Below are 53,490 nucleotides of genomic sequence, written 5' to 3'. Positions count from 1 at the left end.
CGCCGACGATGGCCTCTACCTCAGTGGCCGCACCGGCGAAGCCCGGCTGGCACTGGAGCTCCTGCGCGGCGGCGACTGGCCGGGCCGACTGGACGCAGCGCTGCGCGCCCGGCTGGAGCGGCCCACGCCGCGCAACGCGCTTGGCCAGGCCCTGGCCGCCACGGCGGGCGTGCATGCGGCCATCGACGTGAGCGACGGCCTGGTCGGTGACCTCGACCATATCCTGCGTGCCAGCGGCGTGGGCGCGGAGATCCTGCTGGAAGACCTGCCGGTGGCGCCCGCGCTGCAAGCCCTGCCTGAGGCCCAGCGGCTCGCATGCCTGCTGGCGGGCGGCGACGACTACGAACTGCTGTTCACCGCCGCACCCGAGGCGCACCCAGCCGTGCTGGCCGCGGCCGCGGCCAGCGGCACTTCCGTGACGCGCATCGGCCGCATCACCGCCAGCGCCGGCCTGAAGCTGCTGGACGCGGCACGGCGCGAAGTGCCGTTCACACCGCAAGGCTTCGACCACTTCGCCTGAGGTCGAGCCGTCCCCCCCCGCTCATCGAAAGGCGCGGCGGCAGGCCTGCCGTGCACGCTGATTGGACAAACCATTTAAGGGTTAATACTGTGCAAGCCAAATAGATAGCTAAGTATCCTAACTATTTTCGACATGCTGCACATGCCAACTCTGATTCAGGATCGATTCCAGCGCGACTTCGGCTATCGCATATCGCTTATCTCCCGGCGCCTGCGGCGCGCCATGGACAGGGAGTTGCGTCTGTACGGGCTCACGGAAGCAACCTGGCGGCCACTCACCCACATCAAACAGCTAGGCAATGGCATCCGGCAGAAGGATCTGGCCATCACGCTGGGCATTGAGGGCGCGTCACTGGTGGCGCTGCTCAATAGTCTGGAAAAGCAAGGCCTGATCGAGCGCCGCGTCAACCATACCGACAAGCGCGCCTATGACATCCGCATGACCACAGCCGGACACGCTCTGTGCGAGGAGATCGGCAACGTCAGCGCACGGGCACACCAGGCCATGTTCCAGGGCTTCTCGGAGCAGGACGTGCAGGCGCTCAAGCGCATGGTCGAACAGATAGAGGCCTCGCTGGACACGCTGCTGGACGCGCCGGAGGCACATGCATGGAGCGCCGAAGCACGGCGCCAGGAGAGGAAATCGAGACCCCTTCGGCGGGACATCGAATCATCAACCTAGGAGACGAAATGGATTTGGGCATCAAGGATCAGGTGGCGGTCATCACGGGGGCTGGCCGGGGCATAGGCGCGCAGGCAGCGCTGACCTTTGCCGCAGAGGGGTGCAAGGTGGCCGTGTGGGACAAGGATCTGGACAAGGCACAGGAGGTCACCGAGAAGGTACGCGCAGCGGGCGGCCAGGCGATGGCGTTGTCCGGCTCGGTGGGTATCCGTGCTGACGTGGAAGCCTCCGTACAGCAGGTGCTATCGGCCTGGGGCACCGTCCACATCCTCATCAACAACGCTGGCTTCGGCGACGACGCACCCCTGGTCGACATGACCGACGAGCAATGGGACCGCGTGATCAACGGCAACCTGACCGGCCCGTTCTACTGCGCCCGCGCAGTCGCACCCACCATGATCCGCCAGCGCTATGGCCGGATCATCAACATCTCCTCGCGTACCCATCAGGGCGAAGCGCAAAAGGTGAATTACTGCGCGGCCAAGGCCGGGGTCCTCGGGCTCAGCCGCGCCCTGGCTGTCGAGCTCGGTCCGCATGAGATCACGGTGAACACCATCGCGCCCGGCATCGTGCGTACCGAGCGGGTGCTGGCGCAGGCGGTCTACGAAGGATTGAACCAACGCGCCCAGGAACGCCAGCTCGTCAAGCGGAGCGCGGAACCGTCGGACATCGTCAACGGCATGCTGTTCTATGCCTCGGCCACGTCCGGCTTCATCACCGGAGACCTGCTGTACGCCACCGGCGGACGCCTGAGCTGAAATCGCCGCCCCACCAGGCCCGCACACCGAGCCGCACAAAGACAAAGACATAGGAGACACCATGAACCGCTTCCATTGGATCCGCCATACCCTCTCGCTTGCCTTGGGCATGCTTCCTTTTGCCGCCGCGCAGGCGCAGGCCCAGGCATGGCCGACGCAACCGGTCAGGATCGTCGTGCCTTTCAATGCCGGTGGCATCACCGACAACCTTGCCCGGATTCTGGGTAAAGGCATCGCCGACGCCACCGGCAAGACGGTCATCGTGGAGAACAAGCCAGGGGCCGGGGGCAACCTGGGCAGTGCCCTGGTCGCCAAGTCCCCGCCCGACGGACACACGTTGCTGGTATCGGCACCAGGCAATTTCGCGATCAACCAGTTCATGTACAAGTCGATGCCGTATTCGCCGGAGAAGGATCTCACGCCGATCACCGTCATAGGCCAGACACCCATGGTGCTGGTGGTGCATCCCAGTGTGCCGGCGCGTTCGGTGGCCGAGTTGGTGGCGTTGGCCAAAAGCCAGCCGGGCAAGCTCAACGCTTCGTCTGGTGGCAACGGATCCACCAGCCACCTCTCGCTCGAGCTGTTCAAGATGATGGCGGGCGTGGACATCGTGCATGTGCCGTACAACGGCGCGGCGCCGGCCCGCCGTGACCTGCTTGGTGGTCAGGTGCAGATGGCCATCAACGACATGGGCACCTTTATGGGCGACATCCGCGGCGGCACGCTTCGCGTCTTGGCCACCGGCACTCAGCAACCCAGCCGATTCCTACCCGGCATTCCCACCCTCGCCGAGTCCGGCCTGCCCGGCTATGCATCGACCGGCTGGTACGCGCTCGCCGCACCTTCGGGCACACCCAAACCCGTGCTCGATGCCATGAGCGCTACCGTCATGAGGGTACTCAACGAACCGGAAATTCGCAAGACGATAGAAAGCGCCGGCGTGGATGTGGGTGGTGAATCCATCGACAAGACCGGACAGTTCGTGGCCACGGAAGCGGCCAAATGGAAGAAAGCCGTGCAGGCCTCCGGCGCCACCATCGAATGACCCCCAACATCCAGGAGAACCTTTCACCATGAACAGCGATGCTTTTGCAAAAGGCCAGGCCATCCGCCGCAAGGTGCTTGGCGACGCGTACGTGGACAGCGTGAGCGCTCCCCGCGACGCGTTTTCACAGGAATTGCAGAAATACGTGGCAGAAAACTGCTGGGGCGGCATCTGGTCACGCCCTGGCCTGAGTCTGAAGACCCGGAGCTTTCTCAATCTGGCCATGCTGTCCGCCCTGGTCCGCCCGCACGAGCTGAAGATCCACTTGCGCGGCGCGCTGAACAACGGCATTACGCGCGAGGAAATCGCGGAGGTGTTCCTGCAAACGGCAATGTACTGCGGTACCCCCGCCGCCGTGGAGGCGTTCCGCTGTGCCCGGGAGGTGTTTGCAGACATCGACGCCACCCAGTCCTCACCACAACGGGGTTCTTCATGAAATCGGAGAAGTACGAGCGCGGCATGACCCTGCGTCGCCAGGTCTTCGGCGATGCACTCGTGGACCACATGGTCAGCACCACCGAGCCCTGGCGGGAAGACTGGCAGGACTATGTGGTCGAGAATCTCTGGGACGGCATCTGGGGGCGGCCTGGCCTGCCCCTGAAAATGCGCAGCCTGATCACGCTGGCCATTCTGAGCGCTCAAGACCGGCCGCATGAACTCAAGTTGCATCTGCTCGGTGCGGTCCGCAACGGCGTGACCCACGATGAAATACGGGAAGTGTTCCTGCAAACGGTGATGTACGCAGGACTGCCTGCGGGCGCCCAGGCATTCCGCTGCGCGCAGGAGGTGCTTGGCGAGGATGCCGACAACGACAGGTTGATACGCTCTCACTCGTGACGCGAGGTCTTTGTGCAGGGCACATGTGACCGCGAACGCGGCACGATAATCCCCGCATGCCCGACCCCACCAACACCGCGGCCCCGCCGCTGGCCCGCCCGACCTGGCGCTTTTTGCTCGCGCATCCCGCGCACTTCATCGCCCTGGGCGGCGGCGCGGGCCTGAGCCGTTTCGCGCCCGGCACCGCCGGCACGCTGTGGGCCTGGGTCGCCTTCCTGCTGCTCGACCCGCTGCTCTCGGCAAGCGACTGGGGCCTGCTGATACTGGCCGCCACGCTGGTGGGCTGGTGGGCCTGCACGGTGACGGCGCAGCACATGCGGGTCGCCGACTCGGGCCACATCGTCTGGGACGAGGTGGTGGCCTTCTGGCTGGTGCTGTGGCTCATCGCCCCCAGCGGCTTCTGGGGGCAGTTCATCGCCTTTGCGCTGTTCCGCCTGTTCGATGCGGTCAAGGTCGGGCCCATGGCCTGGGCGGACCAGACCTTCAAGGGCTTCGGCCCGAGGGGCGGCTTCGGCATCCTGCTCGACGACTTCGCGGCCGCGTTCTGCACGCTGCTGGTCGTGGCGCTCTGGAGGTACTGATGGACGCCAGCGGACACATCCCCGGCCTGGTCGATGCGCTCGCGCGCGAACTCAAGGCGCGCGGCCTGATGATGGCCACGGCCGAGAGCTGCACCGGTGGCCTGATCGCGGGCGCCTGCACCGAGGTCTCGGGTTCGAGCGAATGGTTCGAGCGCGGCTTCGTCACCTACTCCAACGCCGCCAAGCACGAACTGCTGGGCGTGCCGATGGCCTTGATCAACACCCACGGGGCGGTCAGCGAGCCGGTGGCACGGGCCATGGCCGCTGGCGCGCTGGCGCATTCGCCCGCCCAGCTGGCGGTGGCCGTGACCGGTGTGGCCGGCCCCACGGGCGGCAGTGCCGAGAAACCGGTGGGCACGGTCTGGTTCGGCTGGGCCACGCCAGAGGGCGTGAGCACCGGCCACCAGCGCTTCGACGGCGACCGCACTGCGGTGCGCCAGGCCACCGTGCGCCATGCCCTGGCCGGGCTTCTGCAGCGGCTGCCCGCCACGAGGCCAGACGCCTGATGGAGCCGTTCAAGAACCTCATCAACCGCGACACCGTGGCGCGAACCGGCCTCCACCTGCGGCGGGCCTGGCCGCGCTTCGACCAGGCCCGCTTCGAAGCCCTGGCGGTCGACGGCCTGGACACCCTGGAGTTCAAGGCGCGCGCCATGCAACTGGCCGACGCGCTGGAGGCCACGCTGCCCGCCTCGTTCGACACCGCCTGCGACACGCTGGAGGCCTGCCTGGCGCCGCCGCTGGGCTTCGACGACAAGGGAGAACCGGTGCAACTGGGCCAGGACCAGGCCGGGCGCGGCGTGGCCGGCTGGGCCCTGTGGGCCCTGGGCGAGTACGTGGCCCGCCGGGGAGTGCGCGACGAAGCGGCCGCGCGCCGCGGGCTGGCCTGCCTGCATGCCATCACGCAGCGGTTCACGGCCGAATTCGCCATCCGGCCCATCATCCAGCGCCATCCGACCCTGGCCCTGGACACGCTGTCCACCTGGGTGCAAGACCCGAGTGCGCACGTGCGCCGGCTGGTCACCGAAGGCAGCCGCCCGCGACTGCCCTGGGGCCTGCGCCTGCAGGCCTTCGTGGCCGACCCCGCTCCCACGCTGCCCCTGCTGCGGGCCCTGCAGGACGACCCCAGCAGCTACGTGCGCCGCAGCGTGGCCAACCACCTCAACGACATCGCCAAGGACCACCCCGATCTGGTGGCCGCGTGGGTGCGCGAGCACCTGATCGATGCGCCTGCCGAGCGCAGCGCGCTGCTGCGCCACGCGAGCCGGGGGCTCATCAAACAGGGGCATGCGCCGACGCTGGCGGCGTGGGGCCTGGCGAGGGGCCTGAAGGGAGAGGCTGCGTTGAAGCTGTCGGCGGCACGGGCCGCGGTGGGTGGCGAAATCGGACTGAACGTGGTGCTGCGCTCCACGGCACGCCAACCGCAGCTGCTGGAGGTGGACTACGCGGTGCACCACGTGCGCGCCAACGGCGGTTCTTCGCCCAAAGTCTTCAAGGGCTGGCGGCTTTCATTGGCGCCGGGCGAGGAGCGCCTGCTCTCCAAACGGCACAGCCTCAAGCCTGTGACCACCCGGACGCTGTATCCGGGGCGTCATGTGGTGGAGCTTCGGGTGAACGGGGTTTCGTTGGCCGAGGCCGCTTTTCTTTTGTCCGTCTAGGGCCTGGCGCGAGAGCCAGGCACGAAGCCTTCCAAGGCTCAAGACTTCCATACATGAGCAGCCACCCCCCGGCGGGGTGAGGGCTCGATCACGGGCCCATACCCCAGCCGAGCCCACATCTGCACCGTGAAACGCGGCGCAGGCGCATCCACCAACTGGTGAATCTCCGTGTAGGGCACCGCCTGCTCCGGGTATTCCTGCAACGCCTGCGAAACGGGCTGCATCGACAGGCCCGCAGCCGTGGCCGCCAGTTGCGCACGCGCATAGGCTCGGCCCGCGTTGATCTGCGTCACGCGGTCGTTGCCCTCGGTCACCAGCCAGAAGAAGGCCGGCGTGCTGTCGATCTTCGCGTTGAAGTCCCTGATCTGGCTGGTGGTCGCGAAGTCGTCGGGACCGGGCGCCACATTGCGATCGAACAGGCCCACCGCATCGAGCGCACGCACCATCGGACTGTTCAGCGTCAGGCCATCGCGGTGCGCCGCGATTTCCTTCGGTCCCACGCGCAGCACCCTGAACGACTCCAGCACCGTGCGCGGCGTCACCAGTTCGATGCGCCAGGCCTCCTTCGCGATGCGGCGGTGCTGTTGCAGCGCCTCGACCTGCGAACCACCCACGAACCCTGTGCGAAACGCCTGCGGCTGCACACTGGCGGCAATGGCTTGCAAGGCGGTCGCATCGGGCTCGCGCACCTCGTACGCCTCGCGGTTGGTGCGGCGGCGCAGGATCTGCTCGAACAAGGGATCGGGCTTCACCGTGGCGTCGGCCACCAGCCGGATGCGCGCCGTGGGCCGCGCGTCCACCGTGTCCGGGGGAAAAATGCCCTGCGGAAACAGCGCGATCTTCGCGCTCAGGCCCTTCTGTTTCGCCGCCAGGTCCAGCAGCTCCAGAAAGGTGCCCTGGCTCATCATCATCTGGCGCGAGAACGGATCGGTTTCCGGCAGCAGCCGACTGCGGTCGATGAACAGCGTGATCTCGTCCGGCACGCTCAGGTCCACCAGCCACGCCTGCATGTTGTGCGAATGCGGCGCCAGGATCGCGTACGACAGGATCCAGCGGCGTGGGTCGGTCTCGGCGTCGCCGGGCTTCTGCCATGCGGCGATGGCCTCGGGCGGCAGGGCACTGCTGCACGCCGCGAGCGTGGTGACCGTGGTGGCGGCCACCACGCCCCCGCCCAACAGGCGAATGAAAACACGGCGTTGCATGGCAAGCTCCCTGGACGGTGAACGAAAGGATGGGCATCCAGCGCAGATGCCATGAAGCGCATTGTGGAAACGGTGTTGCTCCTACACAATTGCGCTGGATCAAACACCAGCTCAACGCCTGCCAAATCGCCGTGAGCGCGGGCCAGAACCGCCCTCCATCCTTCAACGAAAAACAACGATGCTCACCGTTCACCACCTCAACAACTCGCGTTCGCAGCGCGTGCTCTGGATGCTCGAAGAACTCGGCGTTCCCTACCAGATCGAGCGCTACGAGCGCGACCCAAAGACCATGCTGGCACCCGCTTCGCTGCAGAAGGTGCACCCGCTGGGCAAGTCACCGGTGGTCACCGACGGCAAGGCCACGCTGGCCGAATCGGGCGCGATCCTCGAGTACCTGGTGGAGAAGTACGGCGAAGGCCACTTCGCACCCGAACGAGGCACGCCCAGCTTTCTGCGCTACCGCTATTGGCTGCACTACGCGGAAGGCTCGCTGGCCACGCCTCTGCTGCTGGCGCTGGTGTTCGACCAGATCGAACGCAAGAGTCCGCTGATCGTGCGGCCGGTGGCCAAGGGCATCGCCGCCAAGGTCCGGCACCTGCTGGTCACGCCCAACCTCAAGCGCCATCTCGACTACCTGGAGGCCGAACTGGAGGAGCACGGTCCATGGTTCGCGGGCCGCTCCTTCAGCGCGGCGGACGTGCAGTTGAGCTTTCCCATCGAGGCGGCCGCCGCACGCGGCCTGCTCGGCGAGGACCGGCCCCGGCTGCGCGACTGGCTGCGCCGCATCCATGAACGCCCCGCCTACCAGCGCGCGCTGGACAAAGGCGGACCGTTCGACCTGACGACCGCCTGAAGCGCGATGGCCCTGGGGCTGCTCCTCAGGCGCCGTGGCACTTCTTGTATTTCTTGCCGCTGCCGCAAGGGCACGGGTCGTTGCGACCGGGCTCTTCGGCCTTGCGCACCGGCTCCACGCGCGGGCCCAGGCTTTGCCAGATCTGGTGCAGGTCGTACACCGACCAGATCGCCGCGCCCACCGCATTGAGGCGGTCGTCGCTCACACTGGGCGGCCCTTCCTCGGCGTGCATGTTCACCGTGGGCGGCTCGGCGTCGTCGTCGGTCAGCGCCACGATGCGGTCCAGCGCCTCGTCGATCCAGGCCGCCGTGTCCTTGTCGCGCGGCGTGGCCCAGTCGTCGGACCAGTTTTCCACCACGAACATGAAGCCCAGGGCCCACACCTGGGCGTACGCGGGCAGTTCCTGGTCCTGGAAGTCGGCGCGCTCGGCCTCGGGCAGCACGGCCACCGCGCCACGCACGTCCATCAGCTCCGGGTGGTAGCTGCGCTCGTCTTCCAGCGTCTCCACCGGCGCGGCCAGGGCCGCCGCCACCTCGTCGCTGCGGCGCGTCCACAGGGACATGAACCGCTGGTACTGCGCGGTGTTGGCAAAGTGGGTGCCTTCCGCCTGCGGCGCGGTGGGCAGGGGCCCCGTGCCCAGCAGCACAGGCAGCCACTCCTCGGGCGCCACCGGGCGGCGCGTGCACAGCAGAGCGGCCAGGGCGCCTTCGCAGAACTCCCATTGCGGCACCTCGTCGTCGCGCGTGCGCAGGTCGTCCAGGATGTCGTCGAGCGTGTCGTAATCGGTGGGTTCCAGGGCGTCGCTGGCGGGTTCCGGGGGCGTGGTCATCGTGAAACAACAGGGTTTTATGATGCCCCGAGTGTATGACCGCGCCCACAACAAGAAAGGCCCCCATGCTTGATCGCCTCAATGCCCTCTACCCCGTGCGCTACACGGTCTTCGCACTCTGCGTGCTGGGCGCCCTGCTCAGCCTGTTCGCGCTGGTGGGCTTCGGCGTCGGCGGCTGGGCGTTCCTGGTCTTCGGCGCCCTCGCGGCGGTCGGCCTGTGGGACCTGCGGCAGACCCGAAGCTCGGTGCGCCGCAACTACCCGGTGATCGGCAACCTGCGTTTCATGCTGGAGCTGATCCGCCCCGAGATCCGCCAGTATTTCCTGGAAGGAGACAACGAGGCCGCGCCCTTCTCGCGCAGCCAGCGCAGCCTGGTCTACGCGCGCGCCAAAGGCGAGACCGACAAGCGCCCTTTCGGGACCCAGCTCGACCCCGGTGCCGACGGCTACGAGTGGCTCAACCACTCGCTGCACCCCAGCCACCTGGCATCGCACAACTTCCGCGTCGCCATCGGCGGTGCCGAATGCACCCAGCCCTACGAGGCCAGCGTCTTCAACATCTCGGCCATGAGCTTCGGCTCCCTGTCGGCCAATGCCATCCTCGCGCTCAACGCCGGCGCACGCCGGGGCGGCTTCGCGCACGACACCGGCGAGGGCTCGATCTCGGCCTACCACCGCCTGCACGGCGGCGACCTGATCTGGGAAGTGGCCTCCGGCTACTTTGGCTGCCGCGACGAGCAGGGCCGCTTCTCGCCCGACCGCTTCCGCGCCAACGCCCTGGATCCTCAGGTCAAGATGATCGAGATCAAGCTCAGCCAAGGCGCCAAGCCGGGTGTCGGCGGCATCCTGCTGGGCCCCAAGGTCACGCCAGAGATCGCCGCCGCGCGCGGTGTGCCGGTGGGCGTGGACTGCCTGTCGCCATCCGCGCACAGCGCCTTCTCCACGCCGCTGGAACTGATGCAGTTCATTGCCCGGCTGCGCGAACTCTCCGAAGGCAAGCCCGTGGGATTCAAGCTCTGCATCGGCCACCCCTGGGAATGGTTCGCCATCGTCAAGGCCATGCTGCAGACCGGCATCACGCCCGACTTCATCGTTGTCGATGGCGCCGAGGGCGGCACCGGCGCGGCGCCGCTGGAGTTCACCGACCACGTGGGCGCGCCGCTGCAGGAGGGCCTGCGCCTGGTGCACAACACCCTGGTCGGCGTCAACCTGCGCGAGCGCATCCGGATCGGCTGCGCAGGCAAGATCGTCAGCGCCTTCGACATCGCCCGCGCCATGGCCATCGGCGCCGACTGGTGCAACAGCGCGCGCGGCTTCATGTTCGCGCTGGGCTGCATCCAGGCGCAAAGCTGCCATACCGGCCACTGCCCTACCGGCGTGACCACGCAAGACCCGGTGCGCCAGCAGGCCCTGGTGGTGCCGGACAAGGCGGAGCGCGTCTACCACTTCCACCAGAACACCCTCAAGGCCCTGAAAGAACTGGTGCAGGCGGCCGGCCTGAACCATCCGCGCGAAATCACGGCGCACCACCTGGTGCGCCGCGTGAGCGAGAACGAAGTCCGCCTGCTCGCCAACCTGCTGCCGTCCACCCCACCCGGCGCCCTGTTGACCGACCTGGGCGCCCAGCACGCGGTGTTCACCACCTATTGGGATCTGGCCAGCGCGGAGCGGTTTTCGTTGGGGTGATGCCCGGCAGGCTGCTGGCCGCCGGGATCACTTCTCCACCTGCGCGCCCTGCTCCAGCAGCAGTTCCCGCAGAACCGAGCGGTGGCAATGCGCTTCGTGTTCGCAGTAGTACCCCACCGAAAAATCGGTCTGGTGCGACAGCCGCGCCAGCAGTTCGATGCTGCGGCTGTTCTCGGGCGTGGCCATTTCGGCGCGGTAGCGGCGCGTGAAGGCGACCCATTGCGCGGGGGTGTCCGCGGCCTGGCCAAGCTTCATGGTCTCCACGCTGGGAGCGAGGTTGGGGTACCAGACGTCGTACCAGTTGCCCGAGGCGAATTCGGCCTTGGGCACGCCGCGCGGCGGCCTGCGCACGGTACCGATGCGCAGGCCTTCGCCCGAAGCCCTTTCGCTGCCCAGCCGCACCACCCGTATGGCCATGTCCGCTCTCCTCATTGGCATCCACGCCGACATGCTACCGCCGGCTTGGGAGGAGCTGCTCAACGCGCGCCGGCGGGGCACCATGTCCGGCAGACGTGCACACCCAGGCGGGCCAGGCGCCGCGCCATGCACAGCACCGCGGCATCCTTGCTCACCAGGGTGGCGCCGTGGGCCGCGGCGAGGTCGATGAACTTCTGGTCGTCCGCGTCCTTGCAGGTAAAGACGGCCTTGGGCGCGTCGGGCACCACGCGGGCGTGGCGGTCGAAGGCCGCCAGCACGGCCTCCGCGTCCCGGGCGGGGTCGGCCAGCCTGCGCGCGATCTGGGGATAGGCCAGCACGCGGGCGAGTTCCTCGCGCATGGCGGCTGTGGCCAGCCAGGCGGGGTGGTCGGTGCCGGCCAGGGCCTCGCGCAGCGGCTCGGCGGCAGGGTCGTGGAAGACAAACAGGTCGAGCGCGATGTTGGTGTCGATCACGACCGCGTCCATGCTCAGCCCTCGGCGCCCTCGGTGCGCGGCTTGCGTGCGGTCAGGTCGAAGCGGAACAGGCGGCATTCGATGGGGCCGTTCCAGAGCGGCACGCGGCGCGACTCCTTGAAGCGCATCTTGCCCGGCAGTTTGAGGTCGGGCGTGAGCAGCCACGCGCTCCAGCCGGCGTAGTGGTTTTTCCAGTGCGTGGCCAGGCGGCTGAAGAAGTCGCTGCCGTCGCTGCCATCGGCCATCTGGGCGCTCTCGCGCCCCTGGCCCGGCCCGACCTGGAAAGTGCGTGGCGCGCGCCGCTGCGCGCGGGCGCTGGCGTTCTCGCCAGCCACACCGGCCGCGGCGATGCGCTCGCCGTACGGCGGATTGAGCAGCAGCACGCCGGGCCTCTGCGCCGGTGGCATGCGCTGCAGCGCGTCGCCCCCGCGCAGCTCCACGGCCTGCGCCACGCCGGCGCGCTCGGCATTGCGCTGGGCGAAGTCGACCATGCGGAACGACACGTCGCTGCCGAACACGATGGGAGCATGGCCGGTAGGCCATTCGCGCTGCTGCGCCTGCGCGTCGGCCCGGATGGCCTGCCACACATGCGGCTGGAACGGCAGCAGTTTCTCGAACGCAAAGCGGCGTTGCAGGCCGGGCGCGATGCGCAGCGCGATCTGTGCCGCTTCGATCACCACCGTGCCGCTGCCGCAGCAGGGGTCGTAGAGCGGCACCACGTCTTCGAGCGGCTGGTCCGCGCAGGCGTCCCATCCGGTGGCCGCGATCATGGCCGCCGCCAGGGTTTCCTTGAGTGGCGCATCGCCCTTGTCCTCGCGCCAGCCGCGCTTGAACAGCGGCTCTCCGGACGTATCGATGTACAGGCTCAAGGTGTCGGTGGTCAGGTGCGCGTGGATCCGCACGTCGGGCCAGGTGGTGTTGACACTGGGGCGCTCGCCGCGCCGGTCGCGGAAGCGGTCGCAGACCGCGTCCTTGATCTTGAGCGCGGCGAAGTTCAGGCTGGTCAGCGGGCTGTGCTGGGCGGTGATCTCGACCTTGATGGTCTGCGCCGGCGTGAACCAGATCTCCCAGGCCACCTCGCCCGCCGCCTGGTAGAGGTCCTGCTCGTTGCGGTAGCCGCCATGCCAGAGCTGAACCAGCACGCGCTGGGCCAGCCGGCTGTGCAGATTGAGGCGCAAGGCGTCGCGCCAGGAAGCGGTCACGCCCACCCCTCCGCGCGCCTTGAACGCAGGAGCCTCGCCGGTGATGCGGCGCACCTCGGCGGCCAGGCTGTCCTCCACGCCAGCGGCGCAAGGGAGAAAGAGATGGAGCTGGTTCATGGGCGTTGGGCGTTGGGCGTTGGGCGTTGGGCGTTGGGCGTTGGGCGTTGGGCGTTCCCGCTCAACGCCCAACGCTGCACGCCCAACCTCTAGAGCGATTTGCGCAGGTTGGCCGGCGCAATGCGCAGGGCTTCGCGGTACTTGGCCACGGTGCGGCGCGCGCACTCGATGCCTTGCTCGCGCAACAGGTCCGAGAGCTGGTTGTCCGACAGCGGCTTGGCCGGTTCCTCGGCCGAGATGAACTGCTTGAGCAGGGCGCGCACGGCGGTGCTGGAGGCATTGCCACCGGTCTCGGTTCCGAGCGAGGAGCCGAAGAAGTACTTGAGCTCGTAGGTGCCGAAGGGCGTGGCCATGTACTTGGCGGTGGTCACGCGGCTGATGGTGGATTCATGCAGGCCCAGCTCGTCGGCGATCTCGCGCAGCACCAGTGGGCGCATGGCGAGCTCGCCGTGCATGAAGAAATTGCGCTGGCGCTCCACGATGGCGCTGGAGACGCGCAGGATGGTGTCGAAGCGCTGCTGGATGTTCTTGATGAACCAGCGCGCCTCCTGCAGGCGTTGCTGCATGGCCGCGTGGCCGGACTCGCCGCCGCCATCGCGCCCGCCCCGGTTCTGGCGCATGGCGTTGGCATAGACGTCGTGCACGCGCAGACGCGGCATGACATCGGGGTTGAGCGTGACTTTGAAGCCCCGGCCGGCGCGCGTGACGATGACGTCGGGCACGACCACGTTGCGCTCCACGTCGACGAAGCGCCGTCCGGGCTTGGGCTCGAGCCGGGCAATCAGCGAGAGCGCGGCGCGAGCCAGTTCATCGTCGATGCCGCAGAGGCTGCACAGGCGCTTGATGTCGCGCTTGGCCATCAGCTCCAGTGGCTGGTTGCAGATGGCCAGGGCGGCGCGTGCTTCGGCCGTGTTGCGCAGCTCCATGATCTGCAGGCGCAGGCATTCGCCGAGGTCGCGCGCGCCCACGCCAGCGGGCTCCATGTGCTGCAGCAGCTGCAGCGCCACGCCCAGGCGCTGCTCCATCGCTTCGAGCGTCTCGGCCACCTCGGCAGGATCGCCACCCGCACCCGAGAGCCTCAGCCAGGCGGCGGCCAGTTCGGACAGGCTGTCCTCCAGGTAGCCGTCGTCGTCGAGCGACTCGATCAGGAAGTACAGCGCGGCCTGGTCTTCCTGGGACAGGCGCAGGCAACGCGCCTGCTCATGCAGATGGTCCTGCAGGCTCACCGGCGAGCGCGCCAGGTCGGCCGCGCTGGCCGTCTCCTCGCCATCGCCCGAACCGCTGTTGCGCGCCGGCGCTTCGCCGCCCCATTCACTGTCGTCGGGTGCGACGTCGACGCTGCCATCGCCCTCCCAGCTCTCTTCCATCGGCTCGGCACCGTCGAGACGGCTCTCCAGGCCATCGCCTTCGGCGGTTTCGGCCGATGTGGCCGGGGCATCGGCCGGCGACGCGGCTTGAGACACTTCGGCGATCTGCTCTCCCGCGCTCACCGGCGCGTCGGCCTGCTCCAGACCGAAGGCCTCGCGTTCGGCCGGTTCCTCGGCACGCTCCAGGAAGGGGTTCTCGTCGAGCATCTGCTCGACCTCTTGCGCCATCTCCAACGTGGAGAGTTGCAGCAGGCGAATGGACTGCTGCAACTGCGGCGTCAGCGCCAGGTGCTGGGAAACACGAAGGGAAAGGCCCTGTTTCATCACGCGAACCCGTCCTACATGCGGAAGTGTTCGCCCAGGTAGACCCGGCGCACGTCGGCGTTCTCGACGATGTCGGACGGCGTGCCGCTGGTGAGCACGTGCCCGTCGTTGATGATGTAGGCCCGGTCGCAGATGCCCAGTGTCTCGCGCACGCTGTGGTCGGTGATGAGCACGCCGATGCCGCGCGACTTGAGGAAACTGATGATGCGCTGGATCTCGATCACCGCGATCGGGTCGATGCCGGCAAAGGGCTCGTCGAGCAGGATGAAACGCGGGTTGGTGGCCAGCGCGCGGGCGATCTCGACGCGGCGGCGCTCGCCACCGGACAGCGCGGGCGCCGGCGAGTCGCGCAGGTGCTCCACGTGCAGGTCCTGCAACAGGCCGTCGAGCCGTTTCGCGATCGCCTCGCCGGTCAGGGGGCGGCCTTTCTCATCCTCCTGCAGTTCCAGCACGGCGCGCACGTTCTCGGCCACGGTGAGCTTGCGGAAGATCGAGGCCTCCTGCGGCAGGTAGCCCAAGCCCAGGCGGGCACGGCGGTGGATCGGCAGGCGCTCGATGGACCGGCCGTCGAGCAGGATCTGCCCCGCGTCCGACCGCAGCAGGCCGACCAGCATGTAGAACGAGGTGGTCTTGCCAGCACCATTGGGGCCCAGCAGGCCGACGACCTCGCCTTCGAACACCGCCAGCGAGACATCCTTGACCACCTTGCGGCTGCCGTAGGACTTCTGCAGGCCGCGCGCTTCCAGACGGCGGGCGGCGGCACTGGGAGGGTGGCCCTTGGAGCGGGTCACCGGGGCGGGGGGCGTCGCCGTCACTGGCGACCCTCTTCAATCTGCGGCGCGGGTCGCAGGCTGGCGGGCGGCGCTGCCGGGACTGGCGCGACGGCCGGCGCGCCTTCCTTGGGCGTGGGCGTGAGCATGGCGCGCACACGGCCACCCGGATTGGCTGCGCTCTTGTTGGCGCTGCCACCATCGACCGTGTAGACCTCGGTGCTGTTGTTGTAGACGATCACGCTGCCGCTGGTTTCGTCGCTGAGCTGGGTGCCCTTGAAGCGACGCATGATGGCGTTGCCGATGAAGCGCACCGTATCGGCCTTGCTGTCGTATTCGATGCGCTGGCCGGTGCCCTCGATGAACTCGTCCAGGCCCTCGCGCTTCTGGCGGAAGAAAGCCGGCTTGCCGTTGACGATGCCGAACTGGTTGCCCTGCGGGTCCTGGCGCACCTCGACCTGGTCACCGCGGATCAGGATGGTGCCTTTCGTGATGATGACGTTGCCCGTGAACACGCTGGTCTGGCGCACGTCGTCGTACCGCAGCGAGTCGGCCTCGGCGTTGAGCGGCTGGTTGCGGTCGGCTTTCTCGGCCAGGGCCGGCACACTCCAGCACAGGCTGACGGCGAGGCAGGCGACCCAGGAGCGTGTGCGCGGCGAAAGGTAGGGCAAGAGCATGGCGTATGAGGGCACGAAACTTGCATGCATTGTAGCGGCGCAAGCCCTTGCCCCATCCTTTCGCACCGGTTTTGTCCACCGGAACGCGCAAACCGTGACCTTGTTGGTCATTCGCGGGCCGAGCCCCTGGGCTCAGCGTCAGGCCTTGCGCGCCTCGGCAATCAACGCGTCCGCCACCACCAGCGTGCGAGGCCCTTGGCCATTGACGTAGTAACGGCCGGCAATCCCCAGCGCAGGCGTGCCCTCCACGCCGTACAGGTCTTGCAGTTCCGCCGCGCGCGCGGCCTTCTCGCCCGTGGGGCGGCTGTTGAACACCTCGGTGAAACGCGCGCGGTCCACGCCCTGGCCCGCCACCCAGTCCACGATGGCGTTGGCCGTGGTCAGCGGCTGGCGCTCGTCGTGAATGGCCAGGAAGACCTTGCCGTGCAGCTTGTCCACCAGATTCATGGCCTCCAGCGAGTAGTACAGCCGCTGCATGGGCACGAAGGCCGGACTGAACGCCACCGGCGTGCGCTTCACCACCACATGCGCCGGCTGCTTCTTGATCCAGGTGTCGAAGATCGGCTCGAAGTTGTGGCAGTGGATGCAGGTGTAGGCAAAGAACTCATGCACCTCCACCTGGCCCGCCCCGGTCTGCACCGGCACCTGGCGCGGCAAGCGCACGAAATCACTGCCCTCCTTGGGCGCCACACGCTGCGCCAACACCGGCGAAGCCAGCGAAAGCCCCCCCAGACCAGCCAACAGAGAACGGGAAAAGACGCGACGTTGCATGAATCCAAACTCCTGAATCGAAGCCCCTTGGGCCGCAAGTGACCCGCAAAGTTCCCAGCAAGCGAGCGAAGCGAGGCGCACCCCACCCAGAGATGCCAAGGGTCCGGCTCCGCCGGCCCAAGGCATCGTCCCCCCTCCCAGCGCCGAAGGCGCGCCAGAGAGGGGGGAAGCCGCGCAGCGGCGCAGGGGGGTGCCTACTTCTGCACCCGCACCAGCGCCGCCTCGATGCCGTTGACCTGGAGCTGCTCCAGCGTCAGGTCGGCCAGCGGCTTCTGGGCAAAGGGGCCCACGCGCACACGGTACACGGTGCGCCCGGACTGCTCACGTTCGGTCACGGCGGCATCGATGCCCAGCATGGCCAGCTTGGCACGCTGGGTCTCGGCGTCTTCGGGGGTGCGGAAGGCGCCGGCCTGCACGAAGTAGCTGAAGGGGTCTGCACCGGGCGCGGCCGCGGCGGTCGCGGGTGCCGGGGCGGTGGCCGCCGGCTGGCCCAGGCGCGACTGCACCAGGTCGCCCAGCGGATCGGCGGCCCCTGACTGGGCCGCACCCGGGGCGGGCAAGGGCTTGCCGTCGGCCGGCGGCACCGAGATGGCGCCCGAGCCGCCCGCCGCTGGCGCGGCGGCGCCGGGGGCAGCAGTGGCACCGGGTGCCTGGGACGAGTTGCGGTTGAGGGCGCTGTTGGGATTCCAGCCCTTGTTCTTCTCGGCCTCCATGGCATCGAGGTCCGGGCTGCGCGAGAGGCCCCGGTCCACGAACGGGATGGGCACGCGGGTCACGTAGACCGCCACCGCCAGTGCCGCACCCAGGCCGACCAGCAAGCCGATGACAAAGCCGGTGAGCGTGCCACCGAACGTGCTGCGCGAGCGGGAGGAGGATTGCTTCTTCATTGCAGGTTTCACCATCACATCTTCTGCGGTGCGCTCACACCCAGCACCGCCAGGCCATTGTGCAACACCTGGGCCGTGGCGGCGACCAACGCCAGCCGCGCCATCTTCACGGCCTCGTCATCGACCAGGATGCGCTCGGCATCGTAGTAGCTGTGGTAGCTGGCCGCGAGTTCGCGCAGGTAGAAGGTCACGTCGTGCGGCGCGAAGTCGCGCGCGGCGTCGGCCAGCATGGCGGGGTACCTGGCCAGCAGCAGCATCAGCGCCTGGGCCGGCTCGCTGTCCAGCGCGGACAGGTCGGCCTGCTGCAGCGCGGCCGGGTCACCGCCCCAGGAAGACAGCACGGAACAGATGCGCGCATGGGCGTACTGCACGTAGTAGACCGGGTTGTCGTTGTTCTTCTGTACCGCGAGGTCGACGTCGAAGGTGTATTCGGTATCGGGCTTGCGGCTGAGCAGAAAGAAGCGCACGGCGTCCTTGCTGGTCCATTCGATCAGATCGCGCAGGGTGACGTAGCTGCCGGCGCGCTTGCTGATCTTCACCTCCTGCCCGCCGCGCACCACCCGCACCATGGTGTGCAGCACGTAGTCGGGATAGCCCTGGGGAATGCCCACGCCTGCGGCCTGCAGGCCGGCACGCACGCGGGCGATGGTGCCGTGGTGGTCGGTCCCCTGGATGTTGATGACCTTGCCAAAGCCGCGCTCCCACTTGGCGATGTGGTAGGCCACGTCGGGCACGAAGTAGGTGTAGCTGCCGTCGGACTTGCGCATCACGCGGTCCTTGTCGTCGCCGTACTCGGTGGACTTCAGCCACAGCGCGCCGTCCTGCTCGTAGGTCTTGCCGGCATCGATCAGGCGCTTCACCGTCGCCTCCACCCGCCCGCTGGTGTACAGGCTGGACTCGAGGTAGTAGTGGTCGAACTTCACCGCGAAGGCCTGCAGGTCCAGGTCCTGTTCGTGGCGCAGGTAGGCCACCGCGAACTGGCGGATGCCGTCGAGGTCCTCCACGTCGCCGCTGGCGGTGAAGGTGCGGTCGTCGGCCCGGACGGTTTTCTTCGCCAGGAAATCGTTGGCGATGTCCTGGATGTATTCGCCGTTGTAGGCCGCCTCGGGCCAGCCGGGGTCGGTCGGCTTGAGCCCCTTGGCGCGCAGTTGGGTGGAGTTGGCCAAAGTGCCGATCTGCACGCCCGCGTCGTTGTAGTAGAACTCGCGGTGCACGTCCCAGCCCTGGGTCGCGTAGAGGTTGCAGATCGCGTCGCCCAGCGCCGCCTGGCGGCCGTGGCCCACATGCAGCGGGCCGGTGGGGTTGGCCGAGACGAACTCCACCATCAGGCGCTGGCCGTTGGCAGGCTGAAGACCGAAGCCGGTGCCGGCGGACAGCACCTCGCGCACGATCTGCTGCTTGGCCTCGGGCTTGAGGCGGATGTTGAGGAACCCCGGGCCAGCCAGTTCGATGGCGCCGACCCAGCGCTGGTAGGCAGGCCGGGCCAGCAGCGCGCTGCGCAGGTTTTCACCGAGCTGGCGCGGATTGAGCTTGAGCGGCTTGGCCAGTTGCATGGCCGCGGTGCTGGCGAAATCGCCATGGGCCGCCACCTTGGGTGACTCGAACGCGGCCTTGGCGCCGGCGCCGGGAGACAGCGCTTCCAGCTCGGCGGCCAGGCCGTCGAGCAGTTCCTGTTTGATCTTGAGCATAGGGAGCGGATTTTAGGCGGGGGCTGGTGCCATGGGCCGCAGGTGCTCCCGCGCGGCCGCCTTCACCGCCGCGGTGAGGCGCTGGGCGGACACCGATTCGTGCGCCCAGTGCTGCCAGTACAGCACCACGTCCACCGCCGCGCCGGGCAGCAGTTCCTCCAGGCCGGGGCGGTGCGCCAGATTCTGTTCCGGCACCATGCCCCAACCCAGGCCCCGTTGTATGGCGGTCTCGAAGGCTTCCACCGCGGGAGCGAAATGGCGCGGGTAGTGGGGCTGGCGCAGACCGAAGTGCTGCTCCAGGAAAGCGTCCTGCAACGCGTCCTTGCGGTTGAAGATCACCGCCGGCTGGGCCAGCAGGCGGTGTGGTGACACGGCGCCGCGCGCGGTGCGGCAGCGCCGGGCCACGGCGGGCGCCGCCACGCAGAGGTAGCGCATCACCCCCAGCGGCTCGGCCACGCAGCCGCGCATGGCCGTGCCCAGGGTGGTCACGCAGCCGATCACGTCGCCACTCTTGAGGGCGTCGTGCGTGTGGTCCTGGTCGTCGATCACGATCTCCAGCAGCAGCCGGTGGCGCTGCAGCAGGCCCGCCACCCCGGGCAGAAACCAGCTCGCCACCGAGTCGGCGTTGATGGCCACCGAGAGGCTCTGCCAGCGCGCCGCGTCCCGGGACGCGGCACCGCCCTGCAGGCCGGCCAGCAGGTCGGCCTCCATCAGGCGCACCTGCTTGACGTGGCCCAGCAGCGCCTGGCCCGCTGGCGTGGCGCGCACCTGCCGGCCGCGCACCAGCAGGCGCTGGCCCAGCGCGTCTTCGAGCGACTTGATGCGCAGCGACACCGCCGCCAGGGTCAGCGACAGGGCCCGCGCGGCAGGACCGAACCCGCCGTGTTCGACCACGGCGGCCAGGGCTTCGAGTTGGCGGGCATCCAGCATGTTGACTCAAGAATTTTTGAACCAAATGGAGTTTAAGTTAACTTGCTTTAAATATGGCGCCGACCGAGGCACACTGCGGGCATTCGTTTCCCACTGACAGGTATCCCGGAGTTCGTCATGGCCCTCGCTTTCCCCACCTTCACCGCCGGCATGGTGCTGAGCATGTCGCTGATCATGGCGATCGGCCCGCAGAACGCCCATGTGTTGCGCGTGGGCCTGATGCGCCAGCACCTGTGGCTGACCGTGCTGACCTGCGCGCTGGCCGACGTGGTGCTGATCGGCCTGGGGGTGCTGGGCCTGGCGCAGTTGGGCGGCCTGTCGGACAAGCTGCACGGCGCGCTGGTCGGCGCGGGCATGCTGTTCCTCGCCGTGTATGGCTGGCAGGCTTTCCAGCGCTTCCTGCGCCCGGTGGCACCGGCCTCGCTGGACGGCGGCGACCCTGCCCCCGCCGTGGCCGCAGCCCCGGTCTCGCGCCGCCAGGCGGTGCTCTCGGCGCTGGCGTTTTCCTGGCTGAACCCGCACGCCTGGCTGGACACCGCGGTGCTGATCGGCTCCGCCTCGCTGGCCTATGGCCAGGGCAGCAAGGTCTTTGGCCTGGGCGCGGCCACCGGTTCACTGGTCTGGTTCGTGGCCCTGGGCACGGCGGCCTTCTGGCTCGGCCGCCGCCTGAACTCGCTGCGGGTGTGGCGCGCGCTCGATGGTCTGGTGGCCCTGATGATGTGGGGCACCGCCCTGTGGCTGCTGGTCAGCCTGTTCTGAGGCGGCGTCCTACTTGAGTTCCGTGCCCGCCAGCGGCCCTTCGAGGAACTTGTTCGGCTTGAGGAAGAAGCACAGCACCGTGGCGCCCTTGGGCGAGCGCGCGACGTGGCGGTGGCCCGGCGGGCGCCAGGCGAAGTTGCCCTTGGTGTAGACACCATCGTCGTCCTCGAACTCACCTTCGAGCACGAAGCTCTGCTCGATCTCGATGTGCTCGTGCAGGCCCAGCACGCTGCCCGGTGCCCAGCGGAACATGGCGGTGAGCATGCCGGTGCGCTCGTCCTGCACCAGCACCTTGATGTCCACGCCGGGCGTGGGTGTGGCGCGCCAGGGCAGCGACTCGACGTCGACGATGCGCGAGTCCAGCGGACCGAGCCGGTCCTGGTGGGCGAGGAAAGGGGTGGTGGCGGTCAGCATGGCAAGGGTCTCCTGTCAGACGGTGGATGCGGATGAGGCCGGGACCGGTTCGTCCGGCGGCGGCGGAAATGGCATGCCGGCCTCTTCGGCGATGAGGTCGGTGATGCGCTGGGCAGCCTCGACGATCTGCGCCCTCAGATAAGCCGGGTCGAAGGTGGCGAAACGCGCCTCGGGAATGGCGAAGGTGATGCTGCCCAGGATCTTGCGATCCGGGTCGAAGACCGGCGCGGAAACACCCAGCGAGCCCTGCATGAGCTCGGCGTTGGTGATGCAACTGCCCTCGCGCGCCAGCGCGGACATCTCGGCGCGGAACGAAGGCCAGTCGGCGCCCAGGCCCGCCTCGCGGATCGCGTCGGCATGGTGCAGCGCCACGTTGCGCAACTGGTAGGGCGAGAGATGCGCCAGGATGACCTTGGCCATGGCGCCACGGAACAGCGACATCGGGCGGCCGCGCTCATAGTTTGGCGGAATGGCGGGGTCGGGCCAGGCGATGTCCACGCACATGATGCTGTCGCGGTAGTAGCTGGACAACAGCATGTTCAGCCCCAGCCGCGCACTGGTCTCCTGCATCACCTGGCGCCCGACGGTCAGCAGCGGGTCGCTGATGCGCATGAGGCGGTCGAGCTCGATCACGCGGGGCCCCAGCACGTAGGTGCCGCGCGAGGTCGGAGACAGCAGCCCGGCATCGCAGAGCGAGCCGAGGTAGCGGTAGGCCGTGGCGCGCGAGCTCTCCAGCAACTGCACCACGTCTTCCACATGCACGCTGATGCTGCCTTCGCGGAACAGGTCGAAGATGCCCAGGGCCTTGTCGAAGCTGCTCATTCCTTGCGTCTCCCTTGTGGTGTGGGCCGGCCCTCAGTCCTGCAGCAGGGCCAGCGGCATGGTGCGCAGGGGCGAGAACGAGGTGGGGTACATGATGCGGTTCTCCATGGTCTTGATCATGGGCCGGATCTTGCGCAGGCAGCCCAGCCACTGTTCGTTTTCATGCAGGCGCTCGCGCCGGACGCGGCGGTCCTCCAGGTCCTGGTAGGCCCACAGGTGCACGAGCTGGTTCAAGGTGCCGATGTCGGTGTGGAAGTACCCCAGGAAGCCACCCAGGATGGGCTTCTGCACGACCAGGCCTTCGGTCTCGTAGATGTGCAGGTAGTCCTTGAGCTGGACCTCGGTGTGAAGAGTGTAGATGCGTTCCTCGACGATCATGGCGTGTTCTCGGATTCGGGTGGACGGTGGTCAGCCCGCTGCGCACGGCAGCGCGCGGGGGAAATCGGTGTAGCCGGCGGCGCCGCCGCCGTAGTACTGGGAAGGGTCGGCCTGGGCCAGCGGCAGGCCCGCCCGCCAGCGGTGCGCGAGGTCGGGGTTGGCGATGAAGGGTCGGCCAACGGCGATCAGGTCCGCCCGGCCCAGGGCCACAGCCTCCTGCGCCAGGGCGAAGTCGTAGCCGTTGTTGAGCATCCAGGCGCCGCGGCCGCCCGCGGCCCGGTACGCCTCCCGCAGGGCCAGGTAGTCGAAGTCCTTCTCACCTTGCTGGTGGTCGCGTGCGCCGCGGCCCTGGCCTTCGACCACGTGCACATAGGCCAGGCCCAGCGGCGCCAGCACATGCACCGCCGCCTCGAACAGCGTCTGCGGCCGGTCGTCGTGCGCGTCGTTGGTGGGCGAGACCGGCGACAGGCGCACGCCCACGCGGTCGGCATCGATGCGGTCGACCACCGCACGCGTGACCGACGCGAGAAAACGCACCCGGTTGGCCACCGGTCCACCCCAGGCATCGGTGCGGTGGTTGGCACCGCTGCGCAGGAACTGGTCAATCAGGTAGCCGTTGGCCGCGTGCACCTCGACGCCGTCGAAACCGGCCTCGCGCGCACGGGCCGCCGCGTGGGCGTAGTCCTGCACGATGGCCAGGATCTCCGGTTCGCTCAGCGCGCGCGGCGCCGAGGTGTCCACGAAGCCGCCGTGCCCGTTCTCATCCACCAGGTAGGTGCGCGCCTGGGCCGTGATAGCCGAAGGCGCCACCGGGGCCTGCCCCTGCGGCTGCAGACGCGTGTGCGAGATACGGCCCACGTGCCAAAGCTGCGCCACGATGCGTCCGCCGCGCGCATGCACGGCCCGGACCACCGGCCGCCAGGCCGCCACCTGTGCGTCCGACCAGAGGCCCGGCACGTCCGAATAGCCCTGCGCGGTCGGGCTGATGGCCACCGCTTCGCTCACGATCAGCGCAGCCCCTTCCCGCGCACCGGCGCGCTGGCCGTAGTAGGTGGCCATGTCGGCGGTGGGCAGCGCACCGGGCGCGCGGTTGCGCGTCATCGGTGCCATCACCAGGCGGCTGCCCAGCTGCAGAGCCCCCACCTGCGCGGGATCGAACAAAGCGGGCATCGTTCAGGCCTTGGCCGCGAGCTTCATGGCCATGGCCTCGACCGCGAGCACGTAGCCGTCGCCGCCCAGGCCCTCGACGATGCCATTGGCCGTGAGAGACACCAGGCTGTGGTGGTAATGCGCCTCGCGCTTGGCGCGGTTGGTCAGGTGCACCTCGATCTTCACGCCGTCGAAGGCCTCCAGGGCATTGAGCAAAGAGACCGCATAGAAGCTCAGGCCGGCGGGGTTGATGATGATGCCGGCGGCCTTCTTGCGGGCTTCGTGGACCGCGTCGATCAGCACACCCTCGTGGTTCGACTGGCGGAAGTCGATCGTCAGGCCGAGCTGGTCGGCACGCGCCTGCACGCGCGAGCAGATCGCGTCCAGCGTCTCGGTGCCGTAGATGTGGGGCTCGCGCTCGCCGAGCAGGTTGAGGTTGGGTCCGTTGAGGACGTAGACGTGGCGGTTCATCAGATCGCGTGCTCCGTGGCGTTGTGATGGGCCAGTATCTGGCCCAGGAAAGCGCGGGTGCGCTCATGGCGAGGCGCATCGAAGAAGGTCAGCGGCGGTCCGGACTCCACGATCTCGCCGTCGGCCATGAAGATGACCCGATCGGCCACGGCGCGGGCGAAGCCCATCTCGTGCGTCACGCAGATCATGGTCACGCCGTCACCGGCCAGTTCGATCATGGTGTCGAGCACCTCCTTGACCATCTCGGGGTCCAGCGCCGAGGTCGGCTCGTCGAACAGCATGACGGTGGGCTCCATGCACAGCGCCCGCGCGATGGCCACGCGCTGCTGCTGGCCGCCCGAGAGCTGGGCCGGGTACTTCTCGGCCTGGCTGCGGATGTGCACGCGCTCCAGCAGGCGCAGCGCGGTCTCGCGCGCCTGCGCCTTGCTCATCTTGCCGGTCTTCAGCGGCGCCAGCATGCAGTTTTCCAGCACGGTGAGGTGGGGAAACAGGTTGAACTGCTGGAACACCATGCCCACCGTGCGCCGCACCACGTCGAGCGTGCGTGCCGAGGCGCCCACCACCTCGTGGCCATCGACCAGGATGTGGCCCGACTGCACGCTCTCCAACTGGTTGATGCAGCGCACCAGCGTGGACTTGCCCGAGCCCGAAGGCCCGCACAGCACGATGCGCTCGCCACGCCGCACTTCCAGGTTGATGTTCTTGAGGGCGTGGAAGGGGCCGTACCACTTCTGCACGTCCTTCATCGCGATGATGGGGGCGCTGCCCTGGTCGGCGCGGGCGGCGGCGGAGGACACGGTGAAAGAAGAAGACACGCTGCGGGCTCCGCTTACTGCACGGTGAAAGGAACGCCGTCGATCTTCTCCGGCAGCTCGGGCATGTCTTCGCCGATGGTCTTGCGGTAGATCGCGTTGAGTTCGCCGTTGGCCTTGATCTCGTCGACGAAGGCATTGACGTACTCGTTGAGCTGCTTCTGGCCGGGCCGCATCGCCACGCCCATGTACTGGCGGGTGATGAAGAACTTGTGCTCGAAGCTGTGGTTGGGCACCGCCTTGTTGATGTTCTGGAAGTAGGTGGTATTGCCACCGATGAGGTCCACCTGCCCGGACACCAGCGCCTGGATGGACGTGGCCTCGTCGTCGAAGCGCTGGATGGTGGCGCTCTTGGGCGCGCCGGCGGTGATGGCGTTGTCCATGATGGACGAGCGCGACACACCCACACGGTAGTTGGCCAGGTCCTCCATGCTCTTCACCGGCAGGGACTTCTTGCCGATCACGGTGATGCCCAGGGTGCCGTAGGGCTTGGAGAACTGGACCACCTTGGCGCGGTCGGGGTACATGCCCACGGTGGCGATCAGCACGTCGACCTTGCCGGTCATCAGCAGCGCGGTGCGCGCAGCGGAGGTGGTGCCGCTGAACTCCACCGGCACGCCCAGCTTCTTGCCGAGCAGGTTGGCGACGTCGGCGTCGTAGCCGGCGGCCTTGCCGTCACGCCCGACAAAGCCCCATGGCGGCAGGTCCGCCAGGATGCCCACGCGCAGCACGCCGCGCTTCTTGATGTCGTCGATCGACTGTGCCTGCGCTGCGCCGACCAGGCCGGCGGTCGCCAGGGTGAGCGCCAGAGCGCGAACCAGGGTGCGACGGTTGAGAAATGCCATGGAAGTGTCTCCTCGTTATGGTCCGGACCGGACCGGGTTCAGCCCGTGCGTTGGGCACCAGCCAGCCGCTTTTCCATGTGCCGCCCGTAGAGCGACAGCGGCCAGCACAAAATGAAGTACAGCGCCGCCACGATGCTGTAGACGAACAGCGGATTGAACGTGGCGTTGGAGACGATGGCGCCGCTGCGCATCAGTTCGGCGAAGCCGACGATGCTGGCCAGCGATGTCCCCTTGAGCAGTTGCACCAGGAAGCCGACGGTGGCCGGCAGCGAAATCTTCAGCGCCTGGGGCATCACCACGTAGCGCATGCGCGGCAGGTAGCGCAGGCCCAGGGCGCGCGCCGCCTCGCTCTGGCCGGCCGGCAGCGCCTGGATGGATCCGCGCCAGATCTCGCCCAGGAATGCACTGGCATTGAGCGTCATGCAGATCGCCACCGAAGACCACGCGCTGAGCGAGAAACCCAGCACCGCGAGACCATAGAAAACGACGAAGAGTTGCAGCAGCAGAGGCGTGCCACGGAACACCTCGATGAAGCCGGCGGTGAACACGCGCAGCGCGGCCAGTGGCGAGACACGGCACAGCGCCACCACGACGCCGCCGATCGCACCGCCGATGAAACCGGTGAGCGTGAGCAGCACCGTCCATTGCAGGCCTTTGGCCAGCAGCAGTGCCTCGGGAAGTCCGAAATGGTTCATGGGGATCGGCTCAGCGCGTGGGGTAGGACAGGAAGAGCCGGTGGATCAGCGCGAACACGGCCGACAGCAGCGCGGACAGGAGCAGGTACAGCCCCGCCACCACGAAATAGATTTCGAAACTGCGGAAGGTCCGCCCTTCCAGCACGGCGGCCACGTGCGTCAGCTCGTCGGCGCTGATGGAGGACACGATGCTGGAGGTCAGCATCAGGAAGATGAACTGGCTCACCAGCGAGGGGTAGATCGCGCGCAGCGCCGGCTTGAGGATCACGAAGCGGAACACCTGCAGCGGCCGCAGGCCCAGCGCCAGGCCCGCCTCCGACTGCCCTTTGGCGATCGACTCCAGGCCGCCGCGGATGATCTCCGTGACATAGGCGGCGCCGTTGAGCGTGAGGGCCACCACGGCCGCCACCGTGGGCGACATGCGAATCCCCAGCACCGGCAAGCCGAAGAAGAGCACGAAGATCTGCACCAGGAAGGGCGTGTTGCGCACCACCTCGATGAAGGCCACGATCAGCCAGTGCAGCGCGGTGAAGCGCGAGCGCAGGCCCAGCGACAGCAGCAGCGAGAGCAGCAGGGCCAGCACGATGGACAGCCCACTGAGCTGCAATGTCTTGAGGCAACCCAGCAGCAGCTCCTGGCTGTGCTCGGCCACCACGCCGAAGTCAAACACGTAATCCATGTTGGATGCGAAATTCTCTTTATTCGCTTTGAATTGAATTTCTCGATATTTGAGACGATTTATTATTCGCTAAATACTAGAGTTTTCCCTATGCCATCGGGCCGCCAACAGGCGTATACGCCCACGCACGCGTCATGTGACGGGCGCGCGGCATGGCGCGGGATGGCAGGGGGAGGGCGCACTCAGGCGCGGGAGGAGCGCCCCCTCGGGCGCTTCGGGGCCGGGGTCAGATTTCTCCGAGCCCGATCTGCGACAGCACGTCGGGCTGCATCAGCTCTTCCAGGGCGGGATCGGGTCGGTTCACCGACCAGGTCAGCGCCAGGGCCAAGGCGAGCAGCACGCCCGCCAGACCCAGCCAGAGCGGCGGGCGCAGTCCGTGGTGCGGGCGGTGGCCTGCGCCTCCGCCCGCCAGCGCCAGGTCGGCCACGGCGGTGGCGCCGTTGCGCGCGTGGCGCTGGTGCCACTGCGCCATCACCCGTTCCTGCAAAGGTCCGCTCTCGCTGCCGCGTGGCTCGTGCAGGCTCTCGCGCAGCAGGCTGCGCAGGTCGGCCTCGGCCAGGGGATCGCGGGCCGCAGAGTGGCGGTGGTCAGCGTTCATGGGCATCTCCTGCGCCCGGCGCGCTGCGGGCGTGGGCGCCTTCGGGCAGATCGGCCTGCGCCTGCAGCACGGCGCGCAGGCCGCGCCGGGCGCGGAACAGCAACTGGTGCGCGGCGTTGGCATCGATGCCCAGGGCCTGGCCGATCTCGGCGGCCTCTGCGTCGGCATACGCCCACAGCGCCAGGGCCATGCGCTGGCGTGCTGGCAGCAGGTGCAACGCCGCCCGCACCATGGCCCCGTCGACCGGCGTCGCCAGGCCTTCCTGCGAGGCCATTTGCTGGTGCTCGCGCAGCTCGGCGAGTTCGACCGGATCCAGGCTGAGCTCGCGCCGGCGCACCAGGTGCGAGCGGCAGCGGTTGAGCACGATGGTGTGGAAGTAGGTGGCGAGCTGCGCCCCGCGCGTGTCGTCGGGCTGCGCGCTCCACAGGCGCAGGAACGACTCCTGCACCACATCCTCGGCGTCTTCGGGCCGGCCCAGCATCTGCCTGGCCAGCGCCAGCGCCGCCGGGGTGAGCTGGGCCACCAGCTCACGCGCCGCGACGGGGTCGCCTCCGCCAGCCTGGTGCCACAAGGTCCAGCCGTTCTCGGGCCCGATGCCCAGCGCGCGCCGCGCACGCCGGCCCAGCGCGGCGGCCATGCTGGTCATGGTGATGAACCGCGCGGAACGCGGGTGAGGGGCGGCGGCGCCCGGCAGCAGTGGCAGGGAGAGGGTCATCGCAAGGGCAGTTTCTCGCGCAGCGCGGCGCGTTCCTCGGGGCTGAGTTTCTGCAGCATGTCGCGGCGCTGCTGCAGCAGTTGGCGGCGCTCCTGCGGCGTCATGGCCTGGATGCGCTCGCGCCGTTCGTTGGCCAGGGCCTCGCGCTGCGCGGGGGTCAGGGCGTCCCAGCGTTCGCGGGTGGTGGCGATGAGGGATTCGCGCTCGGCCGGCGTGAGCCGTTCCACCCGCTCGCGCAGCGTCTGCCGGAAGGCCTGTCGCTCGGCGGGTGTCGCCGCCTGCAGTTGCCGCCGGATGGCGGCGCGGCGCTCGGCCTGCTGCCCGGGGGACAGCCCCGCCCAGTCCTGCGGGTCGGGCACGTCTGGCGACGCCTGGGCGTTGCCCGCCCCCAGGCTGAGCAGAAGGACCGCGCATGCGGCCAGCACGAGAGGCATCCGGCGCGTAACGGGCGGTGATCGGGTGGTCATGGCGTTGCAGAAAAGAAAACCAGGAAGGCTTGTCCCGTTGAACCCGCGAAACGCCGGCTTCTTACGCGCCGGCCCACAAGACCCCGCACGCCACTGCGGCTTGGGCCGAACCCGCGTAAGCCGTACGCGGCCGACAGGTTCAAACGGTACACGCACGGCGTGTTCCCTGCCACCTCAACCCATTGGAGTTCTCATGAATTCGACCTTGCTTCCCTTCTCCCGCTCCGGCCTGGTGCTGGCCCTCGCGCTGGGCGCCGCTTCCCTGGCGCATGCCGAAGGCCCGCTGGAGCAGCGGGTGGACAACCGGCAGGACCGCCAGGAACAGCGCATCGAACAGGGCGTTGCATCCGGCCAGCTCACGCGCCCCGAAGCCGCGCGGCTGACGCGCCAGCAGAACCACATCGAGCGCATGGAGTTGCGCGCCCTGTCCAACGACGGCCACGTCTCCGCCCGCGAGGCGGTGCGCATGGAGCATGCGCAGGACCGCGCCAGCGTGCGCATCGCGCGGCAGAAACACGACCGCCAGGTCCGCCCACGCTGAACGCGCAGCGGTACATTGGTGGACCCCCACCCTGGAGTCCGCCATGACCGACATCCTCCCGCCCTGGCCGCTGCTCAGCGCCTTCCTGCTCGCCAGCCTGGCGCTGGCGGTCACGCCTGGCCCGGCGGTCTTCTACATCCTGGCGCGCAGCCTCTCGCAGGGCCGGCGCAACGGACTGGCTTCCGTCTTCGGCGTGGCGCTGGGCAACTTCGGCAATGCCCTGGGCGCCGCGCTGGGGCTGGCGGCGCTGTTCGCGCTGTCCTCGCTGGCCTTCACGGTCGTGAAGTACACGGGTGCGGCCTACCTGGTCTATCTGGGCGTGCAGGCGATCCGCGCCCCCGCCGCGTCGCCCGGAGACGCAACGCCGGTGCCGCTGCCGCTGCGCCGGGTGTTCCGGGATGGTTTCGTGGTCGCGCTGCTCAACCCCAAGACCACCTTGTTCTTCGCCGCGTTTCTGCCGCAGTTCATGACGCCCCAGGCCTCGCACGCGGCACAGAGCGTGGCGCTGGGCGCGATCTTCGTGCTGGTCGCCGCCGTCAGCGACACCGCCTACGCGCTCACGGCCGGCTGGGTGGCCCCTGCGCTGCGGCGTGCCACCGGCCTGCGCCGTGCGGGGCGCTACCTCACGGGCGGCGCCTTCATCGGGCTGGGCCTGCTGGCGGCCTTCTCCGGCCCGCGCGCGCCCCGGCACTGAGCAGGCTCAGTGCCCGCCCAGGTAGGCCCGCGCCAGCGCCGGATCGGCGGCGATGTCGGCGGACGTGCCCTGTGCCACGATGCGCCCGCTCTCCATGACGTAGGCGCGGTCGGCCAGCGCCAGCGCCAGTCCCGCCATCTGGTCCACCAGCAGCAGCGTCATGCCCTCGCCGCGCAGCCGGTCGAGCGCGGCAAACAGGTCGCCGATCACCTTGGGGGCCAGGCCCAGCGAAGGCTCGTCCAGCAGCAGGATGCGCGGGCGCGACATGAGCGCGCGCGCGATCGCCAGCATCTGCTGCTCGCCCCCGGAGAGCAGGCCAGCGCGCTGGTGGAGGCGTTCGCGCAGGCGTGGAAAACGCTGCAGCATCTCCTCCACCCGGGCCTCGCGCTGAGCGGGCTGCAGGAATGCGCCCAGGCGGATGTTGTCCAGCACGCTCAGTTCGGGGAACACCTGCCGGCCTTCGGGCACCAGCACCATGCCGCGCGCGACGATGGTTTCGGTGCCGGCCTGTGTCAGGTCCTCGCCTTCCAGGTGAATGCCCCCACCGCCCACCGGCCGGTGCAGCCCGCTGAGCGCGCGCATCAGCGTGGACTTGCCCGCGCCGTTGGCGCCCAGCAGCGCCACCGCCTCGCCGCGCCGCACCTGCAGCGAAATGCCGTGCAACACCGGCTCGGCGCCGTAGCCGGTAACCAGTTCGCCCACACCCAGCATCTCCTGCGCGGCCAGGCCCTGCGCCGCTGCCGCGCGCTGCGGCACGGCCTGAGGGTCCAGCGCGCTGCCCAGGTAAGCCTGCTGCACCGCCGGATCGGCCTGCACCTGGGCCGCACTGCCCGCGGCCAGCCACTGGCCTGCGTCCAGCACCACCACGTGGTCTGAAATCCCCATCACCAGCGCCATGTCGTGCTCCACCAGCAGCACGCCCAGCCCGGCGTCGGCGATGCGGCGCAGCAGCGCGGCCAGCGCCGCCTTGTCCTCGCGCGAAAGGCCGGCGGCCGGTTCGTCGAGCAGCAACACCTCCGGATCGAGCGCGAGCGCGCGCGCGATCTCCACCAGCCGCCGGTCCACGTGCGGCAGATCGGCCGCGCGGACTTCGGGTGAACCGCCATACCCGCACCAGGCCAGCAACGCACGCGCCCGTGCCCGCGCGTCGGCCGAACCCAGCCTCGCGCGACCGAACAGCGGACCCAGGCGTCCGCGCCCCAGCGCCAGGGTCACGTTGTCCTCCACGCTGAGGCTGCCGAAGAGCTGCGAGGTCTGGTAGCTGCGCGCGATGCCCCGCCGCGCCAGCCGCATCGCGGCCTGACCGGTCAACACATGGCCTCCCAGCGTGAAGCCTCCCGCAGTGGGCTTGTAGTAGCCGCTCAGCACATTGAGCGCCGTGGATTTGCCCGCGCCATTGGGACCGATCAGGCTGGTGACGGCGGCGCTGTTCGCCTGCAGGTTCAGGGTATCGACGGCGCGCACGCCGCCGAACTGCATGGTCAGGCCCTGCGCCGCGAGTGCCTGCCGCGCGCGCACTGGCAGGCTGAAGCCTTCCGGTGCCTGGGCCAACCCGGGTGCGGCCTGCGCAGGGCCCCGCAGGCGTTCCAGCCAGCGCCGCATGAAACCGGCCACGCCATCGGGCGCGGCCCACAGCACCACCAGCAACAGGCCGCCGAAGAACAGCAGGCGGTACTCCTCCAGGCTGGAAAGCAGTTCGGGCAGCAGACCGACGATGAGGGCGCCCACCAGAGGGCCCGCCACCGAACCCGCGCCACCCAGCATGACGACCAGCACGAAGAGGATGGACTGCACGAAGCCAAAGGTGTGCGGCGTGACAAAGCCCGACAACGGCGCGAACAGGCCGCCGGCGAGCCCGGCGCAGGCCGCCGACAGCGCGAACGCCACGACCTTGATGGCCAGCGGGTTCAGGCCGATCGACTCGGCCGCGGTCTCGCTGTCGCGCACCGCGCGCATGGCCGCGCCCCAGGTGCCGCGCGAGAGCCAGGCAAAGCCTGCCAGCACCAGCGCCACGCACGCCAACGCCAGCAGCGCGACGGCACGTTCCCCCTGAGCCAGCGGCCCCAGCGCGGGCGCGGCGATGCCCATGATGCCGTTCTGTCCTCCGGTCAGGTCACGCATCTCCACGATGGCGTGCTCCACGATGAAGCCGAAAGCAATGGTGATCATGGCCAGGTAAGGGCCCTTCACGCGCAGCGCTGGCACCGCCAGCAGCGCGCCCATGGCGCCGGCCATCAGCGCGGCCAGCGGCCAGGCCAGCCAGAAGTCCAGCCCGGCCTTGCCGGTGAGGATGGCCACGGCATAGGCGCCTATGGCGTAGAAACCCACGTGGCCGAACGAGACCTGCCCGCTCAGGCCCATGAGCAGGTTCAGCCCCACGCCCACCAGCGCCAGCAGCGCGACGTTGGCCAGCACGAAGACGTGGTAGGGGTTGACGGTGAGCGCCAGCACGGCGCCCGTGCCGAACAGCAGCGCCAGCGTGGCGAGCTGGCCCGGCGTGCCCAGGCCCAGCCAGAGGCGGGAAGGTTGAGCGGGGTGGTTCATACCTTCTTCACCTCCGCGCGGCCGAACAGGCCGTTGGGGCGCGCAGCCAGCGCCACGATGACCAAGCCAAAGGTGATGATCTGGGTGTAGCCCGAGCCCAGCGTGCTGGTGACCAGCGCCTCGATCATGCCGAACAGCAGGCCCGCGAGCATCACGCCCCAGGCACTGGTGATGCCGCCCAGGATGGCGACGGCGAACGCCTTGAGGCCGAACAGCGTGCCCATGTCCGAGGCGACATTGAACAGCGGCGCGATCAGCACGCCCGCGATGCCGGCAAACAGCGCCGAAAGCGCGAACGCCAGCGCGATGGCGCGGCGAATGGGTATGCCCATGAGCCGCGCGGCCGAAGGGTTTTGCACCACCGCGAGCATGCCCGTGCCCCAGCGCGTGCGCCGCGACAGCATATGCAGCAGGCCGGCCAGCGTGAGGCCCACAACCGGGATCAGCAGTTGCAGCGGGTACAGCCCCAGGCCAATGCCGCCCAGGTCCAGCGGCGTCTGCGCCAGCGGCGAGGGCAGGCTGCGCGGCTCCTTGCCGAAGGTGAAGAGCACGAGGTTGTCCAGCACGATGCCCAGGGCCACCGTGGCCATCAGCCAGGCGTCCGAACCCCGGCGCGCGAACGGCCGCACCGCCACCGCCTCGACCACCAGGCCGTAGAGCGCGCACAACGCCAGCGCGAGCAGGATGGCCAGTCCCGGCGGCCAGCCCAGCGTCTGGGCAAAGGTGAAGGTCAGCACGGCGCCCAGCATCATCGAGCTGCCCTGGGCAAAGTTGACCGTGCCCGAGACGGCATAGGTCACGTAGAAGCCCAGGGCCATCAACCCGTACATGCTGCCCAGGCCCAGGCCGCTGATCAGCGCTGACAACAACATGCCGGGGCCTAGTTCTTCACCGGCAGGATGCGGTTGTCGATGAACTGCGCCCAGACATAGTCGCTCGACGTCACCGCGTCGTGCACACCGGGCTTGAACGGCTGCTCATAGGTCTTGATCAGGCCCTCGTACCTGCCGATCTTGTAGAAGCCCTGCCGGATCGCGTCGCCTTCGGTGGAACCGGCGGCCGCGATGGCGAGCGCGGCGAGCATCATGCCGTCATAGGCATTGGCCACGCCCACCGCCGGCGTGATGTCGTCCGGGCCCTTGATGGACGGGTACTTCGCCTTGAGCGCCGCGATGACCTTCTCGCCCACGGGGCCCTGCGGGCCAAAGAAGCTGTAGGTCTGCACGAAGTGCACGTTCTTTCCGTTCGGTCCGGCCAGTTCGGTGAAGCGGCCTCCGGCGGGTCCCCAGTGGGAAACGATCGGCACCTGCCAGCCCATGCGGTCCAGCGACTTGACCACCTGCGCCGAGGGGCCCACGTTGCCCACCATGAACAGCGTGTCCGCTCCGGCAGCCTTCAGACGCGTGAGCTGGGGCACCACGTCCACGTCGTTGCCCTCGAATTTCTCCACGCCCACCGCCTTCATGCCCTTGGCCGCCAGCGCAGCGTGCAAGCCCTTCTCGTTGGACTCGCCCCAGGGGTTGTTCACCAGGATCATGCCGGGCCGGGTGGACTTGAAGTTCTTCTGCGCGTAGTCGAGCATGCCGACGTTGACGATTTCATCCACCGCCGAAACGCGGAAGGCGAAGTTGGGATTGGCGCCGTTCTTGGTGATCGGCGTTCCCGCGGCCCATGGCCCCATGAACGGCACCTTCTCCTGGTTGATCAGCGGCACGATGGCCATGGAAACCGGCGTGTCCAGGCCGCCAAAGATCACGGCGACCTTTTCGCGGTAGATCAGTTCGCGCGCCGCGACCACGCCCTTGGCCGGATTGGCCTCGTCATCGCGGCGCACCAACTCCAGCTTGCGCCCACCCAGCAGGCCGCCCTTGGCGTTGATCTCGTCGATGGCAACGGTAAGCCCGCGCGTGATGGCCTCGCCCGCCAGCGCCGACTGGCCCGAGAGCGCGGTGATGAGACCGATCTTGATCGGATCGGCTGCCTGTGCGGGCAAGGCCCAGAGCGAGCAGGCGATCGCGGCACTGACGGCCAGCAGACGGCGGCGGGACGGGTGGGCGGTGAGGGTCATCGCGGATCTCCAGAAAGGGTTGAACACATGGCTGGCCAACGCGCCGCCATGCCCGACCTGGGATGCAAGCACCATGCCAACGTCAACAAACAAAGAATAAAATTGTCGACATATATAGATAAGTTTTGCAGACCATCTGGCACACCACTTGCTCACATCACAGCCATGCACCGTGCAGGACGCACCCACGCTCCAAAGCGGTGCCTCACTGGAGAACCTTGATGACCGACACGCCAGATCCGTGCATTCCCGTCGAGCCGTCCGACCCGGCCGGCATCGTGGACGAGTACCTGCGCATCCTGATGATTCCGGACCCCAAGGGCGCAATGCGCTTCGTCGCACCGGACCTGCGCATCCGCTTCACCGGCGGGCGAGCCATGAGCGCCCCGGCCGAGTGCGCGGCCTTCAACGCCCGGCGCTACGCCTGGGTGAAGAAGCGCGTCGACCGCACCGAGGTCGTGGCGGGCGGCTCGCCGCAGGAGACCGTGGTCTATAGCCTGGGCACGCTTCATGGCGCCTGGCCGGACGGCACGCCTTTCGAGGGCAACCGGTACGTGGACCGCTATGTGGTGCGCGACGGCCTGATCACGCAAATGGACGTGTGGAACGACAGCGCCGAGTGGCTGCTCTCGCGCGCCGGCCTGGCGCAGGACTGAAGCCGCGATGAGCCCCATGCTGACCTACGACGGCGCCCTGCCACACCACGGCCGCTTCGACTACCAGCCCATCACGCGGCGGGCCGATCACGTCTGGCCCAACGGCGCACGGCTGGCCGTCTACCTCGGCTTCAACCTGGAGCACTTCGCCTTCGGCGAAGGCATGGGCGCCAGCATCGGCCCCGCATCGCCTCAGCCCGACGTGCTCAACCACAGTTGGCGCGAATACGGCAACCGCGTGGGCGCCTGGCGCTGCATGGAGCTGTTCGACCAGCTTGCCCTGCCTTGCGCCACGCTGCTCAACACCGCCCTCTACACGCATTGCCCGGAACTGGTGGCGGCCTGTGCGGCACGCGGCGACGAACTGGTCGGCCACGGACACACCAACGCGGAACGCCAGGGCACGCTCGCCGAGGCCGAGGAAGCCCGGCTGCTGGCCCTGTGCCGCGACCAGATCGCCCAGCACAGCGGCACGGCGCCCACGGGCTGGCTCTCGCCGTGGATCTCGGAGAGCGCGCTCACGCCCGACCTGCTGGCCGAAGCGGGCTACCGCTACACCCTCAACTGGTGCCACGACGACCAGCCGGTGGCCATGCGCACGCGCAGCGGCCGACGCCTGTGGTCCGTGCCCTATCCGCAAGAAGTCAACGACATCCCCATGATCGTGGCCCGCCAGATGGACGGCAAGGATTTCGCGCAGCTGATCGTGGACAACTTCGACGAAATGCTGGATCAGGCGCGACGCCAACCGCTGGTCATGGGCGTAGCCCTGCATCCCTACATCGTGGGACAGCCCTACCGCCTGCGCCACCTGCGCCGCGCGCTGGAACACCTGGCCCGCGCCCGCGACGCCGGCAGCATCTGGTTCACCACCCCCGGCGCCATCTGCGAGGCCGCCGAACAACTCACTCCCCTGCCATGAACCGCATCGCCTCCCCCGCGCTCACCGACCTGCCCCTGGACATCAACGACACCGTGGGGGCCTGGGTGCCACACGGCCGCTTCCTGCGGCCTGGGCGCGCGGCCGGCCCGCTGGTCGGCCTGCGCTTCGCGGCCAAGGACGTGTTCGACGTCGCGGGCCACCCCACGGGTGCAGGCAACCCCGCTTGGCTGGCCAGCCATCCCGTGCCCGCCGTCAGCAGCCCGCTGGTGGACGCGCTGCTGCAGGCCGGCGCGGCCCTGGCCGGCAAAGTGCTCACCGATGAGCTCGCCTACAGCATCCACGGCGACAACCTTCACTACGGCACGCCGGTGAACAGCGCCGCGCCAGGCCGCGTGACCGGAGGCTCTTCCAGCGGCTCGGCCGCCGCCGTGGCGGCAAGGCTGGTCGATGTGGCTCTGGGCACCGACACCGGCGGCTCCACCCGCGTGCCGGCGAGCTACTGCGGGCTCTGGGGCCTGCGCACCACGCACGGCCTGCTGCCCACCGATGGCCTGGTACCGCTGCACCCGCTGTTCGACACCCCCACCTGGCTGGCCCACGACGCGCGCACCTTCGAGCGCGTGGCCGATGTGCTGCTGGCGCCTTCGGCATGGACGCCCCGGCGCGTGATCGAACCGGTCGACGCCTGGGCCGAGGCCGACGCCGTGTTCCAGCCGGCGCTGTCCACCGCGCGCGACGCCCTGGCCCTGCTGCTGCAGGCGCCCGTACAAACGCTGGCCGCCGCCGGGGCCGAAGGACTGGACGCGTGGCGCCAGACCTATGTCACCGCGTCCGCCCACGACGGCTGGCAGACGCACGGCGAATGGATCTCGACGCACGACCCGGGCTTCGCGCCACCGATCGCGGCGCGCTGGCGCTTCGCCAGCACCGTGGGCGCCGAAGACGCCCAGGCCGCGCGCGCGCGCGCCGAAGGCATCCGCGAACGCGTGCGCCAGTGGCTGGGCGACGACGGCGTGGCCGTGCTGCCCTCCGCCGCCAGCCTGGCGCCGCTGCGCGACGCGGACCCCGCTGCCGTGGATGCGGTGCGCCTGCGCACGCTGCGCATCACCTGCATCGCCGGGCTGGCCGGCCTGCCGCAGGTCAGCCTGCCACTGCAGAGCCCCGAGGGCGTGCCACTGGGCGTCTCGCTGCTCGGGCCGGCCGGCAGCGACCGCGCGCTCATCGGCCTCGCGGTCAGGCTGTGGCAAGCTATGCGGCCGTGAAGCCACCCGCCCCCTTGCGCCACCATGCCACGCAACCCGAAGAAACCCGCTGAGCGCAAGCCCCTTGTCTCCGATGCCGCCCAGGTGCCCTTGCCCAGCGGCGCGCTCTCGGCCGCGACCGGGGGCGAGACCGCCGAAGACCGGATCTACCAGGCGGTATTCGACAGCGTGATGGGCCAGCGCCTGGCGCCCGGCACCAAGCTGCCCGAAGCCGCCCTGTGCGAACTCTTCGACGCCAGCCGTTCCACGGTACGCCAGGCCCTGCAACGGCTGGCGCACGACCACATCGTTCAGCTCCGCCCCAACCGCGGCGCCATCGTGGCGGTGCCCACGCCAGAGGAAACGCGCCAGATCTTCGAGGCTCGGCGCGGCCTGGAAGCCGCGCTGGTGCGGCTGGCGGCGCAGCACCTCACCAGCGCCGACCTCCAATCCCTGCGCGCACAGCTCAAGGCCGAGCAGGACGCGATGCACCGCTTTGACCAGCCCGCCTGGGCGCGCCTGGCCAGCAGCTTCCACCTCAAGCTGGGCGAACTGGGCCGCAACCCCATACTGCAGCGCTACCTGGTCGAGATGGTCTCGCGCTGCTCGCTGATCGTCGCCCTCTACGAGCCGCCGGGCAACGCCTGCTGCGAGCACGACGAACACGAGGCCATCGTCACCTGCCTCGAGAAAGGCGATGCCGAAGGCGCGGCCCGCCTGATGGACGAACACCTGCGTGTGCTCGAGCGCAATGTCAGCCTGCGCAGCGAGGCCCGCGCGCCAGGCCTGCGGGAACTGCTGGGCCTCTGAATCCGGCGGGCGGCTGTCGAAACGCGGCCGGCTGCTTCGTCGTGCTGGCAAGGGCACCGGTGAACAAGCGCCGGATACGCCCGATACTGTTCCGGGAAACCGCCCGCACCGAAAGGAGACCCCCATGTCCTCGACCGACGACCGCACTGTCCGCTTGCACCGCGTGCTTCGCACGCCGCCTGAAAAGGTCTACCGCGCCTTCCTGGAAGCGCGCGCCATGAGCAAATGGCTGCCGCCGCACGGCTTCACCTGCGACGTGCACCACCTGGAGGCGCGCGTGGGCGGCAGCTTTCGCATGTCGTTCCACAACTTCACCACCGGCAACGGCCACTCGTTCAGCGGCGAGTACCTGGAGCTGGTGCCCAACGAGCGCATCCGCTACACCGACCGCTTCGACGACCCCAACCTGCCGGGCACGCTGCAGGTGGAAGTGCGCTTGCGCGCGGTGTCGTGCGGCACCGAGCTCAGCATCGAGCAATCGGGCATTCCGGCGGTGATCCCGCTGGAGATGTGCTACCTGGGCTGGCAGGAGTCGCTCACGCAACTGGCGGCGCTGGTCGAGCCGCACATCCCGGACTGAGCCGGCGCTGCGGCGTTCAGCCGCGCGCCACGAAGGCGGCGAAACCCTGGACGAACTCGCCCAGTTGGCGGCGCACGGCGTCGTCCTGAAGCTGGCCGTCCTCGCCGAAGACCGCCTGCGCCCGCGAGACCATCAGGCGCCCGCCGCTCCAGTGGCGGGTGCCGAGCGTGCGCAGCACCTGCAGCCAATGGGCTTGGCCCATGATGGTGCCAAAGCCGCCTGGCGAGGCCCCGATGACCGCCACCGGGCGGTCGCGGAACACATCGGGCAGGCCCGGCGTGGGCCGCGAGAGCCAGTCCACCGCGTTCTTGAACACGCCGGGAATGCCGTTGTTGTACTCCGGGCTCACAAGCAGCAGACCGTCGCTGGCCAGGATGCGCTCCTTGAGCGCACGCACGGCCTGCGGCGTGCCCTCGCGCTGCTCCAGGTCGCCGTCGTAGAGCGGAATGCCGTGCAGCGTGGCCGCGTCCAGTTGCGCCGCATCGCCCGCCAGGGGCTGGGCCGCGCGCAGCAGCGCGGTGTTGAACGAACCGGCGCGAAGGCTGCCGGAGATACCGAGAAGCTTGACCATGGGCGAGATCCTTTCTGTTGAAGAGGTCCGGACTCAGCGCGCCGCCGCGGACCGCCAGAACTCCTCGCGTCCGTACTCGTGCTTGAGGAAGTCGATCCACAGGCGCACGCGCAGCGCGAGGTGCTTGCGCTGCGGGAACAGCGCGTAGATCCCATTGGGGGGCGCGGCATAGCCGTCGAGCACGCTCTCCAGCCGGCCGGCGGCGATGTCGGCCTCCACCTCCCAGGTGCTGCGCCAGGCGATGCCGTAGCCGGCCAGGCACCACTCGCGCAGCACCTGCCCGTCGGTGCAATCCAGCGGGCCGCCAGGGCGCATGTGCACGATCTCGGCCTCGGCGCCGGGCGAGGCCGGGGGCATCGCAAACGCCCAGCCACGCGTCTGTGAGGCGTCGCTGGACAGCACCAGGCAGTCGAAGCGCGCGAGGTCCGCCGGCGTCTGCGGGCGGCCATGCTGCTGCAGGTAGCGCGGCGTGGCCACGCACAGGCGGCGGTTGTCGGCCAGGCGCACGCTCACCAGCGAGGAGTCCGGCAGGTCGCCCACCCGCACCGCGCAGTCGTAGGCCTCGCCGGCCACGTCCACCACGCGGTCGCTCAGGTTCAGCGAGATGGTGACCTCGGGATGCAGTTCGTGGAAACGCGGCACCAGGGGCGCGACATGCCGCCTCCCGAAGCCAGCCGGCGCGGTGATGCGCAGGTGCCCGCTGGCCTTCACGCCCCCCGCGCTGACACTGGCTTCCGAATTGGCGATGTCCACCAGCAGGCGTTGGCAATCTTCCAGGAAGGCGCTGCCTTCGTGCGTGAGTGTGATGCGCCGCGTGGTGCGCACCATGAGCTTGACGCCCAGCCGGGCTTCGAGCGCATCGAGCCGGCGCCCGATGATGGCCGGGGCCACGCCCTCGGCCTTGGCGGCGGCGGTGAGGCTGCCGCGGGTGGCCACCGCCACGAAAGTTTCCAGTTGCTTGAGTTTGTCCACGCAGGGCAGATTACGGCAGTTTCATGTAACTCTCAATGGAGTTTTTTGGTTTATTGATGACTTTTTGTTGGTTTTTCTGTGTTCTCCCCACCTATCCGCCCTTGACCACCGTCCGGCTCAGGCGCGCCACTTCCTGCGGCCCATACCCCAGCGCTCCCAGCAACTCCGCGCTGTGCTCCCCGAGCCGGGGCGGACTGCGCCGCACGCCCAGACGTTCACCGTCCAGGGCCAGCGGCAGCAGCACGGTCTGCGCGGTCTGCCCGGCGCGTTCGCCGTCGGGCAGGGTGATGGGCGCCAGGCCGCCGGTGGCCAGCAGGTGGGGGTCGTCCAGCAGTTCGTGGGGCCGCGTGATGGGGGCGAAGGGCAGGCCGTGCCGTTCGAACAGCTCGGCCAGGTCGGCCGCCTTCTGCTGCGCCAGCCGTTCGCGCAGCAGCGGTATGAGCCAATCGCGTGCGCGCACGCGGTCGTTGTTGCTCTGCAGCCGCGCATCGGCCTGCAGGTCCTGGTAGCCGAAGGCTTCGCAGAAGATCGCCCATTGGGTATCGCTCACCACGGCCAGGAAGATCTGTTCACCGCCCTGCACCTGGAAGACGTCGTAGATGCCCCAAGAGGAGATGCGGTCGGGCATGGGCGCGGCCGGCTTGCCGGTGACGGCGTACTGCATCATGTGCTGCGCGACCAGGAACACGTTGTTCTCGAACAGCGAACTCTGCACCTCGCAGCCCTCGCCGGTCTGTTCGCGCGCGCGCAGCGCCGCCATCACGCCGATGGCGCCGAACAGGCCGCCCATGATGTCGTTGACGGAGGAGCCGGCACGCAGCGGGTCGCCGGGACGGCCGGTCATGTAGGCCAGGCCGCCCATCATCTGCACCACCTCGTCCAGCGCGGTGCGGTGGTCGTAGGGACCGGGCAGGAAACCCTTGTGGCTGACGTAGATCAGGCGCGGGTTGTCCGCGCGCAGGCTTTCGCAGTCCAGCCCCAGCTTCTTCATGGTGCCGGGTTTGAAGTTCTCGCTCACCACGTCGGCGGTGGCAATGAGTTTGCGCACGGCTTCGCGGCCTTCGGGTGTCTGCAGGTCCAGCACCACGCTCTTCTTGTTGCGGTTGAACAGGGGGTAGAAGCCGGCGCCCGAGCCCAGCAGGCGGCGCGTGTTGTCGCCCGCTGGCGTCTCGACCTTGATCACCTCGGCCCCGAGGTCGGCCAGGACCATGCCGCAGGTGGGGCCCATGACCATGTGGGTGAATTCGACAACGCGGATGCCTTCGTAGGGGAGCTTTTTCATGGTGCGGGAGGGTGGGTGAGGGCTTCGACAGGCTCAGCCCGAACGGACGCGGTTTGGTGGGAACGGGAGGGGTCGGCAAGGGCGGCGGGGTCAGGCCGTCTGACCGAGCGGCCAGCCCTTGGGCAGGCCGGCTTCGGGTGTCATGCCGTACACCGGCTCGCCGGGCAGGCCGGCCTGGAGCGGCGCGCGCGCCGCGATGAGTGCCTCGATGTCCACGCCGGTGCGCACGCCCATGGCCTCGAACATGAACACCAGGTCTTCGGTCACGACGTTGCCCGAGGCGCCTGGCGCATAGGGGCAGCCACCGAGGCCGCCGAGCGAGGCGTCGAAGGTGCGCACACCCACGTCGTAGGCCGCCAGGCAGTTGGCCAGGCCGAGCCCTCGCGTGTTGTGCATGTGCGCGGCACCGGCGCGTTCGCCGAGTTCGGCGCGCAGCCGCGTGAACAGCCGGCGCACCTGGGCCGGGTTCGCCATGCCGGTGGTGTCGGACAGGCCCACCTCGTCCACCCCGGCGCCGGCGCAGGCCACCGCCAGGCGGATCACCGCGTCTTCCTCGACCACCCCCTGCAGTGTGCAGCCGAAGGCGGTGGAGAGCCCGACCTCGACCGCCATGGCCGGCGCCTGCGCCGCGCGCAGCGCCACCACCTCGCGCAGCTCATCCACCATCTGCGCTGGCGAGCGCCGCACATTGGCCAGCGAATGGGCCTCGCTCACCGAGACCGGCAGCGTGATCTTGTGCGCGCCCGCCGCCACGGCGGCCTGCGCCCCGCGCAGGTTGGGCACCAGCGCCATCACCGTCAAGCCCGCATGCCGCCGGGCGTGGGCCACGACCTCGGCCACATCGGCCATCTGCGGCAGCAGCTTCGCCGGTACGAAGGAGCCGACCTCGATCTCGCGCAGGCCGGCGGCCACCAGTGCGTCGATCCAGCGCAGCTTGTCGGCCGTCGGCATGGTGGCCTTCACCGACTGCAGGCCGTCGCGCGGGCCCACCTCGCTGACGAGCACATCGGGTTTCGGGGCATTCATGGTCAGGGAACTTTCGGGCTTGCGTTCTGTACATCAGAACGTTATTCTGTAGAAATCCAGAATGGCAGAGCCTCCCGCCACTGTCAACCTCCATGCCCCGCAAAGCCCAGACCCCTTCCATCGCCGACACCCATGCCGCCCGCGGCGGCGCCGCGGCCGTGGACCGCGCGCTCTCGCTGCTGGCCGCCTTTCGCGCGGAGGACGACGCTCTGCCGCTGGCCGAACTGGCCGCGCGCACCGGCCTCTACAAGAGCACCGCGCTGCGCCTGCTGGCTTCGCTGGAGCACGCCCGGCTGTTGCAGCGGCTGGACGACGGCCGCTACGCGCTGGGCGGCGAGGTCGCGCGGCTGCACGGCATCTATGCGGCCTCCTTCTCGCTGGACCGCATCGTCATGCCGGTGCTGCGCCAACTCGTGGCGGCCACCGGCGAGAGTGCGGCCTACCACGTGCGGCAGGGGAAAGCACCGCACCAAAGCCGGCTGTGCCTGTACCGCGTGGACTCGCCACACCCGGTGCGCGACCACATCCGCGCGGGCGATGTGCTGCCCCTGCACAAGGGCACCGGTGGGCGCGTGCTCAGCGCCTTCGGCGCGGGCGACGACAGCCGGGGGGCTCCCACGGCCAGCGAGCGCCGGCTGTATGCGCGCATCCGTGCCGAGGGCTACATGACCGCCGTGGGCGACCGCCTGGCCGAGGTCGCGGGTGTGTCGGCCCCGGTTTTTCACGCCGACGGCTCCATCGCCGCGTCGCTCACGCTGACCATGCCGGCGCACCGCTACCACGAACGGCACGTCGCCCAAGTGCTGGCCGCGGCCAGGCAGCTCGGCGGCCGGGTGGGCTGAGAGGTCAGGCGGCCACGTCGCCCAGCACGTCGATCACGCGCCAGCCGTTGGCCAGGGCATGGCGCTGCAGCAGCGCGTCCGGGTTGACCGCGACGGGGTGGCCCACGCTGCTGAGCAGAGGCAGGTCGTTGATGGAGTCGCTGTAGAACCACGCGGCGTCGAGCAGGCGCGAGGACAGGCCCTGTGCGTCTATCACACTGTTGTTGGCGGTGGTCAGCAACAGCGTGTGACCCGCCCGGCAGTGGGTCTGCCACCACAGCATGCGCGGTGCCCGCCTGAGCGGCCCGTACACTCCACGGCCATGCAGCTCAAGATCGTCGTCTACTCCAAATCCGCCTGCCCGCAATGCGAGTCGGCCAAGATGTTGCTCAAGTCCCGCTCCATGGATTTCGAGGAAATCCGGATCGACGACGAGGCCGAACGCATGGCCTTCTACGAGAAGTGCGGGCCGTCCGTGCGGCAGATGCCCCAGATCTTCATCAACGACCAGCGCGTCGGCGGCCTCTCCGGCCTGCAGGCGGCGCTGGCCCAGATCGGCCGCTGACGCGGCCCGCGCTCAGGCGCTCGCCAGCGCGCTCTTGAGTGCCGAGGCCAGGGGCGTGGTCGGGCGGCCCAGCAGCGCGCTGAGCTGGTGGCTGTCGTCGAACAGCGCGCCCTTGGCCGCACCGGCGTCGGAGTCGGCCAGCAGGTCGGCGAACGCCTGCGGCAGGCCAGCCCCGGCGAGCGCGGCGGCGAAGTCGGCCTGAGGCAGGTCCTGGTAGCGCACGTTGCCGCCGGTCTGGCGGTTCAACTCGTCCACCAGGCCAGCCAGCGTGTAGGCGGTGTCGCCGGCCAGTTCGTACACCCGGTTGCCCGCGACGGGCTGGGTCAGCACCGCGGCCGCCGCGCCCGCGTAGTCGGCGCGCGTGGCCGAGGCGATGCGCCCCTCGCCGGCCGCGCCGATGAACACGCCATGCTGACGCGCGACGGGCACGCTGGCCAGGTAGTTCTCGGTGTACCAGCCGTTGCGCAGCAGCACGTGCGGCAGTCCCGACGCCAGGATCAGCGCCTCCGTCTCGCGGTGCTCCACCGCCAGGCCCAGCGGGGAACGGTCGGCGTGCAGCAGGCTGGTGTAGACGAGCTGGCGCACACCGGCGGCGCGCGCCGCGTCGATCACCGCGCGGTGCTGGGTCAGGCGCTGGCCGACTTCGCTGGACGAGATGAGCAGCACGCGTTCGGCACCGGCCAGCGCCGGGCCCAGGGTCTGCGGCCGGGTGTAGTCGGCCTCGCGCACGACGATGCCGCGTGCGGCCAGCGCGCCGGCCTTGGCCGGGTTGCGCACCGCGGCGACGATGCCGGACGCCGGCACGCCGCGCTGCAGCAGTTGTTCGATGACGATCTGGCCCAGTTGGCCGGTGGCGCCGGTGACGACGATCATGGTGATGCTCCTGAGGGATGAAGTTGCGATGAACGCACTGTAGGCCGCCAAATCGAGTACTAGAATGCATGAAAGTACTTTTTTCATGTCTTTCCGTTCAGGACTTCAAGACCATGGACACCGATCTCCTCAGCGCCGCCCTGCGCGACACCGGCCTTTCGCGCCGCCTGCTCGACCTCAGCGAACTCGGCTCCGGCAAGGCGCTGCGCTTCCCCTGCGAGCGCAGCATCGGCCTGCACGCGGTGCTGCGCGGGCAGGTGCACCTGCATGCGCCCGGCCTGCCCGAGCCCCTGGTGCTGGAACACGGGGACGTGGCCGTCATGGCCCGGGGCTGCGACCACGTGCTCAGTGTCCAGCCCAGCCTGCAGGGCCTGGCGGTGGAGCGCATCGGCGTGCGCAACCCGGCGCCGGTCGATCCGTCCGCCCACACCGGCACGGTGCTCAGCAGCGCCTACCAGCTCTGGCACACACCGCTGCACCCGTTCTTCAGCGAGATGCCCGCCTGGTCGGTGCTGCGCGCATCGGAACTGCCGCGCCTGGGCCCGCTGGCGCTGCTGGGCGGCCTGCTGCAGGCCGAACTCGGGGGCAGCCAGCCTGGCGTGGACATGGCCACCCAGGGCCTGCTGGACCTGCTCTTCACCTACGCGTTGCGCGAGGTGATGGCGCGCTGCGCGAACGCGCGCGCGGGCTGGAGCCAGGCGGTGCGCGACCCCCAGGTTGGCCGCGTGCTGGCGCTGATGCACGACCAACCCGCCCACGCCTGGACACTGGACGAACTGGCCCGCCGCGCCGGCCTCTCCCGCACCGCGCTGGCCGAGCGCTTCCGCCAAGCCATGGGCGACACCCCGCTGAACCATCTGCGCACGCTGCGCATGCAGCGCGCGATGAAACTGCTGAGCGAGACCAGCCAGCCGCTGGAAGCCGTGGCCACCACCGTGGGCTACCAGGACGCGTTCAGCTTCTCCAAGGTGTTCAAGCGCACCGTGGGCGCGTCGCCACGCGCCTTCCGCCAGCAGGACGCTGCCGAGCGGAACATGGCCTGGCGTTTCCAGGCGGGGTGAGTCGACCTGACCGCCCACCCAATAACAAATATATATGTTTGTTTTTTCATGAATAAGATAATATTTATGTCATGTCAAAACGATCGCCCGCTCTGGATGCCATCCCGCCCGCCGCGCGCGCGCACCTGCACCAACTGGGCGAGCACCTCGCCATCGCGCGCAAGCGCCGCCGCGAACCTCTGAGGGACTGGGCCCAACGCATCGGCGTCTCCGAGCCCACGCTCATGCGGATGGAACGGGGCGATCCAAGCGTCTCCATGGGGGTGTATGCCACGGCGCTGTGGCTGGTCGGCCGCTCCGAGGCGCTGGGCGCACTGGCTGCACCCGAACACGACCTGGGCGCCCTGGAAGACGCTGTGCGCGCAGCCAGGGCACGCTCGGTACGGCAGCGCCCCTCGCTGTATGGCCCGGCCGTTCTGGCGGATCCGGACCAGGAAGGGGATGCACCGGCATGATCGCGTTCGACCTCCGGCAATACCAACCCGGGGAATCGTTGTTCCTCTGGTGGCTTGCCCATCCAGAGGCCCCACGCCTGGTCGGCGAATTGCGCACGGCACGTGTACTGCAAGGCGTCTCGCTGACGTACGCCAAGGCCTGGCGTGAGTCCGGCTTCCCGTTGAGCGAGGACCTGCCGCTGATCGCCGGCGAGTTCCTGCCCCGCGAGCGGGAGTCCGCCGCCGGCGCGGTGGACGACGCGCGGCCGGACCGCTGGGGCGAGCGGGTCATCCGCATGCTGGACAAGCCGCCACGGCTGTCGGTGCTGGACTTCCTCTTCTACGCTGGCGACGAACGCTTCGGTGCGCTGGGCGTGTCGGTATCCGCCAGTGCGTACGTGGCGCGCGACACCGGCCCCCTGCCACAACTGGCCGATGCCGCGGAGATGGAACGGCTCGCCCACCGCGTTCTGGCCGGCGAACCCGTACCGCCCGAACAGCAGCGGCTGCTCCATCCCGGCGCCACCCTGGGCGGGGCTCGTCCCAAGACTCTGCTGACGCTGCAAGGCGCGCCCTGGGTGATCAAGTTCAACGAGCCCGGCGACCCATTCGACACGTCGCTGGTCGAGCATGCCGCGATGACGCTGGCTGCGCAGGCGGACATCCGCGTGGCGCACACGCTGCCGGTGCCACTGCCGCGCGGCCATGCCGTGGCCATACGGCGCTTCGACCGCGAGGCGGGCCTGCGCAGGCATGTCCTGTCGGCCAACGTGGCGCTCAGGGCCGCCGGCGAGGCGCCGGGCTATCCGGAACTGGCCCAATGGCTGCGCCGGCGCGGGGTGGCGGCCGGGGGCCGGTACAAGGCCCAGATGCAAGAGTTGTTCCGGCGCATGGTGTTCAACATCCTGATAGACAACACCGACGACCATGAAAAGAACCATGCGCTGCTGATGGACAGCAGCGGGGCGTACGAGCTCTCGCCGGCCTTCGACGTGCTGCCCAGCGGTCAGGCGCTGGGCTACCAGCAGATGCGCGTGGGCAAGGCAGCGGCCGACGCGACGCTGGACAACGCGCTCTCCGAATGCAGCCTGTTCGGCCTGAAGCGGCCGGATGCCGTGGCGCAGGTACAGCGTGTCTGTCAGGTGCTGGCCGGCTGGCAGGCACACTTCGCACAGGCGGGTGTGCGCGACGCGGACATCGCCTCGCTGGCCCTGCAGATCGACCGCCCTTTCCTGCGCGATCAGCGTCAGGCCTACGGCGAATGACATCGCACGCGTCATTACCATCATCAAAGTCACAGATAAACCGCAAAAAACGGATTTAATGGCGGCCCCAGTATGGAATACAGTGCTTCCATGGGTCGCGGCGCGCGCGGTGCGCCGACCCCTTCCTGGTCCGGTTTTTGCCTTTCCGCACACGCCTTTCCCCCTCGATGGAGCCCACCATGACAACGCAGCAACAGCGCACGCAGATCCACGGTTTGCAGGTCGACACCGAACTGTTTCAGTTCATCAACCGCGAGGTGCTGCCCGGCACCGGCGTGGACGAAGCGGCGTTCTGGAAGGGCTTTGACGCCATCGTGGCCGACCTCGCGCCCAAGAACGCGGCACTGCTGGCCGAACGCGACCGCCTGCAGGCCGAACTGGACAAGTGGCACAGCGCCAACCCGGGCCCGATCCGCGACATGGCCGGCTACCGCAAGTTCCTGGAGACCATCGGCTACCTCGTGCCCGCACCCAAGGGCGCCAAGGCCACCACGAAGAACGTGGACGACGAACTCGCGGTGCAGGCCGGCCCGCAGCTGGTGGTGCCCATCCTGAACGCACGCTACGCGCTCAACGCGGCCAACGCGCGCTGGGGCTCGCTGTACGACGCGCTGTACGGCACCGACGTGATCGCCGAGGACAAGGGCTGCGGCAAGGTCGGCCCCAAGGGGGGCTACAACCCCAAGCGCGGCGCCAAGGTCATCGAGTACGCGCGCTACGTTCTGGACCGCACCGCACCGCTGAAGAAGGGCTCGCACGTCGGCTCCACCGGCTACAGGATCAACAAGGACGGCGACCTGGTGGTCTCGCTGGCCGACGGTGGCACCAGCAAGCTCGTGGACAAGTCGCAGCTGGTCGGCTACCAGGGTGACGCGAAGAAGCCCACCGCGGTGCTGCTGCGCCACAACGGCCTGCATCTGGAGATCCAGATCCGCCCGGACACGCCGATCGGCAAGACCGATGCGGCCGGCGTGAGCGACCTCGTGATCGAGGCAGCGCTCTCCACCATCCTGGACCTGGAAGACTCCGTGGCCGCCGTGGATGCAGAAGACAAGCTGCTGGCCTACCGCAACTGGCTGGGCATCCTGCAGGGCACGCTCACCGAGTCGTTCGAGAAGAGCGGCAAGGTGCTCACGCGCGGCCTCAACGGCGACCGCGAATACACCACGCCCGATGGCCGCAAGACCGTGCGCCTGCATGGCCGCTCGCTGCTGTTCGTGCGCAACGTCGGCCACCTCATGACCAACCCGGCCATCCTCTGGGGCGCCGAGGGCAAGGAGATCCCCGAGGGCATCATGGACGCGGTCGTCACTACCGCGATCGCACTGCACGACCTGCAGCGCGGCAAGAAGGCCGCCATCCGCAACTCGCGCAAGGGCTCGGTCTACATCGTCAAACCCAAGATGCACGGCCCGCGCGAGGTGGCCTTTGCCGCCGAGCTGTTCGAGCGCGTCGAGAAAGTGCTGGGCCTGCCGCAGAGCACGGTCAAGCTCGGCATCATGGACGAAGAGCGCCGCACCTCGATCAACCTCAAGGCCTGCATTGCCGCCGCCGCCAGCCGCGTGGCCTTCATCAACACCGGCTTCCTCGACCGCACCGGCGACGAGATGCACACCGCCATGCTCGCCGGCCCCATGGTGCGCAAGGGCGACATGAAGACCAGCGCCTGGATCCAGGCCTATGAGAAGAACAACGTGCTGGTGGGCCTGTCCTGCGGCCTGCGCGGCAAGGCACAGATCGGCAAGGGCATGTGGGCCATGCCCGACCTGATGAAGGCCATGCTGGAGCAGAAGATCGCCCACCCCAAGGCCGGCGCCAACACCGCCTGGGTGCCCAGCCCCACCGGGGCCACCCTGCACGCGCTGCACTACCACCAGGTGCTGGTGAGCGAGGTGCAGAAGGGCCTGGAGAAGACCGACGCCGACGCCGAGCGCGACAACCTGCTCACCGGCCTGCTCACCATCCCCGTGAGCAGCAACCCGAGTTGGACCGATGCCGAGAAGCAGCAGGAGTTGGACAACAACGTCCAGGGCATCCTGGGCTACGTGGTGCGCTGGGTCGACCAGGGCGTGGGCTGCTCCAAGGTGCCCGACATCAACGACGTCGGCCTGATGGAAGACCGCGCCACGCTGCGCATCTCCAGCCAGCACATCGCCAACTGGCTGCACCACGGCATCGTCACGGAACAGCAGGTGCGCGAGACCTTCGAGCGCATGGCCGCCAAGGTGGACAAGCAGAACGCCGGCGACAAGCTCTACAAGCCCATGGCCGGCAACGTGAAGACCAGCATGGCCTACCAGGCCGCGCTGGACCTGGTGTTCAAGGGCAAGGAACAGCCCAGCGGCTACACCGAGCCGCTGCTGCACGCCTGGCGACTGAAGGTGAAGGCAGCGGGCTGAACCGTCATTTATCCTTGCGGATCGGGAGCATCGCTCCCTGATCTGCAAGGTGGCGTGCTCCGGGGAGCGCGCCGTACCCAGGACCCCCGATGATCCACACCCCCAAGACCCTCGGCGGCATGCTCGTCGCGCCGCACCACCTGGCCGCCCAGGCCGGCCGCGACGTGCTGCGCGACGGCGGCAATGCGGTGGAGGCGATGGTGGCCGCCGCCGCGGCCATCGCGGTCGTCTATCCGCACATGAACGCCATCGGCGGCGACGGCTTCTGGCTCATCCACGAGCCCGGGCAACTGCCGGTGGCCATCGACGCCGCCGGCCCGGCCGCCGCGCTGGCCGACATGGCCTTCTACAACGGCCTGGCGGAGATCCCGGCGCGCGGGCCCACCGCCGCGCTCACCGTGGCCGGCACGGTGGACGGCTGGGCGCGCGCGCTGGAGGTGGCCGCCACCTGGGGCGGCACCGCGCTGCCCTTGCCGCGCCTGCTGGCCGACGCGGTGCGCCATGCGCGCGATGGCGTGGCCGTCACCGAAAGCCAGGCGCGCCTGACCCTTGAAAAGCTCGACGGCCTGCGCCACGCGCCCGGCTTCGCCGAGACCTACCTCGTGGGTGGCCTGCCCCCCGCCGTGGGCGACATCCTGCTCCAGCCCGCGCTGGGCCGCACGCTGGCGCAACTGGGCGAACGCGGGCTGGACGATTTCTACCGCGGTGAACTGGGCGCGCGCATGGCCGCCGAGCTGGAGCAACTGGGCAGCCCGCTGCGCGCCACCGACCTCGCCGCGTACCGCGCGCGCATCGTCACGCCGCTGGCGGTGCGGCTGAACGACAGCACGGTCTACAACCTGCCACCGCCCTCGCAAGGCCTGTCGGCGCTGATGATCCTGGGCCTGTTCGAGCGCCTGGGCGTGACCGAGGGCGAAGGCTTCGCCCACCTGCACGGGCTGGTGGAGGCCACCAAGCGCGCCTTCCGCGTGCGCGAGCGCGTGGTCACCGACCCGCAGCGCCTGCCGGCCGATCCGCAGAGCCTGCTGGAGCCGGCGGCGCTGGACGCGCTGGCCGCGCAGATCGATCCGCGAAAAGCCTTACCCTGGCCCGACCCGGCCGCGCCCGGCGACACCATCTGGATGGGCGCCATCGACGCGCGAGGCCGCGCGGTCAGCTTCATCCAGAGCGTGTACTGGGAGTTCGGCTCGGGCACGGTGCTGCGCGACACCGGTGTCTGCTGGCAGAACCGGGGCACCAGCTTCTCGCTCGACCCGCGCTCGCTCAATGCGCTCACGCCGCTGCACCGGCCGTTCCACACGCTCAACCCTTCGCTGGCGGTGTTCGACGACGGCCGCACCATGCCTTTCGGCACCATGGGCGGCGAAGGCCAGCCACAGACGCAGGCCGCCGTCTTCACCCGCTATGCGCGCTTCGGCCAGAGCCTGCAGCAGGCGGTGAGCGCGCCGCGCTGGCTGCTCGGCCGCACCTGGGGCGAAGGCAGCACCTCGCTCAAGCTGGAAAACCGCTTCGCCCCCGAACTGCAAGCCGCGCTGCGCGAAGCCGGCCACGTGGTGGACGTGCTGCCGGAGGCCTACAGCGACACCATGGGCCACGCGGGCGCGCTGGTGCGCCACGCCAACGGCCTGATCGAAGGCGCGGCCGATCCCCGCAGCGACGGCTGCGCGGCGGGGGTGTGAACGCCTCCAGCGGCCTGGGCGGCCGCCTCTTCTTCATCGACGCGCTCAAGGCACTGGGCTCGCAGTTCATCGTGCTGCACCACCTGGCCTTCTACGGTCCCATGTCGGACTGGACGCACCGCATCGCGCCCGACCTCGTGGCCTGGTTCAGCCAGGACGCGCGCATGGCCGTGCAGGTGTTCCTGGTGGTGGCCGGCTTCCTGGCCGCGCGCAGCCTCGCGCCCGACGGCGTGCTGCTGCCGCGCCGACCCCGGCGCCTGCTGTGGCAGCGCTATGTGCGCGTGGCGCTGCCCTACATCGCCGCGCTGCTGGTGGCCATGCTCTGCACGGAACTGGCCCGCCGGGCCATGACGCACGACTCGCTGCCGGACAGGCCCCACCTGGACCAGTTCATCGCTCACGCCCTGCTGGTGCAGAGCGTGCTGGGCATGGAATCGCTCTCGGCCGGCGTCTGGTATGTGGCGATCGACTTCCAGCTCTACGCGCTGCTGCTGGGCCTGCTCTGGCTGGCCCGCCACGGCCCGGCGCAGGACCGCTTGCCGGTGCCCTGGGTCAAGCTCCTGGCCGCCGTGCTCGTGGTGGCCTCGCTGTTCCACTTCAACCGCGAACCCGAGTGGGACAGCTGGGCCCTCTACTTCTTCGGCGCCTACGGCCTGGGCGTGATGACCCACTGGTGCACGCGCAGCGAAGCGGTCTGGCACGCCAGCGGCCGCTGGGTCATGGCCGCGCTGGTGGCCGCCACGCTGCTGGCGCTGGCCATCGACTTCCGCACCCGCATCGCGCTGGCGCTGGTGGTGAGCATGCTGCTGGGCCTGGCCCAGTTGCAGGGCTGGCTCCACACCTGGCCGCGCAGCCGCGTGGTGGCCTACCTGGGGCGCATCTCGTACTCGGTGTTCCTGCTCAACTTTCCGGTCGCGCTGGTGGTCAACGCGCTGTTCACCCGCTACGCCAACCCCGACCCGCTGGTCCAGACGCTGGGTGTGCTGCTGGCCTGGCTGGCCTGCAACGCGGCGGGCGCGCTGTTTCACCACACGGTGGAGCTGCGCCTGAGCCAATGGGGCCGCACGCGTGGCCCGCTGCCGGCCATGGCCTGATCCGGGCGGGCACAAATCCACGCCACGCTGAGGCAGATCAAGGTCGGGAACGGCTTTGAAACTACCATAGCCCCATGCCAGCGCCTCCCCTGCCCGAGATCGATCCCACCCGCTGCCCGCTCTGCGGCCAGGACAACCGCTGCGCCATGGAGATCGAACGCGCCACCGGCCAGGCGCAGCCGCCCTGCTGGTGCGTGAGCACCACCTTCCCCCCCGGCCTGCTGGACCAGTTGCCCGCGCAGGCCCGCGGCAAGGCCTGCCTGTGCGCGGCCTGCGTGGCCCGGGCCGCGGCCGCCCTGGCGGCCGCGCACCCGGGGTCCAAGCATGGCGGCCCCCCGCCCCCCCGCCCAGCCGCA

Annotated in this window: 61 protein-coding genes (1 of these 61 only partly in view); 28 read left to right on the top strand and 33 right to left on the bottom strand. The window is 69.1% G+C overall.

Annotation, left to right across the window (positions count from 1 at the left end):
* The 9 genes from thiL to KIT53_RS16905 form a co-directional block, all read left to right on the top strand.
* A protein-coding gene (gene thiL / locus KIT53_RS16945; protein ID WP_297755000.1) for a thiamine-phosphate kinase crosses the window boundary here: on the top strand, positions 1 to 520 show its 3' portion. 443 nt of this gene lie to the left of the window's left edge; 520 of the gene's 963 nt are visible here — the last part of the coding sequence; its start codon lies off the left edge, out of view; its stop codon occupies positions 518 to 520.
* A 141-nt stretch (positions 521 to 661) separates the two neighbouring features.
* The gene (locus KIT53_RS16940; RefSeq protein WP_297754997.1) at positions 662 to 1,201 is read left to right on the top strand and encodes a MarR family transcriptional regulator; all 540 of its coding nucleotides are present in this window, start codon (positions 662 to 664) and stop codon (positions 1,199 to 1,201) included.
* An 8-nt stretch (positions 1,202 to 1,209) separates the two neighbouring features.
* Positions 1,210 to 1,959, top strand: coding sequence for an SDR family NAD(P)-dependent oxidoreductase (locus tag KIT53_RS16935; RefSeq protein ID WP_297754993.1), 750 nt, complete (start codon positions 1,210 to 1,212; stop codon positions 1,957 to 1,959).
* A 61-nt stretch (positions 1,960 to 2,020) separates the two neighbouring features.
* Positions 2,021 to 3,004 (top strand): tripartite tricarboxylate transporter substrate binding protein, encoded by a 984-nt coding sequence (locus tag KIT53_RS16930; RefSeq protein ID WP_297754990.1) that lies wholly within the window; start codon positions 2,021 to 2,023, stop codon positions 3,002 to 3,004.
* Positions 3,005 to 3,032: 28 nt separating this feature from the next.
* On the top strand, positions 3,033 to 3,440 hold the full coding sequence (locus KIT53_RS16925) for a carboxymuconolactone decarboxylase family protein (RefSeq protein ID WP_297754987.1): 408 nt from the start codon (positions 3,033 to 3,035) through the stop codon (positions 3,438 to 3,440).
* Positions 3,437 to 3,841, top strand: a complete 405-nt coding sequence (locus KIT53_RS16920) for a carboxymuconolactone decarboxylase family protein (protein WP_297754984.1) — start codon at positions 3,437 to 3,439, stop codon at positions 3,839 to 3,841. Before KIT53_RS16925 ends, KIT53_RS16920 begins: the two co-directional genes overlap by 4 nt.
* Before the next feature lie 56 nt (positions 3,842 to 3,897).
* A complete protein-coding gene (locus KIT53_RS16915; RefSeq protein ID WP_297754981.1) occupies positions 3,898 to 4,422 on the top strand; it encodes a phosphatidylglycerophosphatase A in 525 nt (174 codons plus the stop codon).
* Complete coding sequence (locus tag KIT53_RS16910) at positions 4,422 to 4,928, top strand: CinA family protein (RefSeq protein ID WP_297754979.1); 507 nt, start codon at positions 4,422 to 4,424, stop codon at positions 4,926 to 4,928. The genes KIT53_RS16915 and KIT53_RS16910 overlap by 1 nt, the downstream gene beginning before the upstream one ends.
* Positions 4,928 to 6,079, top strand: a complete 1,152-nt coding sequence (locus tag KIT53_RS16905) for a DNA alkylation repair protein (protein ID WP_297754976.1) — start codon at positions 4,928 to 4,930, stop codon at positions 6,077 to 6,079. The genes KIT53_RS16910 and KIT53_RS16905 overlap by 1 nt, the downstream gene beginning before the upstream one ends.
* Before the next feature lie 38 nt (positions 6,080 to 6,117).
* Here KIT53_RS16905 and KIT53_RS16900 read toward each other — a convergent pair whose 3' ends face one another.
* On the bottom strand, positions 6,118 to 7,281 hold the full coding sequence (locus tag KIT53_RS16900; protein ID WP_297754974.1) for a twin-arginine translocation pathway signal protein: 1,164 nt from the start codon (positions 7,279 to 7,281) through the stop codon (positions 6,118 to 6,120).
* Positions 7,282 to 7,459: 178 nt separating this feature from the next.
* On the opposite strand from KIT53_RS16900, the gene KIT53_RS16895 reads away from it, so the two are divergent.
* Entirely contained in the window at positions 7,460 to 8,134 is a 675-nt protein-coding gene (locus KIT53_RS16895; RefSeq protein WP_297754971.1) for a glutathione S-transferase, read from the top strand.
* A gap of 25 nt (positions 8,135 to 8,159) precedes the next feature.
* On the opposite strand, the gene KIT53_RS16890 is transcribed toward KIT53_RS16895, so the two are convergent.
* Positions 8,160 to 8,963, bottom strand: coding sequence for a UPF0149 family protein (locus tag KIT53_RS16890; protein WP_297754969.1), 804 nt, complete (start codon positions 8,961 to 8,963; stop codon positions 8,160 to 8,162).
* Positions 8,964 to 9,028: 65 nt separating this feature from the next.
* On the opposite strand from KIT53_RS16890, the gene KIT53_RS16885 reads away from it, so the two are divergent.
* Entirely contained in the window at positions 9,029 to 10,648 is a 1,620-nt protein-coding gene (locus KIT53_RS16885; protein ID WP_297754966.1) for an FMN-binding glutamate synthase family protein, read from the top strand.
* Between the two features lie 27 nt (positions 10,649 to 10,675).
* Here KIT53_RS16885 and KIT53_RS16880 read toward each other — a convergent pair whose 3' ends face one another.
* The 10 genes from KIT53_RS16880 to KIT53_RS16835 all read right to left on the bottom strand — a co-directional run bounded on the left by KIT53_RS16880 (position 10,676) and on the right by KIT53_RS16835 (position 20,271).
* Positions 10,676 to 11,065 carry a DUF488 family protein gene (locus KIT53_RS16880; protein ID WP_297754963.1) on the bottom strand — a complete coding sequence of 130 codons (390 nt, stop codon included), beginning with the start codon at positions 11,063 to 11,065 and terminating at the stop codon, positions 10,676 to 10,678.
* A gap of 59 nt (positions 11,066 to 11,124) precedes the next feature.
* Positions 11,125 to 11,550, bottom strand: a complete 426-nt coding sequence (locus tag KIT53_RS16875; protein ID WP_297754960.1) for a putative toxin-antitoxin system toxin component, PIN family — start codon at positions 11,548 to 11,550, stop codon at positions 11,125 to 11,127.
* A gap of 2 nt (positions 11,551 to 11,552) precedes the next feature.
* Positions 11,553 to 12,857 (bottom strand): THUMP domain-containing protein, encoded by a 1,305-nt coding sequence (locus KIT53_RS16870; protein ID WP_297754957.1) that lies wholly within the window; start codon positions 12,855 to 12,857, stop codon positions 11,553 to 11,555.
* A gap of 89 nt (positions 12,858 to 12,946) precedes the next feature.
* Positions 12,947 to 14,548, bottom strand: coding sequence for an RNA polymerase factor sigma-54 (locus KIT53_RS16865; protein ID WP_297754954.1), 1,602 nt, complete (start codon positions 14,546 to 14,548; stop codon positions 12,947 to 12,949).
* 14 nt (positions 14,549 to 14,562) lie between these two features.
* On the bottom strand, positions 14,563 to 15,339 hold the full coding sequence (gene lptB, locus KIT53_RS16860; protein WP_297754952.1) for an LPS export ABC transporter ATP-binding protein: 777 nt from the start codon (positions 15,337 to 15,339) through the stop codon (positions 14,563 to 14,565).
* 20 nt (positions 15,340 to 15,359) lie between these two features.
* Positions 15,360 to 16,010, bottom strand: coding sequence for a lipopolysaccharide transport periplasmic protein LptA (lptA, locus tag KIT53_RS16855; RefSeq protein WP_297754949.1), 651 nt, complete (start codon positions 16,008 to 16,010; stop codon positions 15,360 to 15,362).
* Between the two features lie 123 nt (positions 16,011 to 16,133).
* Positions 16,134 to 16,766 (bottom strand): thiol:disulfide interchange protein DsbA/DsbL, encoded by a 633-nt coding sequence (locus KIT53_RS16850; RefSeq protein WP_297754946.1) that lies wholly within the window; start codon positions 16,764 to 16,766, stop codon positions 16,134 to 16,136.
* Between the two features lie 194 nt (positions 16,767 to 16,960).
* Positions 16,961 to 17,668 (bottom strand): SPOR domain-containing protein, encoded by a 708-nt coding sequence (locus KIT53_RS16845; protein WP_297754943.1) that lies wholly within the window; start codon positions 17,666 to 17,668, stop codon positions 16,961 to 16,963.
* Positions 17,668 to 19,341, bottom strand: coding sequence for an arginine--tRNA ligase (argS, locus tag KIT53_RS16840; RefSeq protein ID WP_297754941.1), 1,674 nt, complete (start codon positions 19,339 to 19,341; stop codon positions 17,668 to 17,670). Before argS ends, KIT53_RS16845 begins: the two co-directional genes overlap by 1 nt.
* A gap of 12 nt (positions 19,342 to 19,353) precedes the next feature.
* Positions 19,354 to 20,271, bottom strand: a complete 918-nt coding sequence (locus tag KIT53_RS16835) for an HTH-type transcriptional regulator ArgP (RefSeq protein ID WP_297754938.1) — start codon at positions 20,269 to 20,271, stop codon at positions 19,354 to 19,356.
* A 117-nt stretch (positions 20,272 to 20,388) separates the two neighbouring features.
* On the opposite strand from KIT53_RS16835, the gene KIT53_RS16830 reads away from it, so the two are divergent.
* Complete coding sequence (locus KIT53_RS16830; protein ID WP_297754935.1) at positions 20,389 to 21,030, top strand: LysE family transporter; 642 nt, start codon at positions 20,389 to 20,391, stop codon at positions 21,028 to 21,030.
* Positions 21,031 to 21,039: 9 nt separating this feature from the next.
* Here the strand turns inward: KIT53_RS16830 and KIT53_RS16825 are convergent, their stop codons facing one another.
* The 12 genes from KIT53_RS16825 to KIT53_RS16770 all read right to left on the bottom strand — a co-directional run bounded on the left by KIT53_RS16825 (position 21,040) and on the right by KIT53_RS16770 (position 29,033).
* Positions 21,040 to 21,444: a cupin domain-containing protein gene (locus KIT53_RS16825; protein WP_297754933.1), complete on the bottom strand. Its 405-nt coding sequence runs from the start codon at positions 21,442 to 21,444 to the stop codon at positions 21,040 to 21,042.
* A 15-nt stretch (positions 21,445 to 21,459) separates the two neighbouring features.
* Positions 21,460 to 22,266 carry an IclR family transcriptional regulator C-terminal domain-containing protein gene (locus KIT53_RS16820; RefSeq protein ID WP_297754931.1) on the bottom strand — a complete coding sequence of 269 codons (807 nt, stop codon included), beginning with the start codon at positions 22,264 to 22,266 and terminating at the stop codon, positions 21,460 to 21,462.
* 33 nt (positions 22,267 to 22,299) lie between these two features.
* Positions 22,300 to 22,644, bottom strand: coding sequence for an NIPSNAP family protein (locus KIT53_RS16815; protein ID WP_297754928.1), 345 nt, complete (start codon positions 22,642 to 22,644; stop codon positions 22,300 to 22,302).
* Between the two features lie 30 nt (positions 22,645 to 22,674).
* Positions 22,675 to 23,814, bottom strand: coding sequence for an alkene reductase (locus tag KIT53_RS16810; RefSeq protein WP_297754925.1), 1,140 nt, complete (start codon positions 23,812 to 23,814; stop codon positions 22,675 to 22,677).
* Between the two features lie 3 nt (positions 23,815 to 23,817).
* Positions 23,818 to 24,264 (bottom strand): type II 3-dehydroquinate dehydratase, encoded by a 447-nt coding sequence (locus KIT53_RS16805; RefSeq protein ID WP_297754922.1) that lies wholly within the window; start codon positions 24,262 to 24,264, stop codon positions 23,818 to 23,820.
* Positions 24,264 to 25,010 carry an amino acid ABC transporter ATP-binding protein gene (locus tag KIT53_RS16800; protein ID WP_297755042.1) on the bottom strand — a complete coding sequence of 249 codons (747 nt, stop codon included), beginning with the start codon at positions 25,008 to 25,010 and terminating at the stop codon, positions 24,264 to 24,266. Before KIT53_RS16800 ends, KIT53_RS16805 begins: the two co-directional genes overlap by 1 nt.
* 83 nt (positions 25,011 to 25,093) lie before the next feature.
* Entirely contained in the window at positions 25,094 to 25,921 is an 828-nt protein-coding gene (locus tag KIT53_RS16795; protein ID WP_297754920.1) for a transporter substrate-binding domain-containing protein, read from the bottom strand.
* A gap of 38 nt (positions 25,922 to 25,959) precedes the next feature.
* Positions 25,960 to 26,616 (bottom strand): amino acid ABC transporter permease, encoded by a 657-nt coding sequence (locus KIT53_RS16790; protein WP_297754917.1) that lies wholly within the window; start codon positions 26,614 to 26,616, stop codon positions 25,960 to 25,962.
* 10 nt (positions 26,617 to 26,626) lie between these two features.
* Positions 26,627 to 27,295, bottom strand: a complete 669-nt coding sequence (locus tag KIT53_RS16785) for an amino acid ABC transporter permease (protein ID WP_297754913.1) — start codon at positions 27,293 to 27,295, stop codon at positions 26,627 to 26,629.
* Between the two features lie 226 nt (positions 27,296 to 27,521).
* Positions 27,522 to 27,893, bottom strand: coding sequence for a hypothetical protein (locus KIT53_RS16780; RefSeq protein WP_297754911.1), 372 nt, complete (start codon positions 27,891 to 27,893; stop codon positions 27,522 to 27,524).
* Positions 27,883 to 28,608: a sigma-70 family RNA polymerase sigma factor gene (locus KIT53_RS16775; RefSeq protein WP_297754909.1), complete on the bottom strand. Its 726-nt coding sequence runs from the start codon at positions 28,606 to 28,608 to the stop codon at positions 27,883 to 27,885. The genes KIT53_RS16780 and KIT53_RS16775 overlap by 11 nt, the downstream gene beginning before the upstream one ends.
* Complete coding sequence (locus tag KIT53_RS16770) at positions 28,605 to 29,033, bottom strand: DUF3106 domain-containing protein (RefSeq protein ID WP_297754907.1); 429 nt, start codon at positions 29,031 to 29,033, stop codon at positions 28,605 to 28,607. Before KIT53_RS16770 ends, KIT53_RS16775 begins: the two co-directional genes overlap by 4 nt.
* A 235-nt stretch (positions 29,034 to 29,268) precedes the next feature.
* Here KIT53_RS16770 and KIT53_RS16765 point away from each other — a divergent pair, with 235 nt between their 5' ends.
* Positions 29,269 to 29,616 carry a hypothetical protein gene (locus tag KIT53_RS16765; protein WP_297754905.1) on the top strand — a complete coding sequence of 116 codons (348 nt, stop codon included), beginning with the start codon at positions 29,269 to 29,271 and terminating at the stop codon, positions 29,614 to 29,616.
* A gap of 43 nt (positions 29,617 to 29,659) precedes the next feature.
* Positions 29,660 to 30,310, top strand: a complete 651-nt coding sequence (locus KIT53_RS16760; RefSeq protein ID WP_297754902.1) for a LysE family translocator — start codon at positions 29,660 to 29,662, stop codon at positions 30,308 to 30,310.
* A 6-nt stretch (positions 30,311 to 30,316) separates the two neighbouring features.
* Here the strand turns inward: KIT53_RS16760 and KIT53_RS16755 are convergent, their stop codons facing one another.
* From KIT53_RS16755 to KIT53_RS16745, 3 genes are read right to left on the bottom strand one after another with little or no spacing between them, the layout of a single operon-like run.
* Entirely contained in the window at positions 30,317 to 32,854 is a 2,538-nt protein-coding gene (locus KIT53_RS16755; protein WP_297754899.1) for an ATP-binding cassette domain-containing protein, read from the bottom strand.
* On the bottom strand, positions 32,851 to 33,726 hold the full coding sequence (locus KIT53_RS16750; protein ID WP_297754896.1) for a branched-chain amino acid ABC transporter permease: 876 nt from the start codon (positions 33,724 to 33,726) through the stop codon (positions 32,851 to 32,853). Before KIT53_RS16750 ends, KIT53_RS16755 begins: the two co-directional genes overlap by 4 nt.
* A gap of 8 nt (positions 33,727 to 33,734) precedes the next feature.
* Positions 33,735 to 34,922: an ABC transporter substrate-binding protein gene (locus tag KIT53_RS16745; RefSeq protein WP_297754893.1), complete on the bottom strand. Its 1,188-nt coding sequence runs from the start codon at positions 34,920 to 34,922 to the stop codon at positions 33,735 to 33,737.
* 221 nt (positions 34,923 to 35,143) lie between these two features.
* Between KIT53_RS16745 and KIT53_RS16740 the strand changes: the two genes are divergently transcribed.
* From KIT53_RS16740 to KIT53_RS16720, 5 genes are all read left to right on the top strand, one after another.
* Positions 35,144 to 35,578 (top strand): nuclear transport factor 2 family protein, encoded by a 435-nt coding sequence (locus KIT53_RS16740; RefSeq protein ID WP_297754890.1) that lies wholly within the window; start codon positions 35,144 to 35,146, stop codon positions 35,576 to 35,578.
* A gap of 16 nt (positions 35,579 to 35,594) precedes the next feature.
* Positions 35,595 to 36,500 carry a polysaccharide deacetylase family protein gene (locus KIT53_RS16735; protein WP_297754887.1) on the top strand — a complete coding sequence of 302 codons (906 nt, stop codon included), beginning with the start codon at positions 35,595 to 35,597 and terminating at the stop codon, positions 36,498 to 36,500.
* Complete coding sequence (locus KIT53_RS16730; RefSeq protein WP_297754884.1) at positions 36,497 to 37,723, top strand: amidase; 1,227 nt, start codon at positions 36,497 to 36,499, stop codon at positions 37,721 to 37,723. Before KIT53_RS16735 ends, KIT53_RS16730 begins: the two co-directional genes overlap by 4 nt.
* 24 nt (positions 37,724 to 37,747) lie before the next feature.
* Positions 37,748 to 38,512: a GntR family transcriptional regulator gene (locus tag KIT53_RS16725; RefSeq protein ID WP_297754882.1), complete on the top strand. Its 765-nt coding sequence runs from the start codon at positions 37,748 to 37,750 to the stop codon at positions 38,510 to 38,512.
* A gap of 124 nt (positions 38,513 to 38,636) precedes the next feature.
* The gene (locus KIT53_RS16720; protein WP_297754879.1) at positions 38,637 to 39,092 is read left to right on the top strand and encodes an SRPBCC family protein; all 456 of its coding nucleotides are present in this window, start codon (positions 38,637 to 38,639) and stop codon (positions 39,090 to 39,092) included.
* A gap of 16 nt (positions 39,093 to 39,108) precedes the next feature.
* Here the strand turns inward: KIT53_RS16720 and KIT53_RS16715 are convergent, their stop codons facing one another.
* From KIT53_RS16715 to KIT53_RS16700, 4 genes are all read right to left on the bottom strand, one after another.
* The gene (locus KIT53_RS16715) at positions 39,109 to 39,663 is read right to left on the bottom strand and encodes an NADPH-dependent FMN reductase (RefSeq protein WP_297754877.1); all 555 of its coding nucleotides are present in this window, start codon (positions 39,661 to 39,663) and stop codon (positions 39,109 to 39,111) included.
* Between the two features lie 33 nt (positions 39,664 to 39,696).
* The gene (locus KIT53_RS16710) at positions 39,697 to 40,635 is read right to left on the bottom strand and encodes a LysR family transcriptional regulator (protein ID WP_297754874.1); all 939 of its coding nucleotides are present in this window, start codon (positions 40,633 to 40,635) and stop codon (positions 39,697 to 39,699) included.
* Positions 40,636 to 40,726: 91 nt separating this feature from the next.
* Positions 40,727 to 41,917, bottom strand: coding sequence for a CoA transferase (locus tag KIT53_RS16705; RefSeq protein ID WP_297754871.1), 1,191 nt, complete (start codon positions 41,915 to 41,917; stop codon positions 40,727 to 40,729).
* A 90-nt stretch (positions 41,918 to 42,007) separates the two neighbouring features.
* The gene (locus KIT53_RS16700; RefSeq protein ID WP_297754868.1) at positions 42,008 to 42,943 is read right to left on the bottom strand and encodes a hydroxymethylglutaryl-CoA lyase; all 936 of its coding nucleotides are present in this window, start codon (positions 42,941 to 42,943) and stop codon (positions 42,008 to 42,010) included.
* 92 nt (positions 42,944 to 43,035) lie between these two features.
* On the opposite strand from KIT53_RS16700, the gene KIT53_RS16695 reads away from it, so the two are divergent.
* Entirely contained in the window at positions 43,036 to 43,785 is a 750-nt protein-coding gene (locus tag KIT53_RS16695; protein WP_297754866.1) for an IclR family transcriptional regulator, read from the top strand.
* 4 nt (positions 43,786 to 43,789) lie between these two features.
* On the opposite strand, the gene KIT53_RS16690 is transcribed toward KIT53_RS16695, so the two are convergent.
* Positions 43,790 to 44,047: a hypothetical protein gene (locus tag KIT53_RS16690; protein ID WP_297754864.1), complete on the bottom strand. Its 258-nt coding sequence runs from the start codon at positions 44,045 to 44,047 to the stop codon at positions 43,790 to 43,792.
* A gap of 39 nt (positions 44,048 to 44,086) precedes the next feature.
* Here KIT53_RS16690 and KIT53_RS16685 point away from each other — a divergent pair, with 39 nt between their 5' ends.
* Positions 44,087 to 44,329, top strand: a complete 243-nt coding sequence (locus tag KIT53_RS16685; protein WP_297754862.1) for a glutaredoxin domain-containing protein — start codon at positions 44,087 to 44,089, stop codon at positions 44,327 to 44,329.
* 12 nt (positions 44,330 to 44,341) lie between these two features.
* On the opposite strand, the gene KIT53_RS16680 is transcribed toward KIT53_RS16685, so the two are convergent.
* Complete coding sequence (locus KIT53_RS16680) at positions 44,342 to 45,202, bottom strand: SDR family oxidoreductase (protein WP_297754859.1); 861 nt, start codon at positions 45,200 to 45,202, stop codon at positions 44,342 to 44,344.
* Between the two features lie 113 nt (positions 45,203 to 45,315).
* Between KIT53_RS16680 and KIT53_RS16675 the strand changes: the two genes are divergently transcribed.
* The 7 genes from KIT53_RS16675 to KIT53_RS16645 all read left to right on the top strand — a co-directional run.
* Positions 45,316 to 46,263: an AraC family transcriptional regulator gene (locus tag KIT53_RS16675; RefSeq protein WP_297754856.1), complete on the top strand. Its 948-nt coding sequence runs from the start codon at positions 45,316 to 45,318 to the stop codon at positions 46,261 to 46,263.
* A gap of 71 nt (positions 46,264 to 46,334) precedes the next feature.
* The gene (locus KIT53_RS16670) at positions 46,335 to 46,718 is read left to right on the top strand and encodes an XRE family transcriptional regulator (RefSeq protein WP_297754854.1); all 384 of its coding nucleotides are present in this window, start codon (positions 46,335 to 46,337) and stop codon (positions 46,716 to 46,718) included.
* Positions 46,715 to 47,962: a type II toxin-antitoxin system HipA family toxin gene (locus KIT53_RS16665; RefSeq protein ID WP_297754852.1), complete on the top strand. Its 1,248-nt coding sequence runs from the start codon at positions 46,715 to 46,717 to the stop codon at positions 47,960 to 47,962. Before KIT53_RS16670 ends, KIT53_RS16665 begins: the two co-directional genes overlap by 4 nt.
* A 179-nt stretch (positions 47,963 to 48,141) precedes the next feature.
* Positions 48,142 to 50,361: a malate synthase G gene (locus KIT53_RS16660; RefSeq protein ID WP_297754847.1), complete on the top strand. Its 2,220-nt coding sequence runs from the start codon at positions 48,142 to 48,144 to the stop codon at positions 50,359 to 50,361.
* A gap of 89 nt (positions 50,362 to 50,450) precedes the next feature.
* A complete protein-coding gene (locus tag KIT53_RS16655; protein WP_297754845.1) occupies positions 50,451 to 52,040 on the top strand; it encodes a gamma-glutamyltransferase in 1,590 nt (529 codons plus the stop codon).
* Entirely contained in the window at positions 52,037 to 53,134 is a 1,098-nt protein-coding gene (locus tag KIT53_RS16650) for an acyltransferase (RefSeq protein ID WP_297754842.1), read from the top strand. The genes KIT53_RS16655 and KIT53_RS16650 overlap by 4 nt, the downstream gene beginning before the upstream one ends.
* Before the next feature lie 74 nt (positions 53,135 to 53,208).
* On the top strand, positions 53,209 to 53,490 hold a 282-nt coding region (locus KIT53_RS16645), incomplete at its 3' end, for a cysteine-rich CWC family protein (protein WP_297754838.1).

The sequence above is a fragment of the Hydrogenophaga sp. genome (assembly GCF_026125785.1).
GTDB lineage: Bacteria > Pseudomonadota > Gammaproteobacteria > Burkholderiales > Burkholderiaceae_C > Hydrogenophaga.
Note: the sequence above shows the minus strand (reverse complement) of the source record. Positions and strands in the feature narration are given on the sequence as shown.

Coding starts and splice junctions, on each gene's coding strand:
- KIT53_RS16905 (WP_297754976.1), top strand. CDS start 4,928: ATGGAGCCGTTCAAGAACCTCATCAACCGCGACACCGTGGCGCGAACC.
- KIT53_RS16890 (WP_297754969.1), bottom strand. CDS start 8,963: ATGACCACGCCCCCGGAACCCGCCAGCGACGCCCTGGAACCCACCGAT.
- KIT53_RS16785 (WP_297754913.1), bottom strand. CDS start 27,295: ATGGATTACGTGTTTGACTTCGGCGTGGTGGCCGAGCACAGCCAGGAG.
- KIT53_RS16780 (WP_297754911.1), bottom strand. CDS start 27,893: ATGAACGCTGACCACCGCCACTCTGCGGCCCGCGATCCCCTGGCCGAG.
- KIT53_RS16755 (WP_297754899.1), bottom strand. CDS start 32,854: ATGAACCACCCCGCTCAACCTTCCCGCCTCTGGCTGGGCCTGGGCACG.
- KIT53_RS16690 (WP_297754864.1), bottom strand. CDS start 44,047: ATGCTGTGGTGGCAGACCCACTGCCGGGCGGGTCACACGCTGTTGCTG.
- KIT53_RS16760 (WP_297754902.1), top strand. CDS start 29,660: ATGACCGACATCCTCCCGCCCTGGCCGCTGCTCAGCGCCTTCCTGCTC.
- KIT53_RS16940 (WP_297754997.1), top strand. CDS start 662: ATGCCAACTCTGATTCAGGATCGATTCCAGCGCGACTTCGGCTATCGC.
- KIT53_RS16790 (WP_297754917.1), bottom strand. CDS start 26,616: ATGAACCATTTCGGACTTCCCGAGGCACTGCTGCTGGCCAAAGGCCTG.
- KIT53_RS16765 (WP_297754905.1), top strand. CDS start 29,269: ATGAATTCGACCTTGCTTCCCTTCTCCCGCTCCGGCCTGGTGCTGGCC.
- KIT53_RS16835 (WP_297754938.1), bottom strand. CDS start 20,271: ATGCTGGATGCCCGCCAACTCGAAGCCCTGGCCGCCGTGGTCGAACAC.
- KIT53_RS16870 (WP_297754957.1), bottom strand. CDS start 12,857: ATGAACCAGCTCCATCTCTTTCTCCCTTGCGCCGCTGGCGTGGAGGAC.
- KIT53_RS16820 (WP_297754931.1), bottom strand. CDS start 22,266: ATGAGCAGCTTCGACAAGGCCCTGGGCATCTTCGACCTGTTCCGCGAA.
- KIT53_RS16810 (WP_297754925.1), bottom strand. CDS start 23,814: ATGCCCGCTTTGTTCGATCCCGCGCAGGTGGGGGCTCTGCAGCTGGGC.
- KIT53_RS16915 (WP_297754981.1), top strand. CDS start 3,898: ATGCCCGACCCCACCAACACCGCGGCCCCGCCGCTGGCCCGCCCGACC.
- KIT53_RS16725 (WP_297754882.1), top strand. CDS start 37,748: ATGCCACGCAACCCGAAGAAACCCGCTGAGCGCAAGCCCCTTGTCTCC.
- KIT53_RS16715 (WP_297754877.1), bottom strand. CDS start 39,663: ATGGTCAAGCTTCTCGGTATCTCCGGCAGCCTTCGCGCCGGTTCGTTC.
- KIT53_RS16875 (WP_297754960.1), bottom strand. CDS start 11,550: ATGGACGCGGTCGTGATCGACACCAACATCGCGCTCGACCTGTTTGTC.
- KIT53_RS16885 (WP_297754966.1), top strand. CDS start 9,029: ATGCTTGATCGCCTCAATGCCCTCTACCCCGTGCGCTACACGGTCTTC.
- KIT53_RS16740 (WP_297754890.1), top strand. CDS start 35,144: ATGACCGACACGCCAGATCCGTGCATTCCCGTCGAGCCGTCCGACCCG.
- KIT53_RS16685 (WP_297754862.1), top strand. CDS start 44,087: ATGCAGCTCAAGATCGTCGTCTACTCCAAATCCGCCTGCCCGCAATGC.
- KIT53_RS16655 (WP_297754845.1), top strand. CDS start 50,451: ATGATCCACACCCCCAAGACCCTCGGCGGCATGCTCGTCGCGCCGCAC.
- KIT53_RS16795 (WP_297754920.1), bottom strand. CDS start 25,921: ATGGCATTTCTCAACCGTCGCACCCTGGTTCGCGCTCTGGCGCTCACC.
- KIT53_RS16680 (WP_297754859.1), bottom strand. CDS start 45,202: ATGATCGTCGTCACCGGCGCCACCGGCCAACTGGGCCAGATCGTCATC.
- KIT53_RS16670 (WP_297754854.1), top strand. CDS start 46,335: ATGTCAAAACGATCGCCCGCTCTGGATGCCATCCCGCCCGCCGCGCGC.
- KIT53_RS16735 (WP_297754887.1), top strand. CDS start 35,595: ATGCTGACCTACGACGGCGCCCTGCCACACCACGGCCGCTTCGACTAC.
- KIT53_RS16705 (WP_297754871.1), bottom strand. CDS start 41,917: ATGAAAAAGCTCCCCTACGAAGGCATCCGCGTTGTCGAATTCACCCAC.
- KIT53_RS16900 (WP_297754974.1), bottom strand. CDS start 7,281: ATGCAACGCCGTGTTTTCATTCGCCTGTTGGGCGGGGGCGTGGTGGCC.
- KIT53_RS16845 (WP_297754943.1), bottom strand. CDS start 17,668: ATGGTGAAACCTGCAATGAAGAAGCAATCCTCCTCCCGCTCGCGCAGC.
- KIT53_RS16700 (WP_297754868.1), bottom strand. CDS start 42,943: ATGAATGCCCCGAAACCCGATGTGCTCGTCAGCGAGGTGGGCCCGCGC.
- KIT53_RS16925 (WP_297754987.1), top strand. CDS start 3,033: ATGAACAGCGATGCTTTTGCAAAAGGCCAGGCCATCCGCCGCAAGGTG.
- KIT53_RS16825 (WP_297754933.1), bottom strand. CDS start 21,444: ATGCTGACCGCCACCACCCCTTTCCTCGCCCACCAGGACCGGCTCGGT.
- KIT53_RS16880 (WP_297754963.1), bottom strand. CDS start 11,065: ATGGCCATACGGGTGGTGCGGCTGGGCAGCGAAAGGGCTTCGGGCGAA.
- KIT53_RS16730 (WP_297754884.1), top strand. CDS start 36,497: ATGAACCGCATCGCCTCCCCCGCGCTCACCGACCTGCCCCTGGACATC.
- KIT53_RS16745 (WP_297754893.1), bottom strand. CDS start 34,922: ATGACCCTCACCGCCCACCCGTCCCGCCGCCGTCTGCTGGCCGTCAGT.
- KIT53_RS16665 (WP_297754852.1), top strand. CDS start 46,715: ATGATCGCGTTCGACCTCCGGCAATACCAACCCGGGGAATCGTTGTTC.
- KIT53_RS16720 (WP_297754879.1), top strand. CDS start 38,637: ATGTCCTCGACCGACGACCGCACTGTCCGCTTGCACCGCGTGCTTCGC.
- KIT53_RS16830 (WP_297754935.1), top strand. CDS start 20,389: ATGGCCCTCGCTTTCCCCACCTTCACCGCCGGCATGGTGCTGAGCATG.
- KIT53_RS16800 (WP_297755042.1), bottom strand. CDS start 25,010: ATGAAGGACGTGCAGAAGTGGTACGGCCCCTTCCACGCCCTCAAGAAC.
- KIT53_RS16920 (WP_297754984.1), top strand. CDS start 3,437: ATGAAATCGGAGAAGTACGAGCGCGGCATGACCCTGCGTCGCCAGGTC.
- KIT53_RS16675 (WP_297754856.1), top strand. CDS start 45,316: ATGGACACCGATCTCCTCAGCGCCGCCCTGCGCGACACCGGCCTTTCG.
- KIT53_RS16865 (WP_297754954.1), bottom strand. CDS start 14,548: ATGAAACAGGGCCTTTCCCTTCGTGTTTCCCAGCACCTGGCGCTGACG.
- KIT53_RS16775 (WP_297754909.1), bottom strand. CDS start 28,608: ATGACCCTCTCCCTGCCACTGCTGCCGGGCGCCGCCGCCCCTCACCCG.
- KIT53_RS16805 (WP_297754922.1), bottom strand. CDS start 24,264: ATGAACCGCCACGTCTACGTCCTCAACGGACCCAACCTCAACCTGCTC.
- KIT53_RS16935 (WP_297754993.1), top strand. CDS start 1,210: ATGGATTTGGGCATCAAGGATCAGGTGGCGGTCATCACGGGGGCTGGC.
- KIT53_RS16695 (WP_297754866.1), top strand. CDS start 43,036: ATGCCCCGCAAAGCCCAGACCCCTTCCATCGCCGACACCCATGCCGCC.
- KIT53_RS16910 (WP_297754979.1), top strand. CDS start 4,422: ATGGACGCCAGCGGACACATCCCCGGCCTGGTCGATGCGCTCGCGCGC.
- argS (WP_297754941.1), bottom strand. CDS start 19,341: ATGCTCAAGATCAAACAGGAACTGCTCGACGGCCTGGCCGCCGAGCTG.
- KIT53_RS16815 (WP_297754928.1), bottom strand. CDS start 22,644: ATGATCGTCGAGGAACGCATCTACACTCTTCACACCGAGGTCCAGCTC.
- KIT53_RS16750 (WP_297754896.1), bottom strand. CDS start 33,726: ATGTTGTTGTCAGCGCTGATCAGCGGCCTGGGCCTGGGCAGCATGTAC.
- KIT53_RS16930 (WP_297754990.1), top strand. CDS start 2,021: ATGAACCGCTTCCATTGGATCCGCCATACCCTCTCGCTTGCCTTGGGC.
- KIT53_RS16660 (WP_297754847.1), top strand. CDS start 48,142: ATGACAACGCAGCAACAGCGCACGCAGATCCACGGTTTGCAGGTCGAC.
- KIT53_RS16895 (WP_297754971.1), top strand. CDS start 7,460: ATGCTCACCGTTCACCACCTCAACAACTCGCGTTCGCAGCGCGTGCTC.
- KIT53_RS16850 (WP_297754946.1), bottom strand. CDS start 16,766: ATGCAACGTCGCGTCTTTTCCCGTTCTCTGTTGGCTGGTCTGGGGGGG.